62 protein-coding genes, 1 rRNA gene and 1 pseudogene (1 of these 64 running past the window's edge) are annotated in these 57671 nt (G+C 39.0%); 38 read left to right on the top strand and 26 right to left on the bottom strand.

All coding sequences use genetic code 11. The annotated features are described in order from the left end of the window. From B1201_RS13165 to B1201_RS13135, 7 genes are all read left to right on the top strand, one after another. Positions 1-1018: the 3' end of a bifunctional aconitate hydratase 2/2-methylisocitrate dehydratase gene (locus B1201_RS13165; RefSeq protein WP_078193936.1), read on the top strand. It extends 1622 nt beyond the left edge of the window; only the last 1018 of its 2640 coding nucleotides appear in the window; its start codon lies off the left edge, out of view; it ends in the stop codon at positions 1016-1018. 99 nt (positions 1019-1117) lie between these two features. Further along, positions 1118-2128 carry a DUF4034 domain-containing protein gene (locus B1201_RS13160; RefSeq protein ID WP_078193935.1) on the top strand — a complete coding sequence of 337 codons (1011 nt, stop codon included), beginning with the start codon at positions 1118-1120 and terminating at the stop codon, positions 2126-2128. 106 nt (positions 2129-2234) lie between these two features. Continuing rightward, the gene (locus B1201_RS13155) at positions 2235-2450 is read left to right on the top strand and encodes a hypothetical protein (RefSeq protein WP_078193934.1); all 216 of its coding nucleotides are present in this window, start codon (positions 2235-2237) and stop codon (positions 2448-2450) included. A 204-nt stretch (positions 2451-2654) separates the two neighbouring features. Then, a complete protein-coding gene (gene gltS / locus B1201_RS13150) occupies positions 2655-3878 on the top strand; it encodes a sodium/glutamate symporter (RefSeq protein WP_078193933.1) in 1224 nt (407 codons plus the stop codon). Between the two features lie 93 nt (positions 3879-3971). Further along, positions 3972-4829: a tetratricopeptide repeat protein gene (locus tag B1201_RS13145; RefSeq protein WP_078193932.1), complete on the top strand. Its 858-nt coding sequence runs from the start codon at positions 3972-3974 to the stop codon at positions 4827-4829. A 202-nt stretch (positions 4830-5031) separates the two neighbouring features. After that, positions 5032-5244 (top strand): DUF4177 domain-containing protein, encoded by a 213-nt coding sequence (locus tag B1201_RS13140; protein ID WP_078193931.1) that lies wholly within the window; start codon positions 5032-5034, stop codon positions 5242-5244. Further along, positions 5241-5453, top strand: a complete 213-nt coding sequence (locus tag B1201_RS13135; RefSeq protein WP_078193930.1) for a hypothetical protein — start codon at positions 5241-5243, stop codon at positions 5451-5453. The genes B1201_RS13140 and B1201_RS13135 overlap by 4 nt, the downstream gene beginning before the upstream one ends. Positions 5454-5538: 85 nt before the next feature. On the opposite strand, the gene B1201_RS13130 is transcribed toward B1201_RS13135, so the two are convergent. Continuing rightward, positions 5539-6024, bottom strand: coding sequence for an Lrp/AsnC family transcriptional regulator (locus B1201_RS13130; protein WP_078188537.1), 486 nt, complete (start codon positions 6022-6024; stop codon positions 5539-5541). Between the two features lie 215 nt (positions 6025-6239). Further along, a complete protein-coding gene (locus tag B1201_RS13125) occupies positions 6240-7100 on the bottom strand; it encodes an alpha/beta fold hydrolase (protein WP_078193929.1) in 861 nt (286 codons plus the stop codon). Between the two features lie 173 nt (positions 7101-7273). Between B1201_RS13125 and B1201_RS13120 the strand changes: the two genes are divergently transcribed. Further along, complete coding sequence (locus B1201_RS13120; protein ID WP_078193928.1) at positions 7274-7735, top strand: hypothetical protein; 462 nt, start codon at positions 7274-7276, stop codon at positions 7733-7735. A gap of 273 nt (positions 7736-8008) precedes the next feature. On the opposite strand, the gene B1201_RS13115 is transcribed toward B1201_RS13120, so the two are convergent. Both B1201_RS13115 and brnQ read right to left on the bottom strand, forming a co-directional pair. Continuing rightward, positions 8009-8245: a hypothetical protein gene (locus tag B1201_RS13115; RefSeq protein ID WP_078188534.1), complete on the bottom strand. Its 237-nt coding sequence runs from the start codon at positions 8243-8245 to the stop codon at positions 8009-8011. A 556-nt stretch (positions 8246-8801) separates the two neighbouring features. After that, positions 8802-10094 (bottom strand): branched-chain amino acid transport system II carrier protein, encoded by a 1293-nt coding sequence (gene brnQ, locus B1201_RS13110; protein WP_078193927.1) that lies wholly within the window; start codon positions 10092-10094, stop codon positions 8802-8804. Between the two features lie 350 nt (positions 10095-10444). Here brnQ and map point away from each other — a divergent pair, with 350 nt between their 5' ends. Then, entirely contained in the window at positions 10445-11239 is a 795-nt protein-coding gene (gene map, locus B1201_RS13105; protein WP_078193926.1) for a type I methionyl aminopeptidase, read from the top strand. A 320-nt stretch (positions 11240-11559) separates the two neighbouring features. Here the strand turns inward: map and B1201_RS13100 are convergent, their stop codons facing one another. Continuing rightward, a complete protein-coding gene (locus B1201_RS13100; protein WP_078188531.1) occupies positions 11560-12474 on the bottom strand; it encodes a LysR substrate-binding domain-containing protein in 915 nt (304 codons plus the stop codon). Between the two features lie 279 nt (positions 12475-12753). On the opposite strand from B1201_RS13100, the gene B1201_RS13095 reads away from it, so the two are divergent. Next, positions 12754-13665, top strand: coding sequence for a LysR family transcriptional regulator (locus tag B1201_RS13095; protein ID WP_078188530.1), 912 nt, complete (start codon positions 12754-12756; stop codon positions 13663-13665). A 134-nt stretch (positions 13666-13799) separates the two neighbouring features. On the opposite strand, the gene B1201_RS13090 is transcribed toward B1201_RS13095, so the two are convergent. Continuing rightward, positions 13800-14708, bottom strand: a complete 909-nt coding sequence (locus B1201_RS13090; protein ID WP_078193925.1) for an alpha/beta fold hydrolase — start codon at positions 14706-14708, stop codon at positions 13800-13802. A gap of 25 nt (positions 14709-14733) precedes the next feature. After that, positions 14734-15273: a PadR family transcriptional regulator gene (locus B1201_RS13085; RefSeq protein ID WP_078194002.1), complete on the bottom strand. Its 540-nt coding sequence runs from the start codon at positions 15271-15273 to the stop codon at positions 14734-14736. A 181-nt stretch (positions 15274-15454) separates the two neighbouring features. Here B1201_RS13085 and B1201_RS13080 point away from each other — a divergent pair, with 181 nt between their 5' ends. From B1201_RS13080 to B1201_RS13070, 3 genes are all read left to right on the top strand, one after another. Beyond that, positions 15455-17479, top strand: coding sequence for an NADPH-dependent 2,4-dienoyl-CoA reductase (locus tag B1201_RS13080; protein ID WP_078193924.1), 2025 nt, complete (start codon positions 15455-15457; stop codon positions 17477-17479). Positions 17480-17601: 122 nt separating this feature from the next. Continuing rightward, positions 17602-18006: a nuclear transport factor 2 family protein gene (locus B1201_RS13075; RefSeq protein ID WP_078193923.1), complete on the top strand. Its 405-nt coding sequence runs from the start codon at positions 17602-17604 to the stop codon at positions 18004-18006. A gap of 202 nt (positions 18007-18208) precedes the next feature. Then, the gene (locus B1201_RS13070; protein ID WP_078193922.1) at positions 18209-19300 is read left to right on the top strand and encodes a YheT family hydrolase; all 1092 of its coding nucleotides are present in this window, start codon (positions 18209-18211) and stop codon (positions 19298-19300) included. Positions 19301-19338: 38 nt separating this feature from the next. Here the strand turns inward: B1201_RS13070 and B1201_RS13065 are convergent, their stop codons facing one another. Continuing rightward, positions 19339-20514 (bottom strand): MFS transporter, encoded by a 1176-nt coding sequence (locus B1201_RS13065; RefSeq protein ID WP_078193921.1) that lies wholly within the window; start codon positions 20512-20514, stop codon positions 19339-19341. A 1-nt stretch (position 20515) separates the two neighbouring features. Beyond that, positions 20516-21322: a 2,5-didehydrogluconate reductase DkgB gene (dkgB, locus tag B1201_RS13060; RefSeq protein ID WP_213032936.1), complete on the bottom strand. Its 807-nt coding sequence runs from the start codon at positions 21320-21322 to the stop codon at positions 20516-20518. A gap of 110 nt (positions 21323-21432) precedes the next feature. On the opposite strand from dkgB, the gene B1201_RS13055 reads away from it, so the two are divergent. Then, entirely contained in the window at positions 21433-22317 is an 885-nt protein-coding gene (locus tag B1201_RS13055) for a LysR family transcriptional regulator (RefSeq protein WP_078194001.1), read from the top strand. 110 nt (positions 22318-22427) lie between these two features. Here the strand turns inward: B1201_RS13055 and B1201_RS13050 are convergent, their stop codons facing one another. Continuing rightward, on the bottom strand, positions 22428-22841 hold the full coding sequence (locus B1201_RS13050) for an internalin (protein ID WP_078193919.1): 414 nt from the start codon (positions 22839-22841) through the stop codon (positions 22428-22430). A 229-nt stretch (positions 22842-23070) separates the two neighbouring features. Here B1201_RS13050 and B1201_RS13045 point away from each other — a divergent pair, with 229 nt between their 5' ends. From B1201_RS13045 to B1201_RS13015, 7 genes are all read left to right on the top strand, one after another. Beyond that, the gene (locus tag B1201_RS13045; RefSeq protein WP_078188523.1) at positions 23071-24711 is read left to right on the top strand and encodes a CTP synthase; all 1641 of its coding nucleotides are present in this window, start codon (positions 23071-23073) and stop codon (positions 24709-24711) included. 31 nt (positions 24712-24742) lie between these two features. Beyond that, complete coding sequence (gene kdsA / locus B1201_RS13040; RefSeq protein ID WP_078188522.1) at positions 24743-25600, top strand: 3-deoxy-8-phosphooctulonate synthase; 858 nt, start codon at positions 24743-24745, stop codon at positions 25598-25600. Positions 25601-25664: 64 nt separating this feature from the next. After that, positions 25665-26954: a phosphopyruvate hydratase gene (gene eno, locus B1201_RS13035; protein WP_078188521.1), complete on the top strand. Its 1290-nt coding sequence runs from the start codon at positions 25665-25667 to the stop codon at positions 26952-26954. Between the two features lie 16 nt (positions 26955-26970). Further along, positions 26971-27363 carry a septum formation initiator family protein gene (locus tag B1201_RS13030; protein ID WP_078193918.1) on the top strand — a complete coding sequence of 131 codons (393 nt, stop codon included), beginning with the start codon at positions 26971-26973 and terminating at the stop codon, positions 27361-27363. After that, entirely contained in the window at positions 27326-28051 is a 726-nt protein-coding gene (gene ispD / locus B1201_RS13025) for a 2-C-methyl-D-erythritol 4-phosphate cytidylyltransferase (protein ID WP_078193917.1), read from the top strand. The genes B1201_RS13030 and ispD overlap by 38 nt, the downstream gene beginning before the upstream one ends. A gap of 85 nt (positions 28052-28136) precedes the next feature. After that, entirely contained in the window at positions 28137-29273 is a 1137-nt protein-coding gene (rodA, locus tag B1201_RS13020; protein ID WP_078193916.1) for a rod shape-determining protein RodA, read from the top strand. A gap of 391 nt (positions 29274-29664) precedes the next feature. Next, on the top strand, positions 29665-30234 hold the full coding sequence (locus tag B1201_RS13015; RefSeq protein WP_078193915.1) for a hypothetical protein: 570 nt from the start codon (positions 29665-29667) through the stop codon (positions 30232-30234). A 563-nt stretch (positions 30235-30797) separates the two neighbouring features. Here B1201_RS13015 and B1201_RS13010 read toward each other — a convergent pair. The 10 genes from B1201_RS13010 to B1201_RS12965 all read right to left on the bottom strand — a co-directional run bounded on the left by B1201_RS13010 (position 30798) and on the right by B1201_RS12965 (position 38862). Further along, positions 30798-31109, bottom strand: coding sequence for a cyd operon YbgE family protein (locus B1201_RS13010; RefSeq protein WP_078193914.1), 312 nt, complete (start codon positions 31107-31109; stop codon positions 30798-30800). A 3-nt stretch (positions 31110-31112) separates the two neighbouring features. Further along, the gene (gene cydX / locus B1201_RS13005; RefSeq protein WP_002120988.1) at positions 31113-31214 is read right to left on the bottom strand and encodes a cytochrome bd-I oxidase subunit CydX; all 102 of its coding nucleotides are present in this window, start codon (positions 31212-31214) and stop codon (positions 31113-31115) included. Positions 31215-31238: 24 nt separating this feature from the next. Then, complete coding sequence (gene cydB / locus B1201_RS13000; protein ID WP_078193913.1) at positions 31239-32384, bottom strand: cytochrome d ubiquinol oxidase subunit II; 1146 nt, start codon at positions 32382-32384, stop codon at positions 31239-31241. Then, positions 32381-33967 (bottom strand): cytochrome ubiquinol oxidase subunit I, encoded by a 1587-nt coding sequence (locus B1201_RS12995; RefSeq protein ID WP_078188514.1) that lies wholly within the window; start codon positions 33965-33967, stop codon positions 32381-32383. The genes cydB and B1201_RS12995 overlap by 4 nt, the downstream gene beginning before the upstream one ends. Then, complete coding sequence (gene cydP, locus B1201_RS12990; RefSeq protein ID WP_078188513.1) at positions 33967-34158, bottom strand: cytochrome oxidase putative small subunit CydP; 192 nt, start codon at positions 34156-34158, stop codon at positions 33967-33969. Before cydP ends, B1201_RS12995 begins: the two co-directional genes overlap by 1 nt. Positions 34159-34681: 523 nt before the next feature. Next, positions 34682-35761: a porin gene (locus B1201_RS12985; RefSeq protein ID WP_078193912.1), complete on the bottom strand. Its 1080-nt coding sequence runs from the start codon at positions 35759-35761 to the stop codon at positions 34682-34684. A gap of 312 nt (positions 35762-36073) precedes the next feature. After that, positions 36074-36487 (bottom strand): HIT family protein, encoded by a 414-nt coding sequence (locus B1201_RS12980; protein ID WP_078188511.1) that lies wholly within the window; start codon positions 36485-36487, stop codon positions 36074-36076. A gap of 31 nt (positions 36488-36518) precedes the next feature. Then, positions 36519-36788: a YARHG domain-containing protein gene (locus tag B1201_RS12975; protein WP_078188510.1), complete on the bottom strand. Its 270-nt coding sequence runs from the start codon at positions 36786-36788 to the stop codon at positions 36519-36521. An 88-nt stretch (positions 36789-36876) separates the two neighbouring features. Continuing rightward, positions 36877-37749, bottom strand: coding sequence for an NAD(P)-dependent oxidoreductase (locus B1201_RS12970; RefSeq protein WP_078193911.1), 873 nt, complete (start codon positions 37747-37749; stop codon positions 36877-36879). A gap of 18 nt (positions 37750-37767) precedes the next feature. Beyond that, positions 37768-38862 carry an alpha/beta fold hydrolase gene (locus B1201_RS12965; RefSeq protein WP_078193910.1) on the bottom strand — a complete coding sequence of 365 codons (1095 nt, stop codon included), beginning with the start codon at positions 38860-38862 and terminating at the stop codon, positions 37768-37770. A 142-nt stretch (positions 38863-39004) separates the two neighbouring features. Between B1201_RS12965 and B1201_RS12960 the strand changes: the two genes are divergently transcribed. From B1201_RS12960 to trpB, 10 genes are all read left to right on the top strand, one after another. Further along, on the top strand, positions 39005-40192 hold the full coding sequence (locus B1201_RS12960; protein ID WP_078193909.1) for an O-succinylhomoserine sulfhydrylase: 1188 nt from the start codon (positions 39005-39007) through the stop codon (positions 40190-40192). A 32-nt stretch (positions 40193-40224) separates the two neighbouring features. Beyond that, a complete protein-coding gene (locus tag B1201_RS12955) occupies positions 40225-40554 on the top strand; it encodes a YbaB/EbfC family nucleoid-associated protein (protein WP_078188506.1) in 330 nt (109 codons plus the stop codon). Between the two features lie 12 nt (positions 40555-40566). Next, the gene (recR, locus tag B1201_RS12950) at positions 40567-41163 is read left to right on the top strand and encodes a recombination mediator RecR (protein ID WP_078188505.1); all 597 of its coding nucleotides are present in this window, start codon (positions 40567-40569) and stop codon (positions 41161-41163) included. Between the two features lie 201 nt (positions 41164-41364). Then, positions 41365-42507, top strand: a complete 1143-nt coding sequence (locus B1201_RS12945) for a ribonuclease D (protein ID WP_078193908.1) — start codon at positions 41365-41367, stop codon at positions 42505-42507. A 124-nt stretch (positions 42508-42631) separates the two neighbouring features. Further along, positions 42632-42940, top strand: a complete 309-nt coding sequence (locus B1201_RS12940; protein ID WP_078194000.1) for a YcgL domain-containing protein — start codon at positions 42632-42634, stop codon at positions 42938-42940. Positions 42941-42961: 21 nt separating this feature from the next. After that, positions 42962-43345 (top strand): hypothetical protein, encoded by a 384-nt coding sequence (locus B1201_RS12935; protein ID WP_078193907.1) that lies wholly within the window; start codon positions 42962-42964, stop codon positions 43343-43345. A gap of 21 nt (positions 43346-43366) precedes the next feature. Continuing rightward, positions 43367-44218 carry an AAA family ATPase gene (locus B1201_RS12930; RefSeq protein ID WP_078193906.1) on the top strand — a complete coding sequence of 284 codons (852 nt, stop codon included), beginning with the start codon at positions 43367-43369 and terminating at the stop codon, positions 44216-44218. A gap of 79 nt (positions 44219-44297) precedes the next feature. Further along, complete coding sequence (locus B1201_RS12925; protein WP_078193905.1) at positions 44298-44750, top strand: hypothetical protein; 453 nt, start codon at positions 44298-44300, stop codon at positions 44748-44750. 202 nt (positions 44751-44952) lie between these two features. Further along, the gene (locus B1201_RS12920) at positions 44953-46140 is read left to right on the top strand and encodes a vWA domain-containing protein (protein ID WP_078193904.1); all 1188 of its coding nucleotides are present in this window, start codon (positions 44953-44955) and stop codon (positions 46138-46140) included. A 131-nt stretch (positions 46141-46271) separates the two neighbouring features. Further along, positions 46272-47480 (top strand): tryptophan synthase subunit beta, encoded by a 1209-nt coding sequence (trpB, locus tag B1201_RS12915; protein WP_078193903.1) that lies wholly within the window; start codon positions 46272-46274, stop codon positions 47478-47480. Between the two features lie 9 nt (positions 47481-47489). Here the strand turns inward: trpB and B1201_RS12910 are convergent, their stop codons facing one another. The 4 genes from B1201_RS12910 to B1201_RS12895 all read right to left on the bottom strand — a co-directional run bounded on the left by B1201_RS12910 (position 47490) and on the right by B1201_RS12895 (position 49251). Continuing rightward, complete coding sequence (locus tag B1201_RS12910) at positions 47490-47840, bottom strand: hypothetical protein (protein WP_078193902.1); 351 nt, start codon at positions 47838-47840, stop codon at positions 47490-47492. A gap of 122 nt (positions 47841-47962) precedes the next feature. Then, a complete protein-coding gene (locus B1201_RS12905) occupies positions 47963-48394 on the bottom strand; it encodes a CBS domain-containing protein (RefSeq protein ID WP_078193901.1) in 432 nt (143 codons plus the stop codon). Between the two features lie 106 nt (positions 48395-48500). Continuing rightward, on the bottom strand, positions 48501-48878 hold the full coding sequence (locus B1201_RS12900; RefSeq protein ID WP_078193900.1) for a DUF2750 domain-containing protein: 378 nt from the start codon (positions 48876-48878) through the stop codon (positions 48501-48503). Positions 48879-49017: 139 nt separating this feature from the next. Next, entirely contained in the window at positions 49018-49251 is a 234-nt protein-coding gene (locus tag B1201_RS12895) for a hypothetical protein (RefSeq protein WP_078188494.1), read from the bottom strand. Positions 49252-49472: 221 nt separating this feature from the next. Here B1201_RS12895 and B1201_RS12890 point away from each other — a divergent pair, with 221 nt between their 5' ends. After that, positions 49473-49832, top strand: a complete 360-nt coding sequence (locus B1201_RS12890) for a hypothetical protein (protein WP_078193899.1) — start codon at positions 49473-49475, stop codon at positions 49830-49832. 109 nt (positions 49833-49941) lie between these two features. After that, a complete protein-coding gene (locus B1201_RS12885) occupies positions 49942-50265 on the top strand; it encodes a hypothetical protein (protein WP_078193898.1) in 324 nt (107 codons plus the stop codon). Here B1201_RS12885 and B1201_RS12880 read toward each other — a convergent pair. Together B1201_RS12880 and B1201_RS12875 are read right to left on the bottom strand one after the other, a co-directional pair. Next, on the bottom strand, positions 50189-51760 hold the full coding sequence (locus B1201_RS12880; RefSeq protein WP_373684746.1) for a M16 family metallopeptidase: 1572 nt from the start codon (positions 51758-51760) through the stop codon (positions 50189-50191). The genes B1201_RS12885 and B1201_RS12880 overlap by 77 nt on opposite strands. Positions 51761-51880: 120 nt before the next feature. Beyond that, positions 51881-53281 (bottom strand): annotated as a pseudogene (locus B1201_RS12875) (M16 family metallopeptidase); the annotation flags it as partial. Positions 53282-53447: 166 nt separating this feature from the next. On the opposite strand from B1201_RS12875, the gene ftsY reads away from it, so the two are divergent. The 5 genes from ftsY to B1201_RS12850 all read left to right on the top strand — a co-directional run. Further along, positions 53448-54554 carry a signal recognition particle-docking protein FtsY gene (gene ftsY, locus B1201_RS12870; protein ID WP_078188489.1) on the top strand — a complete coding sequence of 369 codons (1107 nt, stop codon included), beginning with the start codon at positions 53448-53450 and terminating at the stop codon, positions 54552-54554. A gap of 174 nt (positions 54555-54728) precedes the next feature. Then, a complete protein-coding gene (locus B1201_RS12865; RefSeq protein WP_078193895.1) occupies positions 54729-55415 on the top strand; it encodes a nitroreductase family protein in 687 nt (228 codons plus the stop codon). A gap of 215 nt (positions 55416-55630) precedes the next feature. Continuing rightward, on the top strand, positions 55631-56224 hold the full coding sequence (locus B1201_RS12860; protein ID WP_078193894.1) for a nitroreductase family protein: 594 nt from the start codon (positions 55631-55633) through the stop codon (positions 56222-56224). 182 nt (positions 56225-56406) lie between these two features. After that, positions 56407-57084 carry a DUF2057 domain-containing protein gene (locus B1201_RS12855; protein ID WP_078193893.1) on the top strand — a complete coding sequence of 226 codons (678 nt, stop codon included), beginning with the start codon at positions 56407-56409 and terminating at the stop codon, positions 57082-57084. 510 nt (positions 57085-57594) lie between these two features. Further along, positions 57595-57671 (top strand): 16S ribosomal RNA (locus B1201_RS12850); the annotation flags it as partial.

Here is a 57671-nt window from a genome sequence, read left to right as displayed (position 1 = left end):
CAAAGGTAAAATGCAACCTGGTATCACTCTACGTGACCTAGTACATGCGATTCCTTACGTTGCGATCCAACAAGGTGACTTAACTGTAGAGAAAAAAGGTAAGAAAAACATCTTCTCTGGCCGTATCCTTGAGATCGACCTTACAGAAATGGAAACTGACCTTACTGTTGAGCAAGCGTTCGAACTTTCTGACGCATCTGCTGAACGTTCAGCTGCTGGTTGTTCTATCACGCTTTCTGAAGAGAAAGTTGCTGAATACCTTAAATCAAACATTACTATGTTGAAATGGATGATTTCTGAAGGTTATGGCGATGCTCGTACTATGGCGCGCCGTGTAGAAAACATGGAGAAATGGTTAGCGAACCCAAGCCTAATCAAAGCAGATCCAGATGCTGAATACACTAAAGTGTATGAAATTGACCTTTCTACAATTACTGAACCAGTTCTTTGCTGCCCGAACGACCCAGATGATGCTAAATTGCTTTCTGACGTTGCTGGTACAAAAATTGACGAAGTATTCGTTGGTTCATGTATGACTAACATCGGTCATTTCCGTGCAGCTGGTAAACTTCTAGACAAAGTTCCTGGTGGTTCTTTATCTACTCGTCTATGGTTGGCTCCTCCAACTCGTATGGACGAACGTCAATTGATGGAAGAAGGTTTCTATAACATCTATGGTAAAGCTGGCGCTCGTACAGAAATGCCAGGTTGTTCATTATGTATGGGTAACCAAGCACGTGTAGCTCCGAACACTACTTGTGTATCGACTTCTACTCGTAACTTCCCGAACCGTCTAGGTCAAGGTGCGAACGTTTACTTAGCTTCTGCTGAGCTTGCTTCTGTTGCTGCTGTACTTGGTAAATTACCAACTCCAGCTGAGTACCAAGAATACGCAGCTCAAATTGATAGCATGTCTGCAGACATCTACCAATACTTAAGCTTCGACAAAATGGGCGACTATACTGACGCTGCTAAAGACGTTGATACTAAGAAAATTGCTGCTGCTCAATTGTCTTAATTGATTAAGTAGTTAATAAGAAAATCCCACGTCATGTGGGATTTTCTTTATTTAATAGAATCTTACTAATAATAAAACTGTAATTTAGAAATTGGCCTTATGAAACTAAAGAATTTATCTTTTATATTATTAACATTTTGTTCTACACAAATTTTTGCAGAAGTGTCGTATACGAAGTTAGCAAACATAAAATTGGTTGATGAAAGTATATATCCCACAGGATATGACATTCAGTCTGAAGTGGAAAATTTGATTAGAGAGAAAAAGTTCAAAGATATTTCAAACAAAGCACAACAGCTTTTAAATAGTGAAGAATATAATTTTGATGGTAAGTTTAAACATACTAGTTATTTAGATTCTTTTCTTGGGATTGTAAATAAACATCGAGTAACTTCTCCAAATTATTATAAAGAAAATATAGCAATCGCACAGAAATGGATTAAGGCTGAACCAGAGTCACCATTAGGTTATATTTACTATACGCTTTGGGTTAGAAAACATGCTTGGAGCATTAGAGGGGGAAGTTATACTTCACAAGTATCGAAAAAAAATATGCAATATTTTGGTGATCAATCAATTAAAAATTTAAATTTTTTATTAGAAAATTATGATGTTGCATCTAAAGATCCTTTTTATTACTACATACTGTTAATGACCCTACGTGATCTGGGGGCTGAAGAAAACTACTTAAAAGCTTATCAAGATGGAATTGTAAAATATCCAAAACAGCGAGTTATTTATAATACATTTATGGAGAGTTTTGAGCCAAAGTGGTTTGGAGAAAATTATGATGCTATTCAAATGATTATTAATGATATACAGGAAATGAATCCTGCAGAAAAAGATTTTCATTATTATCATATTCTATATACAGTACATAACAATAAGTATGATTTGAAAAAACTAAATGTAAATTGGGCTAGGGTTGAGCAAGGTGCCGTAGATTCTTTAAGTAAACTTACTTCTTTGAGTAAAATAAATGATGTGCAAAAATTGTATTGCTCTTATCCTGGGAATAGAGTGAGGTTGGAACGGTTATTAAAATCCTTTAAACAAGGACAATTAGAAAAAAGCTATATAGAAAATAGTTTGAATAACTGTCAAAAATAGAAATAATCGCCTCTTAATTGGAGGCTTTTATTTATAAATGTTATTTACAGTTCTAAGAATACAACGTTTAATCACAACTAATATTATTTTACAGTAGCATAGATCAGTGCCCAAACAATCCCGATTCCTCTGTATTGGTGGCTTCCTCAACGGAACCCAAGTCAAAGACCAAGGCGAAAGCTTTGTCTGTGTCGAAAATGGCAAACAGATGACTTACCACAAAAAAGAAATCTTTAACCAAGATGCTTGGGATCAAGATTACTATGTCTGTGAAACCACCAGTGATAAAGAGGCGCATAACTGGGTATTCGATATCAAATAATCTCTCAAAATTCCTGCTTTTCAGTCATAAACAGCAAATGCTCAGCACATCACATACGCTGAGCATTTTTATTTATTTCATTTATTAGGCTTCAGAAATGTGTAGTAGAAGAAGGGGCTAAATAACTTATTTACATTTTTCTAGCTGAAAAAATCAAATAATTATGTAAAAAGATAAATAAAATTGAGCACTTAAGATTAAATTATGAATTATGAGCTAGATGCTTTTTTGACAATTGTCGTGGCGGTTTTGGTTTTATTTATCGGGTATTTCTTTGTACATAAAATTTCTATCCTGAAAAAATACAACATTCCTGAACCAGTGGCAGGTGGTCTAGTTGCAGCGGTAATTACTTTTATATTATTTAAAAACTTTAATATCACCGTAAATTTTGATGCCAAAATTCAGCAAATATTCATGCTGATGTTCTTTACCTCTGTTGGCTTGAGTGCAAGTCTTGGAAAACTCAAAGAGGGTGGCAAGGCGTTAGTGCTGTTTTTAGGCTGTGTCATTATATTTGTCATACTGCAAAACATCGTTGGTATCAGTTTAGCCAAAATTTTAGGATTAGATCCGCTCATCGGCTTAATTACAGGCTCAGTCACATTAACTGGCGGTCACGGTACAGCAGGCGCATGGGGTACAGTCTTTGAACAAGATCATGGTATACAAGGTGCAGTCGTACTCGGTATGGCAAGTGCAACCTTCGGCTTGGTCATTGGCGGCATGATGGGCGGGCCAGTGGCGAAATTCCTCATCCGCCGTTTTCAGTTGGCAGAAGAACTTGTACCCACATCAGGACGTAATGAAGCACCGCCTGCATCTGAAACGGCGCCTTTCGAATATCCTGAAAAAACTCGTTTAATTACCGCAGATGATGCCGTCAAAACGATGGGGATGTTTGCCATCTGTATCAGCTTTGCTTATTTCATGACAGAGTTTGCTCGTGGACAGTGGTTTGAATTACCTACCTTCGTTTGGGCTTTAGCGTGTGGTGTATTTTTAAGAAACACTCTTGAACTTGGCTTTAAAATTGAAATGTTTGATCGCTGTATCGATGTATTTGGTAACGCATCCTTGGCGCTGTTTTTATCGATGGCGCTGATGTCATTGCAGCTCTGGTTATTGGCAGATCTTGCAGGCCCGCTGGTGATTATTTTACTGGTACAAACCCTCGTTTTAGCACTGTATCTGTACTTTGTAACTTTTAGGATCATGGGAAAAAGCTATGACGCAGCAGTACTTTGTGCAGGGCAATGTGGTGTAAATTTGGGTGCAACACCGACAGCGATTGCTAATATTCAAGCAGTAACCAATACTTATGGGCCATCACATAAAGCCTTTTTAATCATACCTTTGACTGGGGCATTCTTTGTAGATATTGTCAATGCTGTGGTCATTCAGGCAACGATAGGCTTCTTTGGTTAATACTATATATAGCTTTAAAAAATGCTAAAGCATCTAGATAGAGTGTTTTAGCATTTCATTTTTCACCATCTTATTGATCAAGAATAATAAACAATGAAAGTTTTAAAATATCATTTGCCTTACATCAAATTGTTCATGCTATTTGTATTAACAGCACTTCCATTTTCTATAACCTATTCAGCTGAAATTGATGTCCAAAAGACCATAGTTCAAGCGCAAAATAACGAAAAGCAGGCGCTGTATGATTTGGCTGTACTGAAACATATGGGGCTAGAAGGTGTGGAGATTAATCTGCCCGAAGCCATAGCGTTGTATAAACGTGCTTCTGCCTTAGGGCACCGCTCTGCAAATCAAAATTTGGGATTGATATATTACAAAGGTGTCGGTGTAAAAGTAGATTATGTGGAAGCTGCAAAATGGTTTGAGATTGGTGCTGAAAGAAATTTAGAAGATTCAAAGCGTATGCTTTTGATCATGAATAAATATGAACTCATTCCAAGGAATGAGAAAAAATTGGAAAGTCTTTTAATTGAATTTGCAAATAAAGGCAAGCAAGAAGATATCGAACAATTGGCCGACTATTATTACTATACGAAGCAAAATATGCAGCTTGCTGAAAAGCCAACGATGTTGTTGGCTGAACAAGGCTTGGCTCAATATCAGTCCCGTTTGGGTATGATTTATTATCAAGGTATTGATGCAAAGCCTGATTATAAAAAGGCTTATCCGTGGTTTTTAAAGGCTGCGGAAGCAAATGATTTGAACGGAAAAATTAGCGTTGCAAGTTTTTATTTAGGTGGGCTAGGCGTACAGCGAGATTTTGAAAAAGCTGCTGCATGGTTTAATTCGGCTTATGAGCAAGACCCTGTGAAAACATGTGAAATTCACAGTCTTGTTTTGTCAAAATTGAACAATGAAATACAACAATGTGAGCTAAGTACAAAACAATAAAAAGCCCCATGGTTGGGGCTAGTCGTATCACTCGCGTGATACTCATATAAGGCTCATCTCATACTGTGTATATTAAAGCATAAAATTGAAAAAAATGCTGAGTAAATTGACAGTTAAAACTTTGTTGTTTTAGGAAAAAGCGATCGCTATACTTTGCCATGAACATTTGTTCACTTCACTATAACCATAAAGAACTATATTGATGAAAGAATATAAAGTTGTTATCTATCAAGAAGGTATGCTGGGATCTTTGCTGCTTGGCTCTTCAAAAGTTGATCCTGTTAAATTCACCAATTTTTTAAATCAAAATGCACAGCAAGGTTGGGCGGTGATTACGATGGAAAAGGATATCCGTCGTATGCTGCTTTTTTGGAAGCGCGAAGCTTATGTAGTTGTTTTGGAGAGAGAAAAATGAAATACGGTGTCTTTAGTGCACTTATTATTTCAGTTTTATGGGGTTTATTAGCCATCGCTCAATTATGGTTTGAGTTGCTCAGTGTCGAAGTATTTACCAAACTAACCGTCACAGTAGCGATCTTAGAAGCCATCATTATTATTGCAATATTGGTCATACGTGAGTATTTGACAGATAAAAAATTGAAAAAAGATGGCTATATAGATTAGAACACATAAATAGGGCAATTGAGTGCTGAACTCAATTGCCCTTAAATTTTAAAGTCATCTTATAGATTAGATCTATATTGGCTCATTACTCAATCATCATGAGGTCAGCACTGCTGGCAGATTTTAATTGTCGTAGCGCAAAAATAGAGCGGGTATGGCGTATACCTTTCATAGAATATAAATTTTTACGTAAAAAACGCTCATAGTGTTCAGCATTTTTAACTGCAACTTTCACCAAATAATCATAATCGCCAGTGACTAAATGTGCTTCTACTACTTCTGGCATATTGGCTAAAGTTTCACTAAATTGATCTAAAATTTCATCGTCGTGACGTTCTAATGTGATTTCAATAAAGAATAATTCATTGATCCCAATCGATTTTGGGTTGATGTTGGCTGTATAGCCGTCGATAATTTTTAAATTTTCTAGACGCTTTAAGCGTGTCCAACACGGCGAAGAGGAGAGACCAACACGTTCAGAAAGCTGGGCTATGGTGAGTCGTCCATCTTCTCTTAATGCGGATAATATTAAACGATCAATTCTGTCGAGGTTGTGTCGTGCTTCACTCATGCCAAAATAGAATATAATTGAGAAAAAATAGTTATATCATTTTTTGCAATAGTCGGCTGATGAAAATAAGTACACTTGGACGTTCAGTGCAGATTTTAAAGATAGAAAATAGAATATGTAAGCTGTCAGGCAGTTTGAATGAATCTAAAAGTAGAAATTATTGTGCAGTCCATAAAAAGACCACTCAGCCGGATTACTGACTGAGTGGCAAAAACTTAAGCGTGTAACTGTTGTTCAATGATCGGCCATAGGTTTTGATGTGACGATTTAAACATCAACATATGTCCGATGGCTTTATGACCTGTTTCTTTCGGTTTTAACTCAATCATTTGAGTCAAAGCATTCGGGTATAAGCGCAGCAAGTCTTTGACATTGGCTTCCGTGGCAATTTCGTCATCGGAGCTCCATACGGCAGTGATCGGGCAGCTCACTTGTTGATGAAAATCATGCTGAACAGTTTTGCCTAAGGCATTGATGACATAACCAGGTTTGCTACAAAATTCAGCCCATTCACGAGCTACATCTTTTGGCAAATTTTCACCCATGCCAATTGCATTGGTCGGGCCATAGCCAATGGTATAGCGTGCAATCGGGAAGATCACATTAAACATCACTGGAGCTAAAAGTTTGGTACGACCTTTAAGTTTTTTTACATGACCTGTAGAGCCAGAAACAGCAACCACTTTGGCAACTTTGTCAAAATTTGGCACGATACCTAATAATTGTCCGCCTGCGCTATGACCGAGTAATATGACTTTAGGCGCTTGCGTTTTACTGATCAAGGCGTCGATTGCCGCAGGGATATCAAGCTGCCCCCATTGCACAATACTTGCTGTCGATTCTTTTAGAGGGCTGTGTAGCGACTCACCAATACCACGAAAATCAAAAACTAAAACGTCATAGCCTTGTTGGCTCAACCATGTTGCATAACTATTATAAAATTGCTTGGTAATGCCTGTGGCTGGACAAATCAACACAGGTAAAACCTGTTTGAGCTCTGTCTGGTGCGGATAAAAGCGCGCACTCAGCGAATAGCCGTCTTGGCAATGAATCGTGAGTTTTTCAGATGATGACATGATTCAAACTTTATGGATGTATTCCGATGCCTCTAATTTACACAAGTTCCAAAAAGAAACCTGAAAAGAGTATGACTCTAAAGTCATGTCATAACAGGTTTGAAGCAAGTACTATTGCAGAAGAAATACAGATAAAAATAATGCGTGTAATTGAACAATGGATGTAAATTAAAATGGACATGCTTCAACTTTCGGGTGCAGTAAAAATTGCGATAGTCTTTAGTGGGATTTATTTATGGGTAGGTATGCTCACGGGTGTGTGGAAATATGCACAAATAAGACAGTCTGAACTGGCACGTGCGCATTATTATGTCGATATAGCACATCGGAGCAGTTTGTTATACGCCCCAGCGATGCTTATTTTAGCGGTATTGGCCTATTTTTCAGCACTTCCACATACACTCAATTTACTCTTTGTAATCATCAATTTGTTCTTTTTTAGCTTTTCGATTTTAAGCTATGTGCTGCATGGCTTTTTAGCTGATACCACCAATCAATTTAAAGTCCCGCACGTCTTAGGCAAATGGCATTTACCTAAATGGATGATGAGTATGGCAATGCTTGGATTGGTGATAGGCGAGTTAATTGCAACACTCGGATTGCTCTTTGGAGTCATCGTTAAATTTTGGTTTTAAGCAAAGTAGTATCAATCATAAATAGTACCAATTAGATTGGAAGCTAATCAGGAGATAAACGCTTTTAAAGTGCAGACGATGGCTATGTAGAAGAATTTATAAAACAAAACTTGAAGTTCTGCAGAATTGAAAATTTATGAGAAAAGGCTGATGATTTTCTGGTTATTTTAGAGATTATTTGTATTGTTATTTAAAATGGATTGAATGATCGAGAAGGTAGGCGTGGCATCTTTTCTTTTTTCAAGATGGATGATGCCTCATCCATCTTCTAACTTAAAATTCTGTTGATTTTTGCTTTCGATATTTGTGGTCAATGACTGCCCATAAATAAAAGGCTACAGAGACAATAAGCGCATAAGCAAAGTATTCAGGTCTTAAATTTCCTTGTATTAAGCCTTGAATAAGTAGTGTCAGCATGAGAGCAATAGTGGTGCTTGTATAGGTCACCATGTTCTTATTTGCCTTCAGAGCGTTAATGAAGAATTGCTTTTTGAAATGTACTGATAACATCTCCACCCCTCCGTGTTGTTGTTTCGCCAAAACCCATGATTTTGGTCAGGTTTGAACTACTGTTGTACTTCGAAACTAGAAGTATTTCAATAGCAAATGTCATTATTTTGTCATAAAACTATGTTAGATCATCATATAAGAATAATCATTTTATTCATATACTAAATATTATGAATCTAAAGGTGTTGACTGGTGAGTAAAATGGTCGATGCATAATATCTATGTATGAATAAGCAATATATATACCAACACGGGTATATCGGCTTTATGACACGAAACCGCTTAGCTTACAGTCTAAATCGGGCTTAATCATGGAGTTTGTGTATGGTGTATTTTGCAGAAAGTATTTGTATTTTAACTATTATTATATTTTGTAGCCAAAGGGCTGGCTTTTTTCTCATCATGAAAATAAAACTTTATTTAAACTTCAATAACTTAGGATTTTTGCGCTGTAGTGGGACAAATAAATGTCAGTTTGGGTAAAACTCGACAATTATTGGTCACAGGTAAAATCGTCATTCGGGTAAAACTCCGATTTTAGACAGGTCAAAAAAGGTTATTTTTTAACTTTGTCAATTACAGCAGCAATAATCAGCACAATCACAGAAGGGATCAGCCATGCTAAATTTTGTTGAGCAAGTGGTAAATTTGCAATAACGCTTGGAAGTGCATCTTCGAAACCAGCCACTTTTAAACCATCAAAAATACCGAAAATAAACGCACATGCGGTAACAGGCGCAATAACTCGTGATGGTGAAATAAACCATTTAGAGCAGAAGCTCAGTAGGATAACTACAATCGCAGGTGGATAAATCGCACTTAAAACAGGAACTGAAACGGCAATGAGTTTGGTTAAACCTAAGTTTGAAATAAGCAGTGAGAAGCCAACTAAAATGAACACAAAAACTTTGTATGGAATTTTAGTCAATTCTGAGAAATATTCAGCACATGCGCAGGTTAAGCCAATTGCGGTCACCATACATGCAACAAAGATCATTGCAGATAGGAAATAAGCGCCCATATCACCAAAAGCATGTTGTACATATGCATGCAGGATCACTGCACCATTTGTTGCATTTGGAGCAATATCATGGCTGCCCATACCGAGTTTGAATAAGCTGATATATACCAGTGTAAGTCCAATACCAGAAATAATACTGGCAATGACAGCATATTTGGTGACGAGCTTACTATCCGTTACGCCGCGTGAAGTAATGGCTTTGACGATCACAATACCAAAAACTAAAGCGCCTAAGGTATCCATGGTTAAATAACCATTTACTACACCTTCAGAAACTGGTGCAGTTATATAGTTATCAATTGCAGGTGGAATCACACCGGCAGGGATAAAGAACGCAGAGATACCCAGTATAACGAGGCCTAAAATCTTGAGTGGTGAAAGGAAATAACCTACGGTATCTAAAATTTTATTTGGGTAAAGTGAAACAATCGTCACCAATGCAAAATAAATCACGCTATAAATCAGCAGACTGTTTGCGCTGTTACCAAAATAAGAAGAGAAACCAATTTCATAAGAAACGGTAGCTGTACGAGGTGTTGCAAATAAAGGTCCAACAGCTAAGTAACACGCGACAGTAAGGATAATGCTGGCTGCTTTACCCAGAGGTGAACTTAAAACTTGAATAGAACCTTCTACACGCGACAAAGCAATAATCGTGATGACAGGTAGGCCAACTGCAGTGATCAAGAAACCAAATGCAGCTAACCAAACATGTTCACCCGCTTGCTGTGCGACAATTGGTGGGAAAATAATGTTACCTGCACCAATAAACAGTGCGAAGGTCATAAAACCTAAGGCAACAATATCCCGTGTACGAAGACTTGTCATAAAGGGGAGATGAACTGTGAAAAAAGGCAATTTTAGTGCAATTAAGCTCGTTTTTGGAGCAAAATTTATAAATGGTATAGATAGTTTTTATAATACGAATCATGAATATATTGACAGATAAAATAATGTTTTATTTATGTTTATGATAAATAAAAGAAATTTATTATATATAAAATTTTTTATAGGAATAAGTTTAGCTATTAAGATTTATCAGATATAAATCAATTGTTCTAATTTTCAGCACTAAATAGGATGCTATATGCCGAATAAATGCCGAAATATTGGCTGAATAAAACAAAAAAAATCTAAAAGGTCTATAATTCGGTGTATTCAAATTTGAGGATATTCAGATGAAAGCTTCCAAAATCACGATTAAAACCGAGCAAGATATTGAAAAATTACGCATTTCAGGTCGTTTAGCTGCTCAGGTTTTAGAGATGATCGGGGAGTATGTCAAGCCGGGCGTGACCACTGAATATCTAGACGATATCTGTAATGATTTTATCGTCAACACACTTAAAGTGATTCCTGCCAACGTTGGCTACTATGGCTATACCAAAACCACCTGTATTTCACCGAATGAAGTGGTTTGTCATGGTATTCCTTCGAAAGAAACTGTATTGAAAGATGGTGACATTATCAATATTGATGTTGCCATCATTAAAGATGGTTATTTTGGTGATACCAGTCGTATGTACTATGTGGGTGAGGTTTCGCCTGCGGCTAAAAAGTTAGTCGAAACTACCTACGAAGCGATGGTTGCAGGGATTCATGCAGTTAAACCGGGGGCAACTTTGGGGGATGTAGGCTATGCCATTCAACAAGTTGCTCATCGTGAAGGCTACAGCATTGTACGTGAATACTGTGGTCACGGGATTGGTAAAGTTTATCATGAGCAACCAAGCGTTTTACACTATGGTCAACCGGGTCAAGGTGTCATTCTGAAAAAAGGCATGGTCTTTACCATTGAACCGATGATTAATAGCGGTAAAGCACGTACTAAAGAGTTAAAAGACGGCTGGACAGTAATTACTGCAGACCGTTCTTTATCGGCACAGTGGGAACATATGGTTGTTGTAACCGATACTGGTTTTGAGTTGTTATCTCCATGGCCAGAGGGTACTGGCGAATATCCCGCGATCTAAGCTCTGTAGTGATGTTAATGCCATATCTGCTGTGTCTAAATGATTGAAGTTAAATAAAATTATACAGTTGTATATTTTTTGACTTTAGTCTAGGAGTTCGTGGTGGTTATGGGCGTTATCGTTTTTAAGACTAACTACATTTCTCTAAGTCTTAATTTGTAAGGCTTTGCCTATAGCTCAAAAAATCAGTTAGAGCTATTAACGATTTAATAAAGATGTATTTTATTTATACAATAGCCCTACAGATTCTGCTGTAGTTTCTGATTTTACTTAGTTTTTAAGTTTTCGCTTACCCATCACATGGGTAAGCTTTTTTTTGCTTAAAATTTAGCGTGTTCATGTTGGCTGAGTTTTTCAACTAAGTAATCAATGAATACACGTACAGCAGGTAGTAAGCCACGACGAGATGGATAAACTGCATGGAAAATACCATGTGCAGCTTTCCATTCAGGTAGTACACGAACCAAAGCACCTGATTTCACGTGATCGGACACAATACTGTCGGGTAATAACACCACGCCACAATCTTGGCAGGCCAGTGCAGCTAACATAGATAGGTCAGAGCCCATCACGGTTGGGTTAACTTTGATTTTTTTCTGATGATGCTGTGCATCGGTCACAATAATATGTTGATCGAGATGCTCATCCGCCATACTTAATATTTGATGCTGAGATAAATCTTCAGGTTGTTTGAGTTCACCAAATTTATTCAGATACGCCTGACTGGCAAATAAGTGCTGCTCAATCGTTTCAAATTTACGAATGACTAAATTAGGGTCGTCGTCTAGATTTGAACGTACACGTAGCGCAAGATCGAAGCCTTCATTAATGATATCTACGCGTCGATTGGTCACCATCATTTGCACTTTTATTTCTGGATATTGCTTTAAAAATTCAGGCAATATTTTGGTCATTTCATTTTGCGCGATGGAAACAGGTAAGCTGACTTTAATTAAGCCGCGCGGCTGCGTACTGAGATGATCAACCAAATCATGTGCGGCTTGAGCGGCATTCATCATAACTTGTGCATGGCGGTAGATATTCATACCAATATCTGTAACAGCAAAATGTCGTGAACTACGTTGAATCAGGCGGACACCTAAACGTTCTTCTAAGTTATAGACCCGACGACTCAGTTTTGATTTTGGAATATCTGTTGCACGTTCGGCTGCACTAAAACCACCATGTTCGACCACTTGGGCAAAACAATAAAAATCATCTAGATCACTCAGCACTGTTCTTATTCCATATTTGCAACGATTTTGCTAATTAACTTGAATTGTTTCATGAAGTCAATCACGTTTTGTAGTTTTTCATGTGAGAAGATTGAGCAAAATTGCCAATACTAAAGTCGGGTTAACCTTGTAATCGTTTCACATTAGCATGACCAAACAATAAATGTGGTGTATACATCTTTTAAATAACCGAATTTGAAGGATGTGATTTGAGTGTCGTCCTGATATATTCAAATAAAAGACCATTATGAAAGAAATTCGACATTAAAGGACAATGTCATGGAATTAAGACATTTACGTTACTTTGTTGCCGTTGTAGAAGAACAGAGTTTTACGAAGGCTGCTGAAAAGCTATTTATTGCTCAACCTCCTTTAAGTCGTCAAATTCAAAATTTAGAAGAAGAGTTGGGTGCACAGCTTTTTGAGCGTGGCAGCCGTCCTTTGAGAACCACCACCATTGGCCGTTTCTTTTATCAGCAAGCCGTGAAATTACTTTCCAATGCAGAAGAAATTAAGCTCATTACGCAGCGGGCCAGTGCTACTGAACGCACGATTAATATCGGTTATGGCGGTTCGCTACTCTGTGGTTTATTACCTCGAATTGTTTATTTGTTCCGTCAGCAATATCCACACTTAAATGTAAATTTAATTGAACTGAGTGCAGTCGATCAGATTCAGGCATTAAAAGAAGGTCGGGTTGATGCATGTTTTAGCCGAGTTCGTGTGTCGGATCAGGCGGTTAAACGTGTGCTATTGCGTGAAGAGCCTCTGATTGTTGCGGTGCATTCAAGCCATCCTTTATCTTCACAACAACAGATTGCATTGAATAATCTCAAAGATGAGCAGATTTTTATCTATCCAGCAACGGATGGTCAAAGTTATGCAACGCTGATCAAGTCGTTGTTTTTAGAATATGGTATGGAGCCGAAACGCTTTAATACTCAAGCTGATTTGCAGCAATCACTAGGCATGGTTGCCGCAGGCGAAGGCATTTGTATTGTTCCTGAATCTGTACAAATTATGCAGTTTAGGCATGTGAATTATGTGAAATTATCGGATAGTGCAGCCATTAGCCAAATTTATTTGATCGTGCGGAATGATGATGAAGGGGAATTGGCACGTCCTTTATTTGACTGCGTTTACCAAGTGTATGATTTGGAAGCAATTGAATACGATCGTCGAGTTTTCTAACACTTGTTAGAGCATTAAAAATAATTTGATTTTGAAATTAATTTTTAAGTTACTTATTAAGTAACACCATCCTGTATATAAAAAAACAGGCTCAATCTTGAAAAGTAATGAGCCTATTTTTTTATTCAGTCTTATTAGATCGCTTGTTTTAAGAACTTGGTGATTTCACGGCTAAATTTGACCGGTTCACTGAGCAATGGCGTGTGTCCCGATTTTTTAAAAATGATTTGCTCTGCATTGGCTAGGCTATCAGCAATAATTTTTTGACCTTGGGCAGGATAGAGGATCGATTTTGCCCCTGTGAAAAAAGTCGTCGGTGCGGTGAGTGCTGCAATGGCTTCACGATAATCTTCAGTATGGTTCAAATAATTTTGAATATACCAATATAAATAGGCCACACTTTGTGAGGGTAACATCAGCTTCTGTAAAGTTGGTTGTTGATATGCAATACGGAAAGCGGATAATGCATAAGGATTGCTATTTTGTAAGTCTATGAACCTTAACCAAGCGTCGACTAGACCTTGACGGTCATGTTTATTCATCTGCTGTGCAAATGGCACGGAGAGGTTGGTTGCAAGTACCTTCGAGATGTCTTCTAAAATACTTAAAAACTCATTGTGGCGTTTGCCATATAAACCATATTGCCAATCTGCATCTACTCGTATTTTAGGCGTTTGATCGATGTGCAAATAACGTTTAATTTTTTCAGCAAACTGACCGTATTTTAAACCGTGCATGGTGGTCGTTGCCCCCATGGAGTAGGCAATCACCGTGATTTTATCGTAACCGAGCTGGGAAACTAAGCTGTCAATATCTCGCCAATGGCTTGAAATGGTGTCCATATTTGGAATTTGACAAAGTTTAGAGCCGCCAAATCCACGCCAGTCTGGAATGATAAATTTAAAGTGTTTTCGGTGTTGATATAGAAAAGGGTGCCATTGCCAACTTTGCATGCCGAGTCCAGATAAAACCAGGATGGGTTCTCCTTGACCATATTCACGAACATACAGTTGTTGTTGATCTGGCATTGTATAGTGCGGCATGCGGCTTCCTATTTATTTTTTTGTTTTAGCGATTAAATTTATGCAACTGTGGAATGATGGTTTCAAGCCATTTGATCCAACCGATTTCCAAATCAATTCCAAGCTGTAAAATCATTTTATGAATGTACAAAGTACGGTCTTCATCATGCGCATGTGCAAAGTCTTTTGCAAAAATAGACTGGTACACTTTTAGTTTTTCTTTGTGAATTTCTAGATGACGTTCTAATTCGGGTAATACGCCATTTGTACCCAGCTGAGCTTCTGCACGTAAACGAACCATCAACTCTTCACGTAATTGAGCCGGAGGGCTTTGCTCAACCATCCAATTGGCTAATTCAACACGTCCAAGCTGTTCAACTTGGTAGGTTTTTTTACGGGTTGTACTGTGCTCATCTTCAATGGTGCTGATCCAGCCTTTTTGCAGCATACCATTGAGTTCACGGTAGATTTGCTGATGTGTTGCATTCCAAAAAAAGCCCATAGAGCGGTCAAAACGGCGTGCAAGATCGATTCCTGTACTCGGTTTTTCAAGTAAGCTCGTGAGTAAAACATGGGCTAAAGACATATATGGCTCAGTCAAAATAGTTTTGTACTTTTTATTATGCAACATGTTGCATAAAAATCAAATCTCGCATATAAATTAGTGCAACAAGTTGCAAAAATATTGTATACGTAGATGGAAAGAGAAAGCTTGTATACAAGTGAAGATAAAAATAGCCAGCTTTTCAGCACGCTAAGGAGAAAAAATGTCAAATTATCCAAATTTATTGGCACCACTAGATTTAGGTTTTACAACGCTAAAGAACCGTGTATTGATGGGTTCTATGCATATCGGCCTTGAAGAAGCACCGGGTGGCTATGAACGCATGGCTGCTTTTTATGCAGAACGTGCGAAAGGTGGTGTAGGTCTGATTGTAACCGGTGGTATTTCTCCCAATGATGATGGTGTGACATTTGCTGGTGGTTCAAAATTAGACTCTTTAGAAGAAGCAGAAAAACATAAAGTGATTACGCAGGCGGTACATGATGCTGGCGGTAAAATTGCGATGCAGATTTTGCATACAGGTCGTTACTCGTATCAGGCCAATAATGTTGCACCTTCATCTATTCAAGCACCAATTAACCCAGTAAAACCGCAAGCTTTAAGCACAGCAGACGTCGAACGCACAATCAATGATTTTGCCAAATGTGCTCAGTTAGCACAGACAGCGGGTTATGATGGTGTAGAGGTCATGGGGTCAGAAGGTTATTTAATTAATGAGTTTATTGCTGCACGTACCAACCACCGTGATGATGAATGGGGTGGCAGTTATGAAAACCGGATTCGTTTTCCAATTGAGATCGTGCGTCGTGCGCGTGAATTAGTCGGTGAAAATTTTATTATTATTTACCGTCTTTCTATGCTGGATCTGGTTGAAGGTGGTTCGACTTTCGAAGAAGTTGTGCAACTTGCAAAAGCCATTGAAAAAGCCGGTGCAACTATTATCAATACCGGTATTGGTTGGCATGAAGCGCGTATTCCGACCATTGCAACCAAAGTGCCACGTGCTGCATTTACATGGGTGACCAAGAAATTAAAAGGTCTTGTGAATGTTCCTTTAATCACCTCAAACCGTATCAATACTCCTGAAATGGCTGAGCACGTACTTGCTTCGGGTGATGCAGATATGGTGTCCATGGCACGTCCAATGCTAGCAGACCCACGTTTTGTGGAAAAAGCAGAACAAGGTCGTAGTGATGAAATTAATACCTGTATTGCTTGTAACCAGGCCTGCCTAGATCATATTTTCTCGATGAAAATTGCAACATGTTTGGTTAACCCTCAAGCTTGCTATGAAACTGAACTGATTTTTAAAGAATCTGCACAGGTGAAAAATATTGCTGTGATTGGTGCGGGACCTGCAGGTTTAAGCTTTGCAACTTATGCTGCAGAGCGTGGTCATAACATAACTATTTTTGAAGCATCGAGCCAAATTGGTGGACAGTTTAATATTGCGAAAACGATTCCTGGTAAAGAAGAGTTTTATGAAACGCTGCGTTATTTCAAACGTAAAATAGAACTATTGCCTCAGATTAAATTGGTATTGAACCATACAGCAACGTATGAAGAATTAGCTCAGTCTGATTTTGATGACATCGTGGTGGCGACGGGTGTAACACCGCGTCAGTTAGATATAGATGGTATTGATCATCCAAAAGTATTGAGCTATTTACAGGTATTACGTGAACGTCAACCTGTTGGCAAACGTGTAGCAATCATTGGTGCGGGCGGTATTGGTTTCGATACGGCTGAATATTTAACGCATGAAGGTGAAAGCGGTAGCCTCAATCCTGAGAAATTTTATGATGAATGGGGTATTGATACCACTTATGCGCAAGTCGGTGGCTTGAAACATCCAGACGTCGAAGAATCGCCGCGTGAAGTGTATTTATTGCAACGTAAGGCTAAATCGGTTGGTGCTGGCTTAGGTAAAACCACGGGTTGGATTCACCGTACAGGTTTGAAACACCGCGATGTGAAAATGATTGCGGGTGCAAGCTACGACAAAATTGATGATCAAGGTTTGCATATTACCGTTGATGGTCAATCCCGTATTTTAGATGTTGATCATGTGGTGATTTGTGCAGGTCAGGAATCCTATACCGCGATGTATGAACAGCTACAAGCAGATGGGAAAAATGTGCATTTGATTGGTGGTGCGAAAGAAGCAGGTGAGTTAGATGCTAAACGTGCCATTCGTCAAGGTGCAGATTTGGCTGCGGTGATTTAATCAGCCTCATACTAAACCACGACAACTTCATTCAATTTAATATGCAGTTGTCGTGCTTCCTCTCCATTTGGGAGAGGAGTTTGAGGAAAGGGAAATGATTCATCAAAAAAAAGGACATAAACATGACTATTGAAACAACAAAAAAATCTGTTGCACGTTGGCACGAAATGCTTAACACACGGGATATGAATATTTTAAATGAACTCTTGGCAGAGGATGTGGTGTTTCGTTCACCCGTCGCGTTTAACCCATATCCAGGTAAGCCTGTAGTAACTTTTATTTTGACCAATGTGATTCAAATTTTTGAGAATTTTACCTATCACCGTGAGTTTTATAGTGAGGATGGCCTCAATGTTGTACTTGAGTTTTCTGCCAATGTTGGAGAGAAAAAGTTAAAAGGGATCGACATGATTCAGTTTAATGAACAAGGACAGATGATAGATTTTGAAGTCATGCTCCGTCCGAAAAGTGGGTTGGAAGCATTGGCTGCGAAAATGGGTGAGCGCATTATGCAATATCAGCCTTAAATCTGCTGATTTTTAAATGCTCATCACAGAATGATAAAAAGCATGATGGATATTGTCATGCTTTTTGCTTATGAGGCTTAAGCAAACAAATATTGCTAGCTAGATACGGTTTTTTAGATGCGGTTTTTTATGGACATTGTCTGCCAAAGTGAAAAGATGGAAATGATTTGCTGTAGTGCGAAGCGAGGTGAAGGTAGGGTCAATGAATAATGTGATTCATAAAGGGCGTCAGGCGTTCTTAAATTTTGTAGATCATGCAATTGGTGCGGAATTACCACAGCTTTATTATCATCCTGAAGGGCAAATGAAACATGTGCTGCCGAAGTTAAAGCAACTACATGAAAAATATCGTCCTACGCCTTGGCTGTCGAATACCCACGCACATTTACTATATTTTGATGTCATTAAAAAGCGTCAAGTGAAGCTTAAATATGATGCTATAGAGCAGCTGACCATGGCTGATGGTGGAATCACAGCCATTGCATGGTTAGGTTTAGATTTACCTGCGGCTGTGCCAACTGTGGTGCTCATGCATACGATTACGGGAACGCCTGAAAGTATGCGGGAAGTGGTTCGGGATCTTCATCTATATACAGGTTGGCGCATTGCACTGTGTTTAAGACGTGGTCATGCCAATTTACCTATGCCTGTTGCCAAAATAAACTTATTTGGTTCAACCGATGACCTGCGTGAACAGATTGCCTTTATTCAGCAGAAATTTCCCGAATCGAATTTATTTGGCGTCGGTTCATCTGCAGGAACGGGGTTATTGGTCCGCTATTTAGGCGAACAAGGTGAGGAAACACCACTTAAAGCGGCTTTTGCTTTATGTCCGGGCTATGACACTGAGCTTGGCTTTAAAAATGTCCACCCTTTTTACAGTAAAATGATGACCAAGAAGCTCTTTCAGAAATTTGTAGAACCCTATTCTGCAACATGGTCAACGACTCCATCTATAATTGAAGTCCTAAAAAGTAAAGATCTGGCGCAGTTTGAACGTACATATTTTCAAATGGCGGGTTTTACTGATTATGAAAGTTATGCCAAATCCACCAACCCAATTTATGTATTTGAAAATCTTAAAATTCCTTTGATGATTTTAAATGCCGAAGACGATCCTATTTGCCACATTCAAAACTTTGAACCCTATAAAGAATTAATCTGTTCTTTGCCGAATGTTGTGGTGGTAACCACCAAAAAAGGCAGTCACTGTGGTTATTATGAAGGTCTAATGGAAACCCATTCATGGGCAACCAAATTGATGGCAGATTTTTTAAAGTTATATGCGAACTAAAAAATAGCCTACTTTGGGTAGGCTATTTTAAGTGTGTGTTACTCGGCTTGTGCGCAACATGCAGTTGTTTGAGGTTTAAGCTTCATCTGTATCAATACTAAAATCAACGCTATAGCGCTCAATGTCGCGCCTGCATAAGACACCGCAGCATAGCTTAGGTTAAGATTTAGCACTGCGGCACCAGCAACTGCGCCCAAAGCATTTCCAAGATTAAATGCACCAATATTTACAGAAGAAGCAAGGCCAGGGGCATCGTGAGCGACTGTCATAACACGCATTTGTAAAGGTGGTACAACGGCAAAGGCTGCTGCTCCCCAGATGATTAATGCAATCGCCGCGCCAATGGTGGTTGTTGCTAAAATTGGAAATAACAGCATCATCAGCATCAGTAAGACTAAAAAGCCAATCAAGGTTTTATCTAAGGATTGATCTGCAAACTTACCACCGAAATGGTTGCCGATTGAAAATCCGATCCCGATTAAAACCAACATGAAAGTGATAAGCTCAGGGCTTGCATGGGTAAAGACTTTTAAGCTCGGTGCGATATAGGTATAGAGCGCGAACATAGCTCCAGCACTCATTACCGTGGTGAGCAGTGCTAAAACAACAGGCATGCGAGTTAATACTTTTAACTCTGCTCGTACATCAGGTTTTTCGGTCTGTTGCTGATGAGGTAGTGCTTTCCATAATGCTAACATGGTGATGATGCCCAGTAAGGTGATGGCCGCAAAAGACATACGCCAACCGATATTTTGCCCCACCCATGTTGCGAGTGGCACGCCGCCAATATTGGCAATGGTCAAGCCCATAAACATCATAGCAACGGCACTGGCTTGTTTATCTTTTGGAACAACACTTGCTGCGACGACAGAGCCTAAGCCAAAAAAGGCGCCGTGGTTCAAACTCGTCACTAAACGCGCAGCCATTAAACCGAGATAATTGGGTGCAATCGTTGCCAAAATATTACCGATGGTAAAGATTGCCATTAGTAAAATAAGGGCAGTACGTTTAGGAAAACGTGCTAACCATAAGGTCATTAATGGGGCACCAATCATGACGCCAACGGCATAGGCACTAATCAGTAAGCCCGCTTGAGGAATGGAAACCGATAAATCTGCTGCGATTTCAGGCAAAAAACCCATCGGTGAAAATTCTGTTGTGCCAATTGCAAAAGCACCTACGGCTAATGCAATTAATGGAAAATTGAATTTCATATTAAATATCCCACACTGGAGCAAGTTCAGGTGGGCTCACTTCACGTGCATTTCTGTCTAGTGTGGCAATGGCCTGCATCTGTTCTGATGTTAAATGAATGTCTTGAACTTTTAAGTTACTGGTTAAATGTTCACGTTGGGTTGACGATGGAATTACGGCATAACCCTTTTGCAGCGCCCAAGCGAGTGTCACTTGTGCAACTGAAGCTTGGTGTTGTGCTGCAATATCAGAAAGTATTGGGTCATTTAGCACTTTGCCATAAGCCAAGGTCATATAAGAGGTGACATCAATATTTTGCTGTTTTAAGTAAGTCGCAAGTCGTTCATTTTGAAGATAAGGACTCAGTTCAATTTGATTGGTTGCAATCTGCTCAGCACCTATACTGTCAATAGCTTGTTGAGTAAGCTCAATATTAAAATTAGATACACCAATATATTCAGTCAAACCTTGTTTTTTTGCCTCAAGTAAATGTCCCATTAATTCTGGAATATTGACTCCAAGTGCAGGTGCAGGCCAATGAATAAGTGTGAGGTTAACTGCATCCGTCCTTAATTTAATTAAGCTGTCTTTTAGACTGGGTATTAGTTTGTCGGCAGCATAATTTTCAGTCCAAATTTTCGTGGTTAAGAAAATATCAGCTCGATTGACCTGACTTTCATCGATTGCTTGGCCTACTTCTGCTTCATTACCGTAGATTTGTGCGGTGTCTACAGCACGATATCCAACTTCTAAGGCAATTTTAACAGAATGAATGACAGTGTCACCTGTCAAACGGAAGGTGCCGACACCAAATTGAGGAACAATCATCAGGAGTTCTCTTTTTTTGAGTTGATGCTATTGTGCTGCTAATTTTATTGAAGAAAAATGCATGAGTTTGGAATATATTATTGATTAAAAATCACGAATTCGAATATGCAATGAAATCGACCATTGAGGAGCTGCAGGCTTTTACTGTTATTGTAGATAGTGGCTCTATTATCAAAGCAGCAGAAAGATTAGATCAAACAGCATCTGGTGTCAGCCGCGCATTACAGCGTCTGGAATCTAAATTAAATGTAACCTTGTTGGAACGAACTACCCGCAAAATTAAGCTCACGCAAGAGGGGCAATTGTTTTTAGCAAAAACACGGCGGATATTGAATGATTTGAGCGAAGCGGAAGATTCTCTGCTGAAATTAGATGCAGATACTTCGGGATTAGTGCGAGTCGATTCAGCAATTTCTTTTATTCTGCATATGATCGTTCCCTTGATTCCAGAATTTAATGCACGTTATCCGCATATACAGATTGAATTAGTAAATCATGATCAAGTGATTGACTTATTAGAGCATAAAGCGGATGTTGCAATTCGCTTTGGAAAATTAAACGACTCCAGTTTGCACGCAAAACTTATCTACAAGAGTCGACTGTGTTTGGTGGCGAGTCCTGAATATCTTCAGCAGCATGGACGTCCGCAAAATGCTGATGAGCTAACCGCACATGCTTTACTTGGATTTAGTCAAATTACCCATATGAATACTTGGCCGATCCAAGTCGCAGGGAAACCTTTGACGATCCAACCCAACATCAAGGCATCAAATGGTGAAACCATTCGTGAGCTTGCGATTCATGGGATGGGCATCGCTTGTCTATCGATTTTTATGTTAGAAAAAGATATTGCAGAAGGACGATTGGTACAACTTTTAGACCATCAAATTGAGCCACATGAACAGCTTATTCATGCTGTTTATTATCAACAAGAGCATTTGCCGAAACGTGTTCGTTTATTTATTGAATATTTAGCTGAAAAATTACAAGAATAGTTGTGAGAAAAACTGTGCATCGTTTTGTGCAGCTTTTTATTTACATAGAAACAATAAAAAACCCGACTTTTGTCGGGTTTTTTGATCATTTGTTTGATAAAACTTCGATCTTAGTTCTCTAAAGCAGGTGTTGCAGCAGCAATGGCAGCAGCCACGGCGTCATCTTCAGACTGAGCAGAACCTGAGTTTTGTTTAGGTTGAGCAGCTTGTGCAGGTTTTTCTGCAGCTTTAGGCGCTTCTGCTTTTGGAGCAGGAGTTTCTGCAGGAGGAGTAGGTTCACGACGAATTTCAGTTGTTGTATTCGGTGTTTCTTCACGAATCACTTCAACTTGCTGCTGAGTCGGTTCTTCAACAACTGGTTGTTCTTCAACTGGTTCTAATTGTGTAGGTACAGATGCTGTTGGTTCAGATGCTGCAACTTCAACCTGTTCCTGTTCTTCTTCTTTTGGTGCTTCTTTTTTTACACATGCTGTAAGAAGTAGACCTGTTGCGATTGCACCGCAGATTAAAAGTTTCTTATTCATAATTACACAAAACAAAAAAGTGTGGATTGGATAAATGCATTATAACAGCAAATAAGAATATAGAAATGATAAGAACTTACTCTAAATTTTTATGATAATTGCTGTTACAATAGCCAATTGTTAATTGTTCTATGAATTGATGCGTAATGACTTTGCTTTCTTGGTACAGAGTAAAGTAAAATCGCACAACATTGTAGGCCAATTTAGGCTCCATTGTACGAGAAACTTAATGACCCATTTTATTTTCGTTACTGGTGGTGTTGTATCATCACTAGGTAAAGGTATTTCAGCTGCATCAGTGGCTGCGCTTTTAGAAGCCCGTGGTTTAAAAGTAACCATGGTAAAAATGGATCCATACATTAATGTCGATCCAGGGACTATGAGTCCATTCCAACACGGTGAAGTTTTTGTCACAGAGGATGGTGCTGAAACTGACTTAGACTTGGGTTATTACGAACGTTTCTTGCGTCGTGCGAAAATGACCAAACTGAACAACTTTACTTCAGGACGAGTGTACCAAGATGTCTTGAATAAAGAACGTCGTGGTGACTACCTCGGTGGTACAGTTCAAGTTATTCCACATATTACTGACAATATTAAAGAACGTGTTCTTCGCGCAGGTGAAGGCTATGACGTTGCGATCGTTGAGATCGGCGGTACAGTAGGTGACATTGAATCTCTCCCATTCATGGAATCTGTACGTCAACTTATGGTCGAACTAGGTCATAAGCGCACAATGTTAATGCACTTAACTTTACTCCCATACATTAAGTCAGCTGCGGAATTAAAAACTAAACCAACTCAACACTCTGTAAAAGAGCTTTTGTCGATTGGTATTCAACCAGACATCCTGATCTGCCGTACAGAGCATGATGTTGATGCTGACACTACACGTAAAATTGCGTTATTTACGAACGTTGAAGCACGTGCAGTTGTGGTATGTAAAGATGCGCGTTCTATTTACCAAATTCCACGTACTTTCTATGAACAAAACGTTGATGATTTAATCTGTGAACGTTTTGGCTATAACGATCTTCCAGAAGCTGATCTTACAGACTGGGATAACGTTGTAGATGCATTACTGAACCCTGAATACACAGTTCGTGTAGCGATGGTTGGCAAATACGTTGAACTTCCAGATGCATACAAATCTGTAAACGAAGCGCTTTTACATGCGGGTATTCAAAACCGTGTGAAAGTTCAGATTGATTATGTCAATGCAGAAGAACTTGAAAGCCAAGATGTAAACGACGTATTAAAAGACGCGGATGCAATCTTAGTGCCGGGTGGCTTCGGTGAACGTGGTACAGAAGGCAAAATGAAAGCGATTCGTTTTGCACGTGAAAACGGTGTGCCATTCCTTGGCATCTGTTTAGGTATGCAGTTGGCTGTGATCGAATATGCGCGCAACGTTGCGGGTATTAGTGATGCAACTTCAACTGAATTTAACCGTTCTACAAAATCACCATTGATTGGTCTAATCACTGAATGGTTAGATGAGCGCGGCGAAGTTCAACAACGTAATGCAGATTCTGACTTAGGCGGCACAATGCGTCTGGGTGCTCAAAAATCTGAATTGGTTGCGGGAACAAAAACTGCACAAGTTTACGGTTCTGAAGAGATCGTTGAACGTCACCGTCACCGTTATGAAATGAACAACCGTTATATCCCAGTGCTTGAAGAAAAAGGCATGAAGATTTCAGGTTATTCTCCAGTACAGCGTCTTGTTGAAACTGTTGAAATTCCTGAACATCCTTGGTTTATTGCTGTACAATTCCATCCGGAATTTACAAGTTCACCACGTGATGGACACCCATTATTCGCAGGCTTTATTGATGCTGCTAAAAAGCAGTACCAAAAAGCGAAATAATGTGTTTTTGACTAAACCAGGAAGAGTTTAAATGTCACAATTAAAACCACAGGAAATTGTACGTTTAGGCGATATACAAATGGCAAATCATTTGCCATTTGTACTATTCGGCGGCATGAACGTACTTGAGTCAAAAGACCTTGCTTTTGAAATTGCTGAAACCTATGTGGATATCTGCAAACGCTTGGATATTCCGTATGTGTTTAAAGCAAGTTTTGATAAAGCCAATCGTTCAAGCTTGAACTCTTTCCGTGGCCCAGGCCTAGAAAAAGGAATCGAGTGGTTAGCTGACATAAAGAAACACTTTAATGTGCCGATTATTACTGACGTACATGAACCATATCAAGCTGCGCCTGTTGCTGAAGTTGCGGATATTATCCAACTTCCTGCATTTTTAAGCCGTCAAACTGACCTTGTTGAAGCGATGGCGAAAACTGATGCCATCATCAACATTAAAAAAGCACAGTTCCTCGCACCACACGAAATGCGTCATATTTTGCATAAGTGTTTGGAAGCAGGAAATGACAAACTGATTCTTTGTGAACGTGGTTCAGCATTTGGTTACAACAATTTAGTTGTAGACATGTTGGGCTTTGACATCATGAAAGAAATGAATGTCCCTGTGTTCTTTGATGTTACGCATGCGCTTCAAACGCCGGGTGGTCGTGCGGATTCTGCAGGTGGTCGTCGTGCGCAAATCACGACACTGGCACGTGCAGGTATGGCGACTGGTTTAGCAGGTTTGTTCTTAGAAGCTCATCCAGATCCAGAAAATGCCAAATGTGATGGTCCATGTGCGCTACGCATGTCACAGTTGGAACCTTTCTTGGCACAGTTAAAAGAGCTCGATACCTTAGTTAAAGGTTTCGCAAAGTTAGACACACACTAATTCGATACACATTGATGCGTCACTTTTGACGCATCATTTTTATTAATCAACTGAGGAATTGTTCATGAGCCAAATCGTTGACATTCGTGCACGTGAAATTTTGGACTCTCGTGGTAACCCTACCATCGAAGCAGACGTAATCTTAGCCTCTGGCGTTGTAGGCCGTGCATGTGCACCATCTGGTGCTTCAACTGGTTCTCGTGAAGCTTTAGAACTTCGTGACGGCGACAAAGCTCGTTACTTAGGTAAAGGCGTTAAAACTGCGGTTAACAACGTTAACACAGTAATTCGTGATGCATTGTTGGGTAAATCAGTATTCGAACAAAAAGACATTGACAACACAATGATCGCGCTTGACGGTACTGAAAACAAAGAAAAATTAGGTGCGAACGCAACTTTAGCGGTATCGCTAGCTGCTGCGCGCGCTGCTGCTGATGAAAAGAAAATTCCACTTTTCCAATACATCGCAGACCTTCGTAATAACAGCATTTTGACTATGCCTGTTCCAATGATGAACATCCTAAATGGTGGTTCACATGCAGACAACAACGTAGACATTCAAGAATTTATGATTGAGCCAGTTGGCTTCACTTCATTCTCTGAAGCTTTACGCGCTGGTGCTGAAATTTTCCATTCTTTAAAATCAGTTTTAAAGAAACAAGGTCTAAATACTGCAGTTGGTGATGAAGGTGGTTTTGCACCGAACCTTCGTTCTAACGAAGAAGCAATCACAGTAATTCTTGAAGCAATTGAAAAAACTGGCTACAAAGCAGGTTCTGACATTATGCTTGCGCTTGACTGTGCATCTTCAGAATTCTACAAAGATGGTCAATACATCCTTGCAGGTGAAGGCAATAAAGCATTCACAAGCAACCAATTTGCTGACTACCTTGCTGGTTTTGCAAAACAGTACCCAATCATCTCAATTGAAGATGGTTTGGACGAGTCTGATTGGGAAGGTTGGTCTTACCTTACTTCAATCCTTGGCGACAAAATCCAATTGGTTGGTGATGACCTATTCGTTACGAATCCTAAGATTCTTCAACGTGGTATCAACGAAAAAGTGGGTAACTCGATCCTAATCAAGTACAACCAAATCGGTACGTTGACTGAAACTCTAGATGCAATCTACCTTGCGAAAGCAAATGGTTACACTACAGTGATTTCACACCGTTCTGGTGAAACTGAAGATTCAACTATTGCAGATCTTGCAGTGGGTACAGCAGCGGGTCAAATCAAAACTGGTTCACTTTGCCGTTCTGACCGTGTAGCGAAATATAACCAATTACTTCGTATTGAAGAATTGACTAATGCTGCATATCGCGGTAAAGCTGAGTTCAAAGGTTTGAACTAAGCAGATCATGCTATCTATGTTAAATGTATTTGACTCCAAAGCGAGTAAAGCATTGTTGGGCCTTGCGATCTTTTTGATCGCAGGGTTTCAATATTTATACTGGTTCGGTGAAGGTGGTTACCATCAACATCAACAACTGAGTCAGAAAATACAACAACAAGTCGAACTCAATAACGAATTAAAAGAACGAAATCGCGTACTTGCAGCTGAAGTATACGATTTAAAAAATGGCGTTGAAGCTATTGAAGAGCATGCTCGTCTAGATTTAGGTTTAATTAAACCGCATGAAACTTTCGTACAGATGAGTACGATTAGTACTCAGTACAAACCAATTTATATTGATCCAAACGCAAAAGTAGACCTACGTACCAATGAGTCAGAACCAGCCGAACTTCCACCCGAACCTTAAATTGTGGGCTATTATTCCTGCTGCTGGTTCAGGAAGTCGATTTTCTAAAACTGAACTAAAACAATATCAAAACATTGCGGGTGTAACTGTGCTTGAACACACAGTTGCGCGTCTTAACCAATTACCTTTAACAGGCTATGTATTGGCTATAGGCGAGCAAGATAATATTGCTCAGACTTTGGCACTAGCAAATCAAGATAAGGCACATTTTTGTTTAGGCGGTGCAGAGCGTGTGCATTCTGTACTCAATGCATTGCAATATCTATCTAGGATTGCCAATGATGATGATTGGGTATTTGTTCATGATGCAGCAAGACCATGTGTCTCGCAGTTGAGTCTAGAAGATTTAGTTCAATCGGCAGTCGATTCGGAGCAAAGTGCGATTCTCGCCATCCCTGTACGCGACACCTTAAAACAAGTTAAAACGCCACCACAAATATCAACAACGGTAGATCGTTCAACTTTATGGCAAGCGCAGACACCACAAATTGCCAAATTGGGTATGCTTAAAAATGCCATTGAACAAGCGCTTGCCGCTGGTGCGACCATCACAGATGAAGCTAGTGCCTTAGAATTTGTCGGTGAGCAAGTTAATGTCGTGCAAGGTCGTTCGGACAATATTAAAATTACCTATCCTGATGATTTAGAGTTGGCACGTTTAATTTTAGCGTCTCAAGTTAATAGATGATTATTTCAAGGAATATTTAAGGGACAGTGATTTTTACTGTCGCTTTAATCTATAATTCCCGCATCCTTTTTAGATCTGTTTCGCAATGATCCCTTCTCAACAGTATCGTTTTTTACGTCAGTCATTACGCGATGGCCGCAGTATAAAACACGATTCTTCTCGATGGGCTAAACTTCATTTAGACCCGTGGTTACTTTGCTTCTTGGTACTCAATGCAATATTGGGGCTGATGGTTGTCTATAGTGCGACCGCGGAAGATTCGGGAATGGTACTACGTCAAGCCACAAGTTTTGGTGTGGGCTTTATTGTGATGCTGATCTGCGCGCAAATTCCACCCAAAGTTTACCAATCTATGAGTCCGTACTTATATGCCATCGGTATATTTTTACTGTTGTTGGTTTTGGTCATTGGTGAAAAAAGGATGGGGGCGAAACGCTGGATTAGCTTGCCGGGTATCGGCAGTATGCAGCCGAGTGAGTTTATGAAATTTGCCATGCCACTGATGATGGCGTGGTATTTTGCGCGAAAACCATTTCCACCGAAATTTTTACAAATTGTCGGGGCATTAATTTTATTATTGATTCCATTTGCATTGGTCGCTTTACAGCCCGACTTGAATATTGGTTTGATTATTCCAGGTATTTTTGTTTTATTTTTAAGTGGTATGTCTTGGCGTTTAATTGCAGGTGCTTTAACAGCCTTTGCAATTGCAGCACCTGTACTCTGGATGTTTTTTTTGCAGGAATATCAGAAAAAACGTGTACTGACCTTATTTGACCCTGAGTCTGACGCACTTGGTGCAGGTTGGAATATTATTCAGTCTAAAATTGCCATTGGTTCAGGCGGTTTAATGGGTAAGGGGTATACCGAAGGGACGCAGTCGCACTTGGGCTATCTGCCAGAGCATCATACTGACTTTATTATGTCGACCTATGCTGAAGAGTTTGGCTTTATTGGTGTATTTCTTTTATTTAGTTTGTTTACAGCAATTATTGTTCGCTGTTTGATTATTGGACTAAATTGCTTCCATAATTTTGGACGACTTTATGCAGGAGCGATAGGATTAACTTTCTTCTTTTTTGTATTTTTAAACTCGGGTATGGTCAGTGGGATTTTACCGGTAACAGGTGATCCACTACCGTTGATGAGTTATGGTGGTACAGCTGTAATTGCGATGCTCGCAGGGATGGGGATTGTGATGTCGATTCATACGCATCGTTAAGTAGAATAGAGCACATTAAGCCGGATTTATATCCGGTTTTTTTGCTTGAGATTTAAAATAGACGAGATAAAACTGCGAAAAATTGACTATTGAATTAGTCATGAAATTTGTCAAATCACTTGAAAAGCTTCATTCGGTGGAATGGTGTTTTTTTTCTAGAGTTAGTACTTGGATTTAAAATGAAATGAGTTTTGTATAGCGTGTATTATTTATATCTTAGTTTATTTTCTTTCTTATTCTCAGTGAGAACCATACACAAGAATAAGATAAGTTTCTTATTTATAATGGCGACATTAATTGTCGCTATAAATACATAACTCGCTTTAATCGTATTATTTATTTACATTAAAAAGATTATCATTGCCCTATAAATTTCAAAGAGGTTTTTCTTGTGAGTTCAATTGAACATAAACTAGGTTTAGTATCTAAAAATTTACAAAAAAATTTAACGGACAGACAGTTATTTAATTTATATACAAATCTTCAAAATTATATCGCTTCGTTATCACTAAATGACCAAGAGCTATATCGTGAGTTAATCGAAGAAGTCTTAAGTGCGTTAGAAAATAAATATAGAATTGCATATCCTATTTCATCAAAAAAGCTTTACGGTGCAAAAGATGCAGAAATTTCAGAATTATTAGAAAATGCACTGCTCTTACTTCAAAACAAATTTGATCTCAGTAAAAATGAAGTCAAATCATATGTCAAAACTGGCGGTGATATGATTTCTGGACGACGATATATTTGTAAATACCTTTCATACAGAAATAGCCAGAAGCAAGTGTGCTTTTTAGGTATATCTCAAAATACTATTGATGACCCTATCATATGTAAAGTTATAACTTATACTGCATATGCTACTGATAAAAGTAATGATAAAGCCATAGATTTTCCATTAAAGGATTTTGATCAAGCACTCAGCTTATATGAAACTTATTTATCTCAATATGTTTCATAATCATTATCATTTAGACACTGATGTTATGCATAAGTTGAAAAAAGTTAACTTTAAAACCCATGCATAACGTCAGTTACTAATTAGAGCTATAACTAAACTTTCTTTTTAATAAAGTATCCTTTTTGAATATTTCAATTTCTACATTATATAAATCTTTAATCTTTAAAATTTCATTTAACATGCTGAATGGTCTTAGAGCTAATCCTGAAAGCAAGCTATGAGAAGAGTGTCTTTTAAAAAATGATCCATACAGATGACTGAAGTTAAAAATGTTAGGATGTTTTTTTGTTTGAAATTGGCTATTACATTTTCTATCTCAGGATACTTGAATAAAATTTTTGATAGTTGAAAGCCATTTTATCGTCCATTATATGGATAAAATGCAGTTTAATAATCTCTATAGAACAAGTTTGATTTTTCTTTAATTGTTTCCATTTATATATTAGCGAACATACGAACTCTAAAGTATCAAAATAGGATCGAAATCTTTTTTATATATCTGTGGGATTTTAAACAGTTTTGTAGTTTCAATCAAAAATAAAGCCCTCAAATGAGGGCTTTATTTAGATATTAAAATGTAGGAACCATGTGTAGTAGCCCCACAACATGAGTGGCCAAGCGAGGAAGGGGCTAAAAAGCCATTTCCAGAACCAATGGTGTGGTGTAAAACCCACACCATGCACAAAACCACCTGAAATACCTATCATGATGAACATCAGCGCTCGATGGCTATATCCACCATTGTCATCCAGCATGGCAGCAGGATGTACAAGTAACACGGCTGCCAAAGGAAAAGCTAACAGGCAGGAAATGACCATTGCAAATTTATTTGGCTTCTTTTCTACAAGTGATTTTTCTACAGCAGCATCAGTCATTTGTTATTCCTCATCTAGATCTTGATGATGTTCGATGTAAAGCGCACTAAGTACACCTGCAAAACATGCCATCAAAATACCGAGAATCCAAGCAAAATACCACATCGTCTTTTCTCCTTAGACACAGCCTTAGTATAGGCTGTGTGAATTCTCTTCAATATGTTTGTTAGTCACTACACCCCACATCTTGTAGTAACACCAAGTTGTGTAGCACAGGATAATTGGGACAAAAATACACGCGGCAACTGTCATCACAGTCAGGGTATTTTTACTTGAAACCGCATCCCACATAGTCAAACTTACAGTTGGGTTGATGCTGGAAGGCATAAGGAAAGGGAACAATGCAAAACCAGCAGTTAAGATTGCACCAATGACTGCCAAGCTTGAACCAAGGAAGCTGAAACCGGCTTTACCTTTACCTGCGGCAAGGATAATGATCAAAGCACCTAAAATTGCCATGATTGGCGCAATCATAGTAATAGGATAAATACTATAATTGTTCATCCAACCTGGGTTGGCATTGGTGATCACTTCTTTAGCCAATGGGTTAGCAACGCCATTCGTGTCAAACGGTTGCGCTAATGTGTAGCCTTGGATATTACCGAAGTATAACCATGCGCCTGCAAGTAAGAAGCAAACCAAGAATACGATACCCATAAGCTGAGTCGCTTTTGCTGAGCGTGCACGTAGGTCGCCGTCTGTACGAAGCATGAGCCATGCACCACCGTGTGCGCAAAGCATAGATAAACTCACGATACCGCAAACTAAAGCGAATGGGTTAAGCAGCGCAAAGAAACTACCTGTATAAGTCGAGCGAACAGTTTCGTCCATAGTGAATGGAACACCGAGGAACATATTACCAAACGCAACACCAAATACGAGGGCAGGAACAGCACCACCAATTGCTAGACCCCAATCCCAAGAATTACGCCACTTGGTATTTTCAAGTTTAGAACGGTAGTCAAAACCGACTGGACGTAAGAAGAGGGCGAAGAGTACCAGTAACAGTGCCCAGTACATCCCTGAGAATGCAGTCGCATATACCATTGGCCATGCTGCAAACAGTGCGCCACCAGCAGTAATAAACCAAACTTGGTTACCGTCCCAGTGTGGGGCAATCGTATTGATTGCCGCACGACGTTCTTCGTCTTTTTTACCTACGAATGGCATGATCGCCATTGAGCCCATATCGAAGCCATCGGTGAGGGCGAAGCCGATCAGTAGGACACCGACTAATACCCACCAAATGATTTTGAGTAATTCATATTCGATCATGCTTGAGCCTCCTCATTTGCCTTTTTTGCAGCTTCAAGTTTCTCGAAGTGGTATTTACCAGTATGTAGAGAACTTGGGCCAAGGCGTGAGAATTTAATCATTAAGTACATTTCTATGATCAGCAGTACAGTGTAGAACGCTGCTAATGCAAGGATAGAACCCCATACATCACCCGTACTTAAGCTAGAAGCTGAAAGATGTGTAGGTAGAACTTCACCGATAGTCCAAGGTTGACGACCAACTTCGGCAACATACCAACCTGTTTGTGCAGCAATCCAAGGTAACGGTAGAGCAAACAAAGCAAACTTTAATAACCAAGGTTTGTTTTCTGCATTACGTTTACCGACAGCAAATGTTGCAAGTACGAATAACAGTAGCATTAAGAAGCCAGAAGCAACCATTGCACGGAATGCCCAGAACAAGCTTGGAACATGTGGAATAGTGTCTTTTGCAGCTGCTTTGATTTGTTCGTCAGAAGCATCGACAACTTTGTCTGTGTATTTTTTCAGAAGCAAACCATAACCCAAGTCTTTTTGAGACTCAGCAAACGCTGCTTTAAGTTCAGGAGAAGTGTCGCCTGCACGAAGTTGTTCTAACTGTGAGTAAGCCACCATACCGTTACGAATACGCGCTTCGTGTTGTACGATCAGGTCTTTAATACCTGTTACTTCTTTATCAGTTGAACGTGTTGCGATAATCCCCATGACATAAGGAATTTTGATCGCGTAGTCAGTAGACATAGTTTCTTTATTTGGAATACCAAACAAAGTAAATGGCGCTGGAGCTGGGTGAGTGTCCCATTCAGCTTCAATCGCAGCAAGTTTAGTTTTTTGTACGTCACCAATTTCATAACCAGATTCATCACCCAGTAAGATCACTGAAAGTGTAGACGCTAAACCAAAGATTGCAGCGATAGCGAATGAACGACGAGCAAATGGCAAGTCACGTTTTTTCAATAAGTAGTAACTTGAAATTGCCAGTACGAAAATAGCACCAGTCACATAGCCTGCAGATACGGTATGTACGAATTTAACCTGAGCCACAGGGTTGAAAATCAGTGCGCCGAAGTCCACCATTTCCATACGCATAGTTTCATAGTTAAACGCGGAACCAACAGGGTTTTGCATCCAACCATTTGCCACTAAAATCCATAGTGCAGACATGTTCGAGCCAAGTGCAACTAACCAAGTGACTGCCAAATGCTGAACTTTAGATAGGCGATCCCAGCCGAAAAAGAATAAACCAATAAATGTTGATTCAAGGAAGAATGCCATCAGACCTTCAATGGCTAATGGTGCACCGAAAATATCACCGACATAGTGTGAGTAATACGCCCAGTTAGTACCGAACTGAAACTCCATGGTCAAACCAGTAGTAACACCTAATGCGAAGTTAATACCGAAGAGTTTTCCCCAGAATTTAGTCATGTCTTTATAAATTTCTTTGCCAGAAATCACATAGGTGGTTTCCATAATGGCAAGAATAAAAGCCAGACCTAAAGTCAGTGGAACAAAAATAAAGTGATACATCGCGGTCATTGCAAATTGGAACCGCGAAAGATCGACCACGCTTTCAGAAATCATCAACGTGTCTCCTTGATTTGGGAAGGACTGCCAGCAATATGCTCGGCAACTTGATTGTCAAAGTTTTTAGGGATAGTAGGGGCGTCGAACCAGATGTTCTTAATGATCATTAAAATAATCACTTTAATTATTAGTATTGCGGTTATTTCTCTGACCACACGACGATTTAAATCTTTGAATTTTAAGCTCATGGAAATAAGCCTATTCTTTAAACTTGTACTATATTATTAACAAATATATAAAAAAAGCAAATAGGTTGAACAGTTAAAATAAAAATATATTATTAAGTAATTTAAATACAATTACTTATAGTACTTATTAGTTAAAAAATAAACTAATTTTTTTATTTTAAATACTTGACTAAAACACTTGTGTTTAATTATTTTAAATCCGACTAAAACGCTTATATTTATATTTTAAATTCTGACTAATTTACTATATTTACTAAAAGTTACATTATTAATAATGAGAATCCTTATTGAGTGAATAAGATTTTTATTTGTTATGTTTAAGTTTTGCTAAAAAAATGGGCTATTGATGTAGTGCTGTTAAACGATCTCTATATGGTTAATGTTAAAGAGGTTGGACTAAGTTTTTTAAATACTTTTTAAATATTTGATACATGATGAACTTAGCTTATTTTAGTCTTGGGACACTATATTTGAGTAAAAAAAAGACATACCGGAGTATGTCTTTTGGGGGAGATATTGCAGCTTAGAAGTCGTAACGCAGACCAAGAGAAAGTGCAGTTGCATTTTCATCACCGATCCCTGCGATACCGTTACCGAAGCTACGACCTTCTTTCCAAGGGTTAAGTTTAGAGTTTTTGTCGTTAAGCACAGTTGCTAGGTTGCCGTATACGCGTAAAGTGCTATCCAACTTATGTTCTACACCTACACCGATCAAGCTTGCATTAGCATCATCAGCATCTACGTCACGGTAGAAGTATTCACCGCGTACTGAGGTTTTAGGCGTTACTTTATATTCACCAGCAACACCGAAAACTTGAGCATCTGGGTTGGCTGTATCGTTGTCGTGTTTAGCAATTTGGTATAAAGCACCCAAGTTAAATTCTTCAGTTAACTTATATGCACCGGCAATACGGAATGCATCTCGACTTGCGCCACCTGCTGCGTTTGCTGCATTTTCATCATACTTTTCGTATGCTGCTGCAAAATCAATTGGACCTTCTTTATAAGTTAGAGCAAGGTCATAGGCTTTGTTGTCATCTTTGCCTTCGCCATCTGCTTCACGGTCAATTTGTGTACCTGAATGCATCGACATTGCAGCTAATACATTGAAACCACCGCCAAATTTTGGAGATTTATATTCAATGGTGTTTTCATTACGTTCATCAAATTTTAAGTTGCCGACACGTGTTACGTTACGAACGTCACCAACCATGTCACCGAAGAAGTTCACAGGGCTACGTGCGACTTTAAATGGGCTGTCAAAACGACCTACACGTGCTTGACCATAAGTTGAACTTTTTAAACCCACGAATGTGTCACGTGTTGAAAAATCTACACCTTTGCTGTCTTGGCTACCGCTTGCAAAGTTTACTTCTTGCTCAATTTGAGCAAATACGTTGAGGTCATCATTAATTTTTTGATCTACTTTGAAGCCTAATCGTGAAGCGTTAGAAGAAAGACCAACTTCGTTGTAATCTTTACCATCATCTAGATAGTCAAGAGAGACATGTGCACGGCCATAAATATTTACATCTGCAGCAGATGCCATCATTGGTGTAAGAATTGTTGCCCCGATTGCTAATGCACATAGAGTTTTTTTCATTTGAAGCTCCAGAAGACTTTTCCAGTCATATCAATATGTTTTATCAGTAGCTTGGATAGAAGTAATTTCGCTATCTAATGGCGCTAAGTATTCATTACAAATAAGACAGTTCTATTAAGGAAATATTTCAAAACGGTGAAAGGTGATTTTTGGTTTAAATTGTTTTTATATTTATAAAAATGAATATGTATTAAGTGTTTATAGTTGAATTGAACATTAAGTTGTTTAAAGCTAAAAATAGTTAGCGTAATAGTGTAGATATAAAAAATGGAGCCGAAGCTCCATTGATCATCACTTTAAACTCAATTGAACTTAAAGTGCTGCTTTGATTTTTTCGCCAATGGCTTTAATTTTTTCCATATCGCCCATTTGTGCGGCATGTTTACCTAATTCATGCACTGAAGTCGGAATTAGGTGGAAATGCACGTGCGGAACAGTTTGACCCGCAGCAGCGCCAGACAACTGCATCAATACGATACCTTTCACGTCTAAAGCTTTTTCCATTGCTTTCGCAACTTTTTGAGCAACCTGAATGGTATAAGCAGCCGCTTCTGGATCTAAATCAAGCAGCGTAATAGCAGGGGTTTTAGGAATTACGAGCGTATGACCTTCGGCCTGTGGCATGACATCCATAAAAGCGAGTACTTGATCATCTTCATAGACTTTAAACGCAGGAAGTTCTCCGCGTAAAATCCGAGCAAAAATATTTTGATCATCATAAGTCATTGCTAAATTCCTTGAGCGAATTGAATCGTAATTATTTACAGTTCAATTCTTTCTGACGATCTTTGATCGCGTCAAGTCGTTGTTGCTCTTTTTCTGAAAATTTAGGCTTAGTTGTGTAGCAATTGTCATTGCCGAACTTCGCTTTAGCATCAGGATCTTTAAAGCAAAAACCTTTCGATGCATAAATCACGTCATGGTCATTTTTCAACTTTTGGCATTCTTGCTCAGATGCTAAAACAGCAGTAGAAGCCCCGATTAAAGTTACAGCACCTAGCAAAGTTGCGAGGGTAAATTTGTTCATGCGAGTTTCCTCTGTCATTTGTAACAATGTGTGTTATGACACTAGAGTACAATATGATGGTTATTTATCGTTATTCAATGGCGAGTTATTACTCAATTGTAATTTTACTCCATTTTTCATACATAATCATAGCGCTTGAAAAATCACTGTTTTCTTCAGCTTGATCGCTTGCTGCTTGGATTAAATTTTGCGTCAAAGAGAGCACAGGGGCTGAAAGTTTTGCTTGTCGTACCAGATCAACAGCAATTCCCGTATCTTTGGCAAGTAATGGAAGTGCAAAGGTTAATGGGAAGCTACGATTCAGTACGCGTTGCGGTAAAATTGTTTCAGTCACATTACTTTTACCGCTCGACGCATTAATACAATCGAGTGCTTCATGTAAGTCTACGCCATGCGCTTTTAAGGTGGTGAATCCTTCAGCAACTGCACAAAGATTTACAGCCATTAACATGTTGTTTACAGCTTTCACAGCAAAACCCGCACCCGGTTCACCCACATGTTTAATCAGTCTGCCAAATGTTTGGATCGCAGGTAATGCACGTTCAAAGGCTGCTGCGTCACCACCAATCATGACGGTTAATGTTCCAGTTTCAGCGCCAATGGTTTGTCCACTCACAGGGGCGTCTAAGAACGAAACGTTTTGTTGCTTTAAGGCTGCAGCGAGTTTTTTTGCAGATTCTGGCACACCGCTGGTACAGTCGACCCAAATCGAGCCTGATTTCAGCGTCACACTCGCAATTAAATTTTCAACATCTTGGCTGATGGGTAGGCATGAAAAAATAATGTCCGCTTGTACTGCTTGCTCTAATGCAACCGCTTGCGTACCAAATTCAGCAGCATGTTGCTCTGCCTTGGTAAAGTTTCGATTCCAGACATAAACCGTGTCGAACTGTTTTGGTAGGTGCGCTGCCATACGGTAACCCATTGCGCCCAATCCGATAAATGCAACTGACTGAATCATCTTTACCCTCTAAATTTTTTATTTCAATAAACTGGATCTTTGTGTAAGCCACTGGGTCAAAGTTGGCCAAAATTGATTGGCACTTTTTTGACTCGACATCAGGCCGAGGTGACCACCGGGAATGAGAGTAAACGTGACATCTTGACTACTTGTCAATTCGCCTAAAGGACTTGCTGCATCAGCAGTAACGATTTGATCGGTAGAACCCGCGCCAATCAACAAAGAGCAGTGGATATTTTTTAATTGAATAACTTTATCTTTCAATTGAATAATGCCGTTTTTAAGTGGATTTTGTAGCCAAACATTGAACACCATGTCTTGGTTAATGCCACCCGGATAGTCAATCATGTGATTGAGAAAATCGCCCATGGTTGCATGTTCATACAGGTCATGCAGATTATCTAAGTTAGATAGAAATTGTTTTTGGCTTTTGAACCAACCCATTGGATCAACGATTTTAAATCCAATCGCATTGAGTACGCCCGGTGTATGGATAAAATGTTTAGGAATTTTCCCTGTGTAGACCTTATCTTGTAAATTCTTACTACGTGAAAGCAAGCGATTGGTTTTTTGAAATAGCTTTCCGATACGACCTGAGGCATAGCTATCAATCGGCGCGCCCATCACCATTAGATTTTTAACATGTTCAGGTTGATGTAATGCGGTATACAGCGTGACAAAGACTCCAGCCATACTCCAACCGTGTAGCGAGATGTATCGACTATCAGCATGCTCACAAATTTGATCAATACAATGTGGAATCACATCATCAATAAACGATAGAAAATTTAAGAAACGATCTTGATAGTTTAATTTTCCCCATTCCAGCAAATAGACATCAAAGCCACTGTGTTGAAAATGTTTAACCAATGAGCGATATGGATACAAATCATAAATCGCCATATTGATGGCCAGTGGAGCAACAAACACTAAGGGTTCTTTGTATTTACGATCAGGCGAAGCGTAATACCGAACTTTTGCATGTTTATATTCAGTAATTACTTCATAGGGTGTCGATTGAGAAAGGACCAGCGATTTTGCATTAAACACACGTGTAGACAGGTGTTTAATTTTCTTTTGCTGCGCCAGAAATTTCTGTTTGAAAGGATGCATAACTGTCAATTGCCTAAGTCCTTGTAGGATTGGTTGAAGTCTAAGCGATAATTTCGTATTTTACCTTGACCTTAAATAGCTTAGACGCTCAAAATATTGGCAATTCTTCACAAAGGCAGTCCTTCGCGACTGAGTAATACAGATGAGCCAACAAGACGACATCGAATACCAATTAGAGACTTTAGCGATTCGTACAGGTCATATTCGTACTTTTGAGGGTGAACATAGCGAGCCAATTTTCCTGACTTCATCATTTGTTTGTGAAAGTGCAGCAGATGCCGCAGCAAAATTTTCAGGTCAAATTGAAGGCAATACCTATTCACGTTATACCAATCCAACTGTACAAGCGTTCGAAAAACGTTTAGCTGTTTTGGATGGTGCTGAAGCCGCAGTTGCGACAAGTTCGGGTATGGCAGGCGTACACGCGATCACTTTGGCATACTTAAAAGCTGGCGATCATGTGGTGTGTTCACGTGCTGTCTTTGGTTCGATCATTTCTCTGTTTGAAAAATATGTCATCAAATTTGGCGTTGACGTTACTTTCGTTGATTTGGAAGATTTAGATGCTTGGAAACAAGCGATTCGCCCAACTACACGCCTCTTGTTTATTGAAACACCGTCAAACCCATTAGCTCAAGTAGGGGATTTACAAGCCATTGCTGATATTGCACATGCGCATGGGGCATTATTTGCAGTCGATAATACTTTCTGTACACCGGTGTTACAGCAACCGATTAAATTTGGTGCGGACCTCGTGATCTACTCATCAACAAAATATATTGATGGTCAAGGTCGTGCGCTCGGTGGTGCTGTTGTAGGTAGTGCAAAATTGATGGAAGAGATTACAGGTGTTATTCGTACACTGGGTAACTCGATGAGTCCATTCAATGCATGGATCTTCCTGAAAGGGCTAGAAACTTTAAGCTTACGTATGAAAGCCCACTGTGCAAGTGCTCAAACTTTAGCTGAATGGTTAGATTCACACCCGAAAGTTGAAAAAGTGTACTATGCTGGACTTCCAAATCACGAAGGTCATGAGTTGGCGAAAAAGCAACAAAAAGGCTTTGGCGGTGTCGTATCGTTTGTTGCGAAAGGCGAACGTGAAGGTGCTTGGACCGTGATTGATAATACCAAGTTCCTTTCTATTACAAGTAACTTGGGTGATGTAAAATCAACAATTACCCATCCTGCAACGACTTCTCATGGCAGAATGTCTGCAGAAGCGAAAAAAGCAGCAGGGATTAGCGAAGGTTTAATTCGCGTATCTGTTGGTTTAGAAGATATTAATGATATTATTCGCGATCTTTCACGCGGTTTAGATCTTATCTAAAGTGAATTCATCAGTTTTGTTCGGAGATTTTTATGAACATTAATATGCTCATGCAGCAAGCTCAACGCATGCAAAAAGAAGTTGAGAGCAACATTAAAAAAGCGAAGGAAGAGCTTGCACAAGTTGAAGTTCACGCTGAAGCAGGTGGTGGTCTGGTTAAAGTTACTATGACTGCGCGTCATGTGGTGAAACGTATTGAAATCAATCCTGAACTACTTCAAGATGATGCAGATATGATTGAAGATTTAATTGCAGCGGCAATGAATGATGCTTCACGTCAAGCTGAAGTGATTTCAGAAGAAAAACTGAAATCTGCAAACTCCGGTATGGGGCTTCCACCAGGCCTTTCAGGTTTATTCTAAGGAATACGTTAAATGTTTAGTGATCGTTTTGATCAACTTGTACAGGCATTGCGTATTTTGCCAAGCGTTGGGCCAAAGTCGGCTCAACGAATGGCACTGCACTTAATCATGAAAAATAGGGAGGGTGCTGTTGGTCTGGCACATGCCTTGACTGAAGCAACCAACTATATTCATGAATGTTCCATTTGCCATTCATTGACTGAAGATGAAGTGTGCAACATATGCGTCTCGTCAGAACGTGATGATCAACTGCTTTGTGTGGTTGAATCTCCCGCAGATGTCATGGCAATCGAGCAAAGTGGCAGTTTTAGAGGGAAATATCATGTATTGGGTGGACATTTGTCGCCACTCGATGGTATTGGCCCCGACGAAATTGGTATTCCATATTTAATTCAACGACTAAGTGATGGTAAAGTGCAGGAAGTGATCTTGGCGACCAATGCAACGGTTGAAGGTCAAGCGACAGCACATTATTTGGTTGAAGCGACTAAACATTTACCAATACAAATGACCCGTATTGCACAGGGAGTACCACAGGGTGGTGAGCTTGAATATGTGGATAGTCATACCTTAAGTCAGGCCGTGCATAACCGAATGCGAATGAAGTAACTATAGAGCGAAACTCGTTTCGCTTTGTATAATTTTCACCTAATTATTTATACTTAATAACGATTAAAGTTTTTGTTTACAATGAATAAAAAAGCCAATTAAAGGAAATAAGTCACTAAAATAACGTTTTTCCTTATAGATAAATAATATATATCAGTTAATATAAGCTCATAGAGCATCTAAAATTAGACTCAGCAACTTATGTATCAATTCATTCAAAATCAGCCAGATTTAAATTCTGTTTTAAATCTTATGGACCAAAGCTCGATTTACGGACTCGACACCGAGTTTATAAAAGTAGATACCCTGTGGCCCAAACTTGGACTTTTCCAAATTAATGTACAAAATCAGGTGTATTTACTTGATGGTACAACTCTCGATTTAACCCAATTCTGGCAAAAATTATTTGCGGCTCAGCAAAACATTTTTCATGCTTGTAGTGAAGATATCGACCTGATTTATCACTATGCACAGCATAAGTCTTTAGAAAATGTCTTTGATACCCAAGTTGGGATGTCATTTTTAGGGTATGGCTTACAAGTCAGCTATCAAAATGCCTTAAAAACTATGCTCGATGTAGATATAGATAAAGATCAGACACGTTCAGATTGGTTGGCTCGTCCACTCAGTGCCGAGCAATTGAACTATGCAGCGAATGATGTACATTATTTAATGAATTTAAGCCATACGATTCAGAATGAATTGGTTGCGAAAAGTTTATTAAATTGTGTGCTTGAGGACTGCAAAAATTTAACTTATGAAATTGGCACTGAAACGCCGATCCATATGCTGTATCACGATATTGGTAATTATCGACATTCACGTCGACAGCTCATGCAAATTCAGCAATTGGCCGTTTGGCGTGAGCAAATGGTGAAAGCCTTAAATCAGCCACGTAGCTTTATTCTTAAAAACTCAACTATCATTGATATGGTTGAAAAAAATCCAAAAAATAATTTTCAATTGAGCGCGGTGAAAGACATTCGGCCGAACATTGTGCGTGAGCATGGTAAAATTATTTTAGATTTGTTGAAGTTTTTACCTGAACAAGCTGAATGGCCGCTGCGTATGGCACGTCCAATTCGTCACTCTTCTCAGGATATTGGTTCACGTGTCGATACCGTTATTCAGCGTGCAGTACAAGAAACCTCTGTGCCTAAAGAAGTTTTAATGCGCAAAAAATGGTTAAATGCTTTGTATCAGCATGTGGTTTTTCATAATGATGAACAGGATTTACCGAGCTACCTATTGGGTTGGCGCTATGATTTGCTGACGAAGCCTTTAATTGAAGTGCTGCATGCCGATGAAAGCTATCTTTCTGGTCAAATGAAAGTGATGGAATAAGTTCTGATTGATTAAAGAACTATCACTTATACAAATTCACGACTGATGCGTTAATAAACACTAATGTATCAGTCTTTTTTTTGATGTATCCTTTGCCTTGCGTTTAATGAGTATTGATTCAATTATGTACTGTTCTATCTACAAATCGAGCAAAAAAGATGAAATGTATCTTTATATTGCTCGTCCTGAAGTTAATGAAAACGAAACTGAAGTGACAGATCCACTTGCAGTAATGCCTGATGCTTTACGTACAGCATTTGGTCGTGCCACATTTGTCATGGATCTAGAACTCAGTGAATCACGCAAACTTGCACGTGTAAACGTATTGCATGTCATAGATTCAATTGAAACAAAAGGGTTCTTTATTCAAATGCCTCCAGAAGGTTTAATTGACCCAAATGCAGTTGAGCCAGAAGGCTTGCGCGGCGCTTAAGTTAATTCAGGAGTTGTGAAAATGAATGGTGTAGTATCGGTATTGGACTCAATTCCTGAAAGCAGTATTGCAATTACGGTTTACCTAGGTGGGGCTGTAATTGCTTTGTTGTGTTGGTATGGGCTGATGAAGCGCTTACCCAAAACGATCGGTGCCATTGGTTGGCTTATCGTATTTGCTATTTTATTAACACCAACCGTTTCTGAAGGTTCAAATGCAGCGATCGCACCTGCGATTTTTGGTTTGATTTTTGGTGTATTAACAAAAGATCAGCCATTGGTTTGGTTGAATCTATCGCTGATTCTCTTTGTGGTGGGTATTGGTTTAGTCCTTGGTTATTTTTGGACCAAATACAATGCAGCGAAACCACAGCACGTTGTTAACAAGAAAATTTCACCGCTTTAAATAAAAAAATAAGGTTATGTCATGTCTGTTGAAAATCAACAATTTACTGGTACAGATCAATATATTGCGACCGATAGCTTAAAACTTGCAGTAAAAGCTGCACGTTCATTGCAAAAGCCACTTTTGGTTAAAGGTGAGCCGGGGACAGGTAAAACTCTTTTAGCCGAACAAGTCGCTGAAAGCTTAGGGCTTAAGCTCATTACGTGGCATATCAAATCGACGACCAAGGCTCAACAAGGTTTGTACGAGTACGACGCCGTATCTCGTCTGCGTGATAGTCAGTTGGGCGATGACCGTGTTTATGACATCAAAAACTATATTAAGCCGGGTAAGCTTTGGGAAGCATTCACTAGTGAAGAACGTTGTGTACTTTTAATCGATGAAATTGATAAAGCAGATATCGAATTCCCTAATGATTTGCTGCATGAACTCGATAAAATGTCCTTCTTTGTGTATGAGACGGGTGAGACAATTACGGCTACACAACGTCCAATCGTGATCATTACTTCAAATAATGAAAAAGAACTTCCAGATGCCTTCTTGCGTCGCTGTTTCTTTCATTATATTGAATTCCCTGACGAAGCAACCATGCGTGAAATCATCGATGTACATTTTGAAAATATTTCAAATACCTTGGTCTCTGAAGCACTACAAATCTTCTTTAAATTACGTCAAATTCCGGGTTTAAAGAAACCGCCTTCAACCTCTGAGTTGATTGATTGGTTGAGTTTGCTGATGGCGGATGATATGCCAGAAGATATTTTACGCAACACAGATAAATCAAAATCAATTCCACCGCTTTATGGTGCCTTGATTAAGAACGAACAAGATGTTCAATTGCTTGAGCGTCTAGCATTTATGTCACGTCGTTAATTGATATCAATTCTTTAAAAGATTTAAAAGCCGGTTATCCGGCTTTTATTTTGAGTATTAAAAAATATAAGGGTGAATTATGCAGACAAGCGCATACTTATCTCAAGTACACATAGCTGTACCTAAGAGATTAAAGCCAACTGTGCTTTTGTTGGCTGCGAGCTTTTATCTCCCTGTTTTTAGTTATGCAATGGATGATGCTCAGTTTGAACAGCAGCATCAACAGCTACTCCAAGATGCGTATTGGGCGCAACTTGCAGAACATCAACTTAAAGAAAAACTCCTCGATCAATCAGATCATCTCGCAGCTCAAACGGCCATTCAGCAAAAGGCTTGTGCTGCAACTGTACTTGAGCTGAAATACTATGATTTTGTGATCTTGAACCTAAGCGATTTTAACCGCTATAGAAACCATCAAGGTTTTCATAAAATCGTATCTATTGAACAGTTGCAGCAAGATCGCCTCAATGTTCAGCACAAATATGAAACTCTTAAACAATCGCTTAACAATAGAAATGCGATTTGCGAATAAATCATGCTGTATGTGTTTCTTTGGGTAGTAGGGCAACGTATATGAACACGCAGTAAAAGCTTTTGGCTTTACTTGTAGGGATCAATTTTTCATAATGGTGGATGTAAGGCAAGACTCAGTTGCAGATGAAATAACAAGATCACATGCATTCACACTGGATTTGACCTCCTGATATTTAATTTTTATTGGATTTTATTCGCCTATGTTTGTGCGATTGTTTTATACCCTTCGAAAATACGGTGTTCCTGTTTCAACTCGTGAATTGATTGACTTGAACCAAGCAGTGGCAGCAGGGCTGGTCTTTGCAGATCAAAATGAATTTTATCAGCTTGCAAAAACCGTTATGGTCAAAGATGAGCGTTATTTTGATAAGTTCGACCGTGCAATGAAAGACTATTTTGATGGTATTGCCACCTTTGATTTGGATGAACTATTAAATCAGGTGCATAAATTGCCAAAGGATTGGTTTGATCTTGAACTCATCGAAAAACATCTAACACCTGAACAACGAGAAGAATTAAAAAAAGCCGGATCATTAGAAGAATTGATGAAAATGCTTGAAGAGCGTTTACGCGAACAGCATAAAAAGCATCAAGGTGGTAATCGGATGATCGGTACGGGCGGTACCTCGCCCTTTGGTGCCTATGGTGACCATCCTGAAGGTGTGCGTATCGGTGGGCCTGGTCGTAAACGATCTGCGGTGAAAGTTTGGGAACAACGTCAATACCGAAATCTAGATGATGAGCAGATTCTCGGTAGTCGTCAGATGCAGATGGCTTTGCGTCGTTTGCGTAAATTTGCCCGCCAAGGTGCAGCAGAAGAGCTAGATATCGACGGAACCATTCGTGAAACAGCCAAACAAGGAATTTTGGATGTGCAGTTGGTTCCTGAACGACGTAACCGCATTAAAGTCTTGATGCTGTTTGATGTTGGGGGCTCGATGGATTCACATATTGCCCAATGTGAGAAGCTCTTTACCGCGGCTAAAACTGAATTTAAAACCTTAGAGTATTTCTATTTCCATAACTGTTTATATGACTATGTGTGGAAAGATAATATTCGCCGTTCAAGTACGCGTATGAATACTTGGGATCTATTCAATACCTATGGGCGAGATTACCGCGTCATCGTGGTCGGTGATGCAAGTATGGCACCGTATGAGTTGAACTCTGTAGGTGGTTCTGTGGAGTATATGAATGATGAAGCGGGTCAGGTGTGGTTACAGCGCTTACGCAATCACTTTGATAAAACAGCATGGTTAAACCCCGAAGAAGAAAGTTATTGGCATTACACCCAAACCATAGCTGCGATAAAACACATCTTTGAAGATCATATGTTCCCAATGACCCTAAAAGGTGTGGAAGATATGACGAAATATTTAGCGCGCTAAAGCGTTAAAAACGATACTTTTTCTTATCAATGATGTTTATATTACTTACTCCAATTTTGCATTGTTTCTTATTTTCAAAATTGGATAGTATTTAAAAGTCTTTGTTTTGCATACAACATGAAGGAAATATGATGGATCATCAAATTAATGGTATCGCATTACCTAATGAAGAAGGTTTCTTCGGTAAATACGGTGGGCAGTTCATTCCACCAGATTTAAAACAGGCAATGGATGACATTAATGTTGCTTATGAGCAAATTCGTCATACCGAAGAATTTCAAAATGAATTGAAAGAGTTGTTTGCACACTATGTTGGACGTCCAAGCCCATTGTTTTATGCGAAGCGCTTATCTGATAAATTAGGTGGTGCACAAATCTACCTCAAGCGTGAAGACCTCAACCATACTGGCGCGCATAAAATTAACCACTGCCTTGGCGAAGCCTTATTAGCAAAATACATGGGTAAAACCAAAGTGATTGCAGAAACTGGCGCAGGTCAGCATGGTGTAGCATTGGCAACGGCTTGTGCCTTAGTGGGCATTCCATGTGAAATTCACATGGGGCAAGTGGATATTGAAAAAGAACATCCAAACGTGGTGAAAATGAAGATTTTAGGTGCCAACCTTATCTCTGTTACACGTGGTACAGCTACGCTTAAAGATGCAGTAGATAGCGCTTTTGAAGAATATTTAAAAGATCCAACCAATTTTATTTATGCGATTGGTTCAGTGGTTGGCCCACATCCATTCCCGAAAATGGTTCGTGACTTCCAGTCAATTATTGGAGATGAAATTAAAGTTCAAGCCAATGATCGATTTGGTGCAAATCCTGACTATGTGGTTGCATGTGTGGGCGGTGGTTCAAATGCTGTCGGTGCATTTACAGCATTCCTCAATGACACCGATGTAAAACTTGTGGGTGTAGAACCTGCAGGTCATGGCTTAGATACCAATATGCACTCTGCGACGTTAACATTGGGTAAGCCAAGTCAAATTCATGGCATGGCATGTTATGTCCTTGAAGATGAACAGGGTGAGCCTTTGCCAGTGCATTCAATTGCATCAGGTTTGGACTATCCAGGAGTGGGGCCACAACATAGTTTGTTAAAAGACCTAGGTCGTGTTGAATATACAACAGCGACAGACCAAGAATGTTTAGATGCCTTCATGACGCTCTCACGTGTGGAAGGTATTGTTCCTGCACTAGAAAGTTCACATGCGGTTGCTTGGGCAATTCGTGAAGCGCCAAATCTTGCCAAAGATGTGAAGATTGTCGTTAACGTTTCAGGCCGTGGCGATAAAGACTCAGACTATGTGGCTGAAAAATTAGGTTTAAATTAATTACTGCCATTAAAAAAGACTAAGTTGCTCATCATCTGTTGATGATGCAAAAATCTTTTGCAGTTGTATAGTCCGATCTATATTCGAAGTATCCCAGTTTTTAACTGGGATATTTTTTTTGACGTAATTTTTATAAAAAATATGGTCAAAGCTTGATGAAATTGAAATTAACTCAGGATGTAGTGCATAAATAATTGCCTTTGCATCTAAAATTTCTGTGATAGAAGATGCAATCTCTAAATTGATCGTACGTCGGTGGTATTGCAGCAGCTCATCGTCTTTCATCGATAACATTAAGCGTTCTAATTCTAAAATGATGGCATCTAGTTGGTCTAATTTATCTAAAGCGGATTCAAACATAAGAAAGGAAATTGAGAAAAGTAATTAATTTGTAATGTGTATGTCATTACAAACTGTGAGTTATATAAAATTATTGATATTTAGAATTCCCCCTTAAAGCTTATCAAGGGGGATTTTTGAGTTTAGCCTGAAATATATTGTTGAAGTTGTTCGATCAGTTTTCGTTGATCATCCATTGCTGCTTTTACAAGGTCACCGATGGAGATTAAGCCGGTTAATTTCTGTTCCTCAACCACAGGTAAATGACGTAAATGGCGATCTGTCATAAGTTCTAAACATTCTTCGACAGTCGCTGCACTTGTGACAGTGATAACACTTCCCGTCATAATCTCGCTGACAGAGGTATCGAAAGAAGTTCTTTCCATCAGAGCGATTTTACGTGTGTAGTCACGCTCAGACAAAATACCAACGACTGTGCCTTCATGGGTCACAACGAGGGCACCAATGCCTTTTTGTGCCATCAGGGAAATGGCTTCGAGTACAGTCGCATCTGGAGTGATGGTGTAGATTTCTTGATAAGCTTTGTCTTTAAGTACTTGGGCAACTGTAGTCATATTTTCATTCCTTTATAGTAGTTTTTGTTTAATTTAAATTAGCGCGAAAATTGAAAAAAGCAAATACTTTTCAGTGCATGTTGGGGTCAAACATGCACTGAGGGTTTTATGCCATTTGAATCTTATTTTGGTTAAAAAAGAATAAACGCATTTGCGAGGTTGTGAGCTTGAGACGGATGTGGCTAGAGCTATGCAACGCAGGGATGACTTTAAGGCGTGTTAATGTCGGTAATAGCGATGCCTCAAAATCTTGTGGTGTAATACGTCGTGGAGTGTAGTTGGGCCAATGTTTTTTGGCATATTTATGCGCTTGAATGCCATTTAGCCAAAACGGGAAGATAATATGATCTTGATCGCTGGTCATTGCCCAACCTTGTTGGTGGTAGAGACCCCAAAGGACTCCACAGTACATCATGGTTTTTAAAATACTAATTTTATAAAATAAATCTTTTGGAATAGGTTTATATTGCTTTAATTTAGACATCATATGCAGCGTGTTGTTGATGTTGCTCCTATTGTAGGAAATTCTTATGAAAAAGCTGTGTAAGCTTTGAACTTGATTGTAAGAATTTATGTAGTTAAAAGTTGAAGGGTGTAAAAAACGCCACCTTAGTGACGTTTTGTTATGCTTGCAAGGTGGCCATGTTCTGCCAATATTGCGCTTTGAGTGAGTCACGTTCTACGCGGAAGCCTTGATAATAAAGTTCAGCCAAAAATAACGCTGCTTTACCATGTCCAGCACGAGCTGCATCTTCCAATTCATGAACTGCATCGCTGAAGTTCATTTGAGATTGAATTGTGTTTACCGCATTTGCGTATACATGTTCGAGTTCATGTTGAGAGAATTGTTGAATCATATTTAACTCCTTATTCTAATTATGATCATTAAGGGCCCATTCTTTAGCCCTATTAACTAATTTAACTAAGTATTATTAAACTAATATTACAATTATCTTGAATTGTCAACTATTCACGTAAATATTTCTAATTTGCTATAGTTTACATGATTAAACAATGGACAATTGTTTTCGTGAGTAAAATACTATCATAAGAAGTTGTAGATAATAAGGAGAAGTAAATGACAAGAGTTTTAGACGGTTTAACTTTAGATTATCCTCCGACATTAGCGCAAATTGTGGAGTTGGCACATCTACATCGTCGCAATCTTGATGAAGCAATTTTTCATCATGAAATTCATTTGGGGGATTTTGGTTTGGCACAGCGCAAACGTGTATATGATTTCACACGGGATTTAGATAAGGGACAGCGCTTAGAATTTTACAATGCATATAATGGCGAATTACTCAAAATCGCCGATGATGATGATTTACATCCAGCGCATGCAGAAGGTGGAATGAGTATTTTTGCAGTATTTATCGTTTTGGCGATTATTGCATTAATTCTTTATTTTGCGGTGATACGTACCATTATTCATTAAATTGTTTAGCTAACTCACAGACTGAAAAGGTGAACTGATGCAGTTTTAAGCGCTGTGACTTGAACTTCTTGAACGTCAGCCATACACTACTTTGAACCTGAGGTAGTGTATGACTATTGATTTAGAAAAAATTATTCAATTCAAATCTAAAATACAGCTTGAGCAAATTTATAATATCTTTGTTTCAGTCATGATCGTGGTGATTTTGGTATTGGCTGTGATTGCCTTATATCGTCCTATTTCTGTACAGCAATACCAAAACGTGTCACGACTTGCGTTGCAGCAAAGTTATCCTGAAACACAGGAAATGGCGATGCTGCTGAGACAGCAAGATCGCATTCGTGTGGGTGCTTATCTTAAATTGATGCATGCTTATCAGATGGAGTCTGTGCGAGCACATCAACTTCCGGCTTTGGCAGAGGAACAGCTTTAGTTGTAGGGATTATCTTGGTTGGAGCTGCTTGTACATTCTTCTCCAATATCTGCTGTACTTCATTTTTATCTAAGGTTTTGCTCACCACAATCACAGTCATATTTTCAGGGTGCATGTAAGTACGAACCGCATTTTGTACATCAGTTACAGTTATTTTTTCCAATAATTTAGGGTACTGTGTCAAATAATCTGGGTCTTGATGATAAAAGCCCAATAGACCAAGCTGTGCATTGATCGTTGCATTACTGCTGTAATTATTTGGAAAAGCACGCAGCATGCCTGCTTTGGTTTCTTCCATTTGTCTTTGATCAATAGGCATTTTGACAAAATCATTAAAAGCCTTATGTGCCACTTGAATACTATCTATCAGCTGATCTTGACGTGTTCCATAGCTAAAACTAAAGATACCGGGTGCTTGGCTAAAGCTAAATGCACTATAGGCACCATAAGTATAGCCACGTTTAACGCGAAGCTCTTGCATGAGGACCGAGTTAAAACCTCCACCACCAAACATTCGATTAGCTACTTCTAGGGCTAATCGATCTTTGTTATCACGTGTCGTTCCTAAATGTCCAAACATGACGTTGGCTTGGGTGGAATTGTAGGGAAGATGGATGATATCAAACCCTTGTTTTTCTTCTGGTTGTGCAAGTGCCTTAGCTTTTTCACCTTGGTTTAAGTTTCCGGAAATACGTTCTGCAAGGTTTTGTGCTTCTTTTTTGCTGAGTTTGCCTGTAATGGCAATATTCATGTTTTGAGCAACTAAAAATTGATTACGAAACTTCTTTAAAATGTCAGGGGTGATTTTTTTGATACTGCCATTGGTTCCAGTAATCGGTTCTGCATATGGGTGTGTGCCGTATACAGCCCGATAGAAACGAATATTCATTAAGCGACTTGGGCTTTCTTGGAGTTGTTTCTGACCAGCTTGGTTATTGCTGAGTGCTAAGTTGAGACTGGAGTTTTTAAAAGTCGCATTTTTAATCACATCCATCATCATACTTAAAGCAGGTTCTAATTTTTTAGGGTCTGACAATACGCGTAGCCGAACGACAAACATATCTCGATGTGCTTGTACGCTAAATTGAGCACCTGTTTGGTCAAAAACCGAGGCAATTTGCGTTGCATTGTATTTTTCTGTGCCTTCATCGATTAAACGTGCAGCCATGTTGGCAACACCATACAAGCCTTTTCCGACTTCTTCATCACGAGCAGAACCTGCATTAAAGGTCAGTTGAATATCCACCATGGGTAGATCTTGTGACTCAACAAACAGGCTATTTACGCCATTTCGGTTTTTCAGCACTTGAACAAGCGGAGCACGGTAGTCTTTATCAATCTGTAAATTCTTTAAACTTTGCAGCATTGGGATAGATTGTAATTGGCTCGGATTATCGTTGAGGTCGGGAACATTTTCCTTATAATTTTCTGCATGAAGGATTGAGCCAAACGCAGTGAGTAAGCTTAGAGATAAAATTTTCGTAATAGTCATCACTAATCCTTACAAGACGCTTTCAGTGTTTTGGGTTGAGCTGATTTGTTGCTCTGGAATAACAACTTCCGTTTGAGCTGGTTTTGTAGTTTGATCTGCTTTATTTGAGGTTGTTGGAACCTCTGACTGTTCTGGAAATAGATACATGGTGCTTAAATTTTCTCGGACAAAATACGCATTGGCGACACGTTGAATATCCTGTGCGCTGACGTTTTCATATAGTTTTGGTAATTCGTCCATTAGCCTGAAACTGAGCCCATTGACTTCTAAGTTACCGATCGTCTTGGCTTGGCTGCTGATGTCATCTTGGTTATAGACTAAATTGGAGACAAAACGTGTGGTGATACGTTCAACTTCTGGTGTTTTGACTAATTCTGTTTTTAAAGTGTCGATTTCATCTTGTATCGCTTTTTGCGCTTGTTCCATTTTGACGCCATCAGCAGGGAGTGCTGAAATGGTAAACAAGCTGTCTCCACGATTGTATGGATCATAAGAAACACTTACAGCCGTAAGTAATTTTCTATCGCGCACCAGTTTGTCTTGTAGGCGCGATGAGATGCCGCTGTCTAAAATATTGCGAATAATATTGAGTGCATAAGCATCTTGTGGATTTTTTGCGGTAGCCAGTGAGCGTACATTCCACGCCATATACAAATTGGGCACTTGTACGGGTAAATTTAGTTCCATATGACGATAGCCCACACGTTCAAATTCCCTCACATCGTTACGATCAGGTGTTTTACGTGATGGAATATCACCAAAGTATTTTTGAACTTGACGAATGGCTGCTTCGGCATCAACATCACCGACAATCACCAAAATGGCGTTGTTTGGGGTATACCAATCTTTATACCATTGTTTTAAATCTGCTAATTTGATGTTTTGCAGATTTTTCATGTGTCCAATGACAGGTTGGCGATAATGACTGGTTGGATAAGAAATCCATTTGAAACGTTCATAAGCCAAAGAACGAGGGTTGTCATCTGTACGCTGTCTGCGTTCTTCCATAACCACTTTAATTTCAGGCTCGAAATCTTGTTGTTGCAATCGTAAATTACTCATACGATCCGCTTCGAGCTCCAGCGCCATAGGGAAGTAGGCTTTAGGATACAACTGATAATAATTCGTGTAATTGGTAAAGGTTGCAGCGTTGATGCTGCCGCCATAGATACGGCTGAGACGTGTAAATTCATCATTAGGAACTTTGGTGGTTCCTTTAAACATCATATGTTCGAGCGCGTGGGAGATCCCTAATAGATTGCCCGACTCATCACTACTACCCACACGGTACCAAATATGGGTCATTACCATCGGCGCACGGTGGTCTTCACGGATAATGACCTTTAAGCCATTTTTAAGCGTGGTTTCAAAGGTGCTACGTGTTAATTGGGTACGTGTGTCTGCATGTAGATTGGGTGCAGACCAAAAGCAACTGCTGATGACACAGATAGGAAGCGCAGAGCGAAATAAAGTTTTAAAAAAATAAGGAGAAAATCTGTTTTTATGGGACACAAAGGAATCCATTAAAATGCATTTTATAATTATCTAGTTTTCCTAAAGTTAATTTTGATTGCAAGTTCAACATGTTGTTTTTTAGTGTGCTTCGCTCTGACGGGCGTGTATCGACTCAATTTAAGATAACTTATGATAGAATCGGTTTTTTTAACGCAGTGCTTTTCAAGGATTCGGCATGCAACAGCAATCTCATGGGCAGAATAAATTTTTGATTGATGCTGATATCGGTGATGACGATGTCACGCTACCGAGTTTACCTGCGGTAAATGTGCCGATTATCGAGACACCGAAAGTACAGCAAGAAGTTGCTGCACCATTACAAGAAACAGAGTCAGAAACTGAAGACTCGAAGGCGAAAGGCGGCTTCTTTAGTCGTATGAAAGAAGGTCTAGCAAAGTCACGTAAGAACTTGGCAGACGGCATGGTGAATATCCTGATCGGTGGGAAGGAAATTGACGATGAACTTTTAGAGGAAGTTGAAGAGCAACTTTTGGTTGCTGACATTGGTGTCGATGCAACCAAAACGATTATTGCGAACTTAACTGAACGTACTGAACGTGGCGATTTAATTTACTCGCACTCTTTATATAAAGCGCTTCAAGAAGAACTGGTGGCATTACTTGCACCACGTGTTAAACCGCTACATATTGACAGCAATAAAAATCCGTATGTGATTTTGGTTGTTGGTGTAAATGGTGTGGGTAAAACCACCACGATTGGTAAATTAGCGAAACGCTTACAAGGTGAAGGTAAAAAAGTAATGTTGGCTGCTGGTGATACATTCCGTGCAGCAGCCACAGAACAATTACAAATTTGGGGCGAACGCAATAATATTGCCGTTGTGGCTCAAGGTCATGGTGCAGATTCTGCTTCAGTTATTTTTGATGCATTTGAAAGTGCTCGTGCAAAAGGCGTAGACGTGCTGATTGCAGACACCGCAGGTCGTTTACACAACAAAGGACACCTCATGCAAGAGTTGTCTAAAGTAAAACGTGTAATGCAAAAAATTGACGCTACAGCTCCACATGAAGTGATGTTGGTGGTAGATGCAGGCACAGGTCAAAATGCTATTAACCAAGTTGAAATGTTTGACGAGGCAGTAGGGCTTACAGGTCTAACCATTACTAAACTGGATGGTACTGCGAAAGGTGGTGTGTTATTTAATATTGCAAGCCGTACCCATGTGCCAATTCGTTTTATTGGTGTAGGTGAGAAAATTGATGACTTACGTCCATTCTCAGCTAAATCATTTGTCGCAGCATTATTTGAAACTGATAAATAAAATGCGTTAAATGTCACATAAACTCCGCAAAATGCGGAGTTTTTTGTTTTTGAGCTTACTGATTGATTTAAAAAGCAACATGTGAATAAATCATAGTCAAAATTCAGCCTGATATACCCTTAGAATAAGTAAGGAATTATTGTTATATATAAAAATTGCTTTGGGGTGTTTAGGGTGGCGTTACTCGATAAAATTGGTCATGTATTGACTGCGGATATCACTAAAGATTTTAAATTAAAAAAGAAAACTACCGAACATGAAGTAGAAGCGTCATTTGTCGACCAACTAAAGAAACGTCGTAGTATCTACGAGCTTGGAAAGAAGGTGCATTACAGTCAGGCTTATTTGGCTGAACTGATTCAAGAATCCGTAAGAAGCTGTCCATCTGCATATAATTCGCAAAGCACACGTATTGTGGTTTTATTTGGTGAATCTCATCAAAAATTTTGGGACATAGTAAAAGACGTACAACGCAAGAATGTTGCGAGTTATATTTTTGAGGGCGTGGCGCTCAAAATAGATCAATGTGCAGCTGGCCTAGGAACTGTGCTTTTCTATGAAGATCAAGCCGTGATTCAACAATTACAAAAGAAAGTGCCATTAAGTGCAGAAGATTTTCCAGTGTGGTCGGAGCAAACGTCTGGCATGGCCCAATTCGCAGTATGGACTTCGATCGCAGATGCAGGTCTAGGCGCATGTTTACAGCACTATAATCCACACATTGATTATGCTGTTGCCGAACACTTTGATATTTCACAACAATGGCTGCTACGTGCGCAGTTGGTCTTTGGTTCAATTAAAGGCCAAGCGCCTGAACGCTTAGAACTAGAAGATCAAGATCAGTTTAGAATTTATGAGTAATTTCTATGTGCTGTATGTTGCTTTGATTTCTGCCGTACTAAAGACAGTGAAACCAAAATCTGAATGTAAGTGGGTTGTAGGTATTTAGATGCTTGCAACTGATTGTTCTAGAAATAAGACACAATGTTGTAAATATAGTCATGCAACTGTTAAAAACATCACCTATTATAAATCTCAACTTAGTCAGCTAATTGAAAATAAAAAGAGGTCTTGTAATGTCATTCTTGAATCAAATCGAACAACGTCGCACAATCTATTCTATTGGTAATAACGTGAGTTTATCGCAAGATGAAATTGAGCAAACCATTAAAAATGCTGTACGTTTAAGTCCGTCATCATTTAACTCTCAAACGTCTCGTGTCGTTATTCTGTTTGGTGATGCACATCAAAAATTCTGGAATATCGTACGTGAAACTTTACGTAAAATTGTACCTGCAGATGCATTTGAAGGAACTAATGGCAAGATTAATAGTTTTGCAGCAGGTTTTGGTACAGCATTATTTTATGAAGATCAGGCTGTAGTAAAAGCTCTCCAAGAACAATTTGCACTTTATGCAGATAATTTCCCAGTATGGTCTGAACACTCAACGGCGATTGCTCAATTTGCTACTTGGACTGCTTTGGCTGAAAAAAATATTGGTGCGTCATTACAACATTACAATCCAATTGTTGATGCTGAAACAGCTGCGGCATTTGATGTGCCAGATCAATGGAAACTACGTGCACAACTTGTTTTCGGTTCGATTGAAGCACCTGCAGGTGAAAAAACCTTTATTTCAGATGAAGAACGATTCAAAACATTCAAGTAATGATGGTGTGATGAATTAAAAAGGATGCTTTGAGCATCCTTTTTTTATATGCAAAATTCTTGAATGAATATCAAAATAATGTCTTGAAACAAAATATACAGTGATTGTTAGATGTCATAAGATTGTCACATATGCATTGCATAGTGCATTCGAAACTAAATAATTGATAAAGAGTGATAATGATGACTTTAAGATTAACTGTTGCTGCTGCAGCGCTGATGTTAAGTAGTGCCGGATTTGCAGCTGTAACTTTGACTGTTCCGGAAGAAATTAAAATAGTTGCAGTTAATGATCAAGAAGTTACTGGTGGTTTATTTCGATCTACGGAGAAGTATAAGCTAGATGCAGGTGAAAACCTATTAACGGTACGTTATAGTGAATTTTTTCAACATGCTGATAATTCTCACGATATTTTAAAGTCAGGTGTGGCCGCTATTCGTACTCCAGCACTGATTGATGGTCAAGAGTATCGTTTGGGTCTAGTCAATGCACCAAAAGATTTTGATGCTGCGCAAAAATATAAAGACCAACCGATATTTGGTTTGTATGACAGATCTAATCAATTACTTGTGCAGCAAGCTGGGGCGAAGAAAGAACAAAAATCGATTTTCTCCAATGGTGTTTTAGGTAATGCTGTAGATTTTACGAAGAAAGAAGCTGTACCAGAAAATCAACCGGCACCTGTTTATGCACAATCCTTAAATGTAAAACCAACTAACGTGGCAGCTCCTGTGGTCGCTCCAAAAAATATAGCTGTTCATCAAAATGGGGCAGATCAACAATTAATTCAGCTTTGGCAGAAGGCTAGTAAAGCTGAACGACAAAAATTTATGAGTTGGTTGGCTGAGCAAGCAAACTAAAGTCACTTTTGTAACTTCATTAGTTTTCTTAAAATCCGTGATATTCGAAAAGTCCGTTGAATTACGGGCTTTTTAGATTGAAGAATATAAAAATCACCAAGAATTATAAAATTCGTCTTTCATAAAGCAAAATATAAGGATATATTGATCTTTAAATAAGCAATAGATTGCTTTTAGTTTAAAAAATATACACTCAAGCAAAATATTATAGAAATTTCTATGATAGGGGCTTGTGTTTGTTTTGAAACTCTATAGAATACGCTGCATACCAACGCAGACAGCGATAAACGTAAGGTTTTTAGTTGTTTGATGTTGTTTTCTTATTTGCTGACGAAGTATTAAGAAAATCATTAAGAGATTATGAAGAACAACTTGTGTGGATTTTTACTGATTGATCGATCGAAATTATTTTCATTGATTGATGGTAGAAATTACTCGAAGTTTATTTGAGCAAATTTTTGTCAGTAATTGATGAGCCAAGATTGGTACACTATATGTACTATTGATTTTAAACTGAAGAGTTTGATCATGGCTCAGATTGAACGCTGGCGGCAGGCTTAACACATGCAAGTCGAGCGGGAATAGGT

It is taken from the genome of Acinetobacter sp. ANC 5600 (assembly GCF_002018395.1).
GTDB lineage: Bacteria > Pseudomonadota > Gammaproteobacteria > Pseudomonadales > Moraxellaceae > Acinetobacter > Acinetobacter amyesii.
This window is presented reverse-complemented; position numbering and strand designations above follow the sequence as displayed.

Excerpts from the sequence above, each read along its gene's own strand:
- B1201_RS13160 (WP_078193935.1), top strand. The coding sequence starts at position 1,118 with ATGAAACTAAAGAATTTATCTTTTATATTATTAACATTTTGTTCTACA.
- gltS (WP_078193933.1), top strand. The coding sequence starts at position 2,655 with ATGAATTATGAGCTAGATGCTTTTTTGACAATTGTCGTGGCGGTTTTG.
- B1201_RS13145 (WP_078193932.1), top strand. The coding sequence starts at position 3,972 with ATGAAAGTTTTAAAATATCATTTGCCTTACATCAAATTGTTCATGCTA.
- B1201_RS13140 (WP_078193931.1), top strand. The coding sequence starts at position 5,032 with ATGAAAGAATATAAAGTTGTTATCTATCAAGAAGGTATGCTGGGATCT.
- B1201_RS13135 (WP_078193930.1), top strand. The coding sequence starts at position 5,241 with ATGAAATACGGTGTCTTTAGTGCACTTATTATTTCAGTTTTATGGGGT.
- B1201_RS13130 (WP_078188537.1), bottom strand. The coding sequence starts at position 6,024 with ATGAGTGAAGCACGACACAACCTCGACAGAATTGATCGTTTAATATTA.
- B1201_RS13125 (WP_078193929.1), bottom strand. The coding sequence starts at position 7,100 with ATGTCATCATCTGAAAAACTCACGATTCATTGCCAAGACGGCTATTCG.
- B1201_RS13120 (WP_078193928.1), top strand. The coding sequence starts at position 7,274 with ATGGACATGCTTCAACTTTCGGGTGCAGTAAAAATTGCGATAGTCTTT.
- B1201_RS13115 (WP_078188534.1), bottom strand. The coding sequence starts at position 8,245 with ATGTTATCAGTACATTTCAAAAAGCAATTCTTCATTAACGCTCTGAAG.
- brnQ (WP_078193927.1), bottom strand. The coding sequence starts at position 10,094 with ATGACAAGTCTTCGTACACGGGATATTGTTGCCTTAGGTTTTATGACC.
- map (WP_078193926.1), top strand. The coding sequence starts at position 10,445 with ATGAAAGCTTCCAAAATCACGATTAAAACCGAGCAAGATATTGAAAAA.
- B1201_RS13095 (WP_078188530.1), top strand. The coding sequence starts at position 12,754 with ATGGAATTAAGACATTTACGTTACTTTGTTGCCGTTGTAGAAGAACAG.
- B1201_RS13090 (WP_078193925.1), bottom strand. The coding sequence starts at position 14,708 with ATGCCGCACTATACAATGCCAGATCAACAACAACTGTATGTTCGTGAA.
- B1201_RS13085 (WP_078194002.1), bottom strand. The coding sequence starts at position 15,273 with ATGTCTTTAGCCCATGTTTTACTCACGAGCTTACTTGAAAAACCGAGT.
- B1201_RS13080 (WP_078193924.1), top strand. The coding sequence starts at position 15,455 with ATGTCAAATTATCCAAATTTATTGGCACCACTAGATTTAGGTTTTACA.
- B1201_RS13075 (WP_078193923.1), top strand. The coding sequence starts at position 17,602 with ATGACTATTGAAACAACAAAAAAATCTGTTGCACGTTGGCACGAAATG.
- B1201_RS13070 (WP_078193922.1), top strand. The coding sequence starts at position 18,209 with ATGAATAATGTGATTCATAAAGGGCGTCAGGCGTTCTTAAATTTTGTA.
- B1201_RS13065 (WP_078193921.1), bottom strand. The coding sequence starts at position 20,514 with ATGAAATTCAATTTTCCATTAATTGCATTAGCCGTAGGTGCTTTTGCA.
- dkgB (WP_213032936.1), bottom strand. The coding sequence starts at position 21,322 with ATGATTGTTCCTCAATTTGGTGTCGGCACCTTCCGTTTGACAGGTGAC.
- B1201_RS13055 (WP_078194001.1), top strand. The coding sequence starts at position 21,433 with ATGAAATCGACCATTGAGGAGCTGCAGGCTTTTACTGTTATTGTAGAT.
- B1201_RS13050 (WP_078193919.1), bottom strand. The coding sequence starts at position 22,841 with ATGAATAAGAAACTTTTAATCTGCGGTGCAATCGCAACAGGTCTACTT.
- B1201_RS13045 (WP_078188523.1), top strand. The coding sequence starts at position 23,071 with ATGACCCATTTTATTTTCGTTACTGGTGGTGTTGTATCATCACTAGGT.
- kdsA (WP_078188522.1), top strand. The coding sequence starts at position 24,743 with ATGTCACAATTAAAACCACAGGAAATTGTACGTTTAGGCGATATACAA.
- eno (WP_078188521.1), top strand. The coding sequence starts at position 25,665 with ATGAGCCAAATCGTTGACATTCGTGCACGTGAAATTTTGGACTCTCGT.
- B1201_RS13030 (WP_078193918.1), top strand. The coding sequence starts at position 26,971 with ATGTTAAATGTATTTGACTCCAAAGCGAGTAAAGCATTGTTGGGCCTT.
- ispD (WP_078193917.1), top strand. The coding sequence starts at position 27,326 with ATGAGTCAGAACCAGCCGAACTTCCACCCGAACCTTAAATTGTGGGCT.
- rodA (WP_078193916.1), top strand. The coding sequence starts at position 28,137 with ATGATCCCTTCTCAACAGTATCGTTTTTTACGTCAGTCATTACGCGAT.
- B1201_RS13010 (WP_078193914.1), bottom strand. The coding sequence starts at position 31,109 with ATGACTGATGCTGCTGTAGAAAAATCACTTGTAGAAAAGAAGCCAAAT.
- cydX (WP_002120988.1), bottom strand. The coding sequence starts at position 31,214 with ATGTGGTATTTTGCTTGGATTCTCGGTATTTTGATGGCATGTTTTGCA.
- cydB (WP_078193913.1), bottom strand. The coding sequence starts at position 32,384 with ATGATCGAATATGAATTACTCAAAATCATTTGGTGGGTATTAGTCGGT.
- B1201_RS12995 (WP_078188514.1), bottom strand. The coding sequence starts at position 33,967 with ATGATTTCTGAAAGCGTGGTCGATCTTTCGCGGTTCCAATTTGCAATG.
- cydP (WP_078188513.1), bottom strand. The coding sequence starts at position 34,158 with ATGAGCTTAAAATTCAAAGATTTAAATCGTCGTGTGGTCAGAGAAATA.
- B1201_RS12985 (WP_078193912.1), bottom strand. The coding sequence starts at position 35,761 with ATGAAAAAAACTCTATGTGCATTAGCAATCGGGGCAACAATTCTTACA.
- B1201_RS12980 (WP_078188511.1), bottom strand. The coding sequence starts at position 36,487 with ATGACTTATGATGATCAAAATATTTTTGCTCGGATTTTACGCGGAGAA.
- B1201_RS12975 (WP_078188510.1), bottom strand. The coding sequence starts at position 36,788 with ATGAACAAATTTACCCTCGCAACTTTGCTAGGTGCTGTAACTTTAATC.
- B1201_RS12970 (WP_078193911.1), bottom strand. The coding sequence starts at position 37,749 with ATGATTCAGTCAGTTGCATTTATCGGATTGGGCGCAATGGGTTACCGT.
- B1201_RS12965 (WP_078193910.1), bottom strand. The coding sequence starts at position 38,862 with ATGCATCCTTTCAAACAGAAATTTCTGGCGCAGCAAAAGAAAATTAAA.
- B1201_RS12960 (WP_078193909.1), top strand. The coding sequence starts at position 39,005 with ATGAGCCAACAAGACGACATCGAATACCAATTAGAGACTTTAGCGATT.
- B1201_RS12955 (WP_078188506.1), top strand. The coding sequence starts at position 40,225 with ATGAACATTAATATGCTCATGCAGCAAGCTCAACGCATGCAAAAAGAA.
- recR (WP_078188505.1), top strand. The coding sequence starts at position 40,567 with ATGTTTAGTGATCGTTTTGATCAACTTGTACAGGCATTGCGTATTTTG.
- B1201_RS12945 (WP_078193908.1), top strand. The coding sequence starts at position 41,365 with ATGTATCAATTCATTCAAAATCAGCCAGATTTAAATTCTGTTTTAAAT.
- B1201_RS12940 (WP_078194000.1), top strand. The coding sequence starts at position 42,632 with ATGTACTGTTCTATCTACAAATCGAGCAAAAAAGATGAAATGTATCTT.
- B1201_RS12935 (WP_078193907.1), top strand. The coding sequence starts at position 42,962 with ATGAATGGTGTAGTATCGGTATTGGACTCAATTCCTGAAAGCAGTATT.
- B1201_RS12930 (WP_078193906.1), top strand. The coding sequence starts at position 43,367 with ATGTCTGTTGAAAATCAACAATTTACTGGTACAGATCAATATATTGCG.
- B1201_RS12925 (WP_078193905.1), top strand. The coding sequence starts at position 44,298 with ATGCAGACAAGCGCATACTTATCTCAAGTACACATAGCTGTACCTAAG.
- B1201_RS12920 (WP_078193904.1), top strand. The coding sequence starts at position 44,953 with ATGTTTGTGCGATTGTTTTATACCCTTCGAAAATACGGTGTTCCTGTT.
- trpB (WP_078193903.1), top strand. The coding sequence starts at position 46,272 with ATGGATCATCAAATTAATGGTATCGCATTACCTAATGAAGAAGGTTTC.
- B1201_RS12910 (WP_078193902.1), bottom strand. The coding sequence starts at position 47,840 with ATGTTTGAATCCGCTTTAGATAAATTAGACCAACTAGATGCCATCATT.
- B1201_RS12905 (WP_078193901.1), bottom strand. The coding sequence starts at position 48,394 with ATGACTACAGTTGCCCAAGTACTTAAAGACAAAGCTTATCAAGAAATC.
- B1201_RS12900 (WP_078193900.1), bottom strand. The coding sequence starts at position 48,878 with ATGTCTAAATTAAAGCAATATAAACCTATTCCAAAAGATTTATTTTAT.
- B1201_RS12895 (WP_078188494.1), bottom strand. The coding sequence starts at position 49,251 with ATGATTCAACAATTCTCTCAACATGAACTCGAACATGTATACGCAAAT.
- B1201_RS12890 (WP_078193899.1), top strand. The coding sequence starts at position 49,473 with ATGACAAGAGTTTTAGACGGTTTAACTTTAGATTATCCTCCGACATTA.
- B1201_RS12885 (WP_078193898.1), top strand. The coding sequence starts at position 49,942 with ATGACTATTGATTTAGAAAAAATTATTCAATTCAAATCTAAAATACAG.
- ftsY (WP_078188489.1), top strand. The coding sequence starts at position 53,448 with ATGCAACAGCAATCTCATGGGCAGAATAAATTTTTGATTGATGCTGAT.
- B1201_RS12860 (WP_078193894.1), top strand. The coding sequence starts at position 55,631 with ATGTCATTCTTGAATCAAATCGAACAACGTCGCACAATCTATTCTATT.
- B1201_RS12855 (WP_078193893.1), top strand. The coding sequence starts at position 56,407 with ATGACTTTAAGATTAACTGTTGCTGCTGCAGCGCTGATGTTAAGTAGT.